At 54.6% G+C, this 56685-nt stretch carries 58 protein-coding genes, 1 tRNA gene and 4 pseudogenes (1 of these 63 running past the window's edge); 20 read left to right on the forward strand and 43 right to left on the reverse strand.

Annotated elements, in window-relative coordinates:
* Both AC0L7S_RS17475 and AC0L7S_RS17480 read left to right on the forward strand, forming a co-directional pair.
* Positions 1-546, forward strand: the 3' portion of a protein-coding gene (locus tag AC0L7S_RS17475; protein ID WP_473472167.1) for a sterol desaturase family protein. 450 nt of this gene lie to the left of the window's left edge; only the last 546 of its 996 coding nucleotides appear in the window; its start codon lies beyond the left edge, outside the window; its stop codon occupies positions 544-546.
* Between the two features lie 2 nt (positions 547-548).
* Entirely contained in the window at positions 549-1343 is a 795-nt protein-coding gene (locus AC0L7S_RS17480) for a 3-methyl-2-oxobutanoate hydroxymethyltransferase (protein WP_473472168.1), read from the forward strand.
* An 89-nt stretch (positions 1344-1432) separates the two neighbouring features.
* Here AC0L7S_RS17480 and AC0L7S_RS17485 read toward each other — a convergent pair whose 3' ends face one another.
* The 4 genes from AC0L7S_RS17485 to tauA all read right to left on the reverse strand — a co-directional run bounded on the left by AC0L7S_RS17485 (position 1433) and on the right by tauA (position 5093).
* Positions 1433-2197, reverse strand: a complete 765-nt coding sequence (locus AC0L7S_RS17485) for an alpha/beta fold hydrolase (protein WP_473472169.1) — start codon at positions 2195-2197, stop codon at positions 1433-1435.
* A 182-nt stretch (positions 2198-2379) separates the two neighbouring features.
* Positions 2380-3207 (reverse strand): ABC transporter permease subunit, encoded by an 828-nt coding sequence (locus AC0L7S_RS17490; protein ID WP_473474348.1) that lies wholly within the window; start codon positions 3205-3207, stop codon positions 2380-2382.
* A 38-nt stretch (positions 3208-3245) separates the two neighbouring features.
* Positions 3246-4034, reverse strand: coding sequence for a taurine ABC transporter ATP-binding protein (locus AC0L7S_RS17495; protein ID WP_473472170.1), 789 nt, complete (start codon positions 4032-4034; stop codon positions 3246-3248).
* Positions 4035-4100: 66 nt separating this feature from the next.
* Positions 4101-5093 carry a taurine ABC transporter substrate-binding protein gene (gene tauA / locus AC0L7S_RS17500; RefSeq protein WP_473472171.1) on the reverse strand — a complete coding sequence of 331 codons (993 nt, stop codon included), beginning with the start codon at positions 5091-5093 and terminating at the stop codon, positions 4101-4103.
* 474 nt (positions 5094-5567) lie between these two features.
* Here tauA and AC0L7S_RS17505 point away from each other — a divergent pair.
* The 3 genes and pseudogenes from AC0L7S_RS17505 to AC0L7S_RS17515 form a co-directional block, all read left to right on the forward strand.
* Positions 5568-5678, forward strand: a pseudogene (locus AC0L7S_RS17505) (LysR family transcriptional regulator); the annotation flags it as partial.
* A gap of 150 nt (positions 5679-5828) precedes the next feature.
* Positions 5829-6506: a substrate-binding domain-containing protein gene (locus tag AC0L7S_RS17510; protein ID WP_473474349.1), complete on the forward strand. Its 678-nt coding sequence runs from the start codon at positions 5829-5831 to the stop codon at positions 6504-6506.
* Between the two features lie 332 nt (positions 6507-6838).
* Complete coding sequence (locus AC0L7S_RS17515; protein ID WP_473474350.1) at positions 6839-7363, forward strand: flavodoxin family protein; 525 nt, start codon at positions 6839-6841, stop codon at positions 7361-7363.
* A 135-nt stretch (positions 7364-7498) separates the two neighbouring features.
* On the opposite strand, the gene AC0L7S_RS17520 is transcribed toward AC0L7S_RS17515, so the two are convergent.
* The 9 genes from AC0L7S_RS17520 to AC0L7S_RS17560 form a co-directional block, all read right to left on the reverse strand.
* A complete protein-coding gene (locus tag AC0L7S_RS17520) occupies positions 7499-8143 on the reverse strand; it encodes a hypothetical protein (protein ID WP_473472172.1) in 645 nt (214 codons plus the stop codon).
* A gap of 103 nt (positions 8144-8246) precedes the next feature.
* Positions 8247-8528: a BMC domain-containing protein gene (locus tag AC0L7S_RS17525; protein ID WP_473472173.1), complete on the reverse strand. Its 282-nt coding sequence runs from the start codon at positions 8526-8528 to the stop codon at positions 8247-8249.
* Positions 8529-8553: 25 nt separating this feature from the next.
* Positions 8554-8811: a EutN/CcmL family microcompartment protein gene (locus tag AC0L7S_RS17530; protein WP_473472174.1), complete on the reverse strand. Its 258-nt coding sequence runs from the start codon at positions 8809-8811 to the stop codon at positions 8554-8556.
* On the reverse strand, positions 8808-9254 hold the full coding sequence (locus AC0L7S_RS17535; protein WP_473472175.1) for a hypothetical protein: 447 nt from the start codon (positions 9252-9254) through the stop codon (positions 8808-8810). The genes AC0L7S_RS17530 and AC0L7S_RS17535 overlap by 4 nt, the downstream gene beginning before the upstream one ends.
* Entirely contained in the window at positions 9251-9850 is a 600-nt protein-coding gene (locus AC0L7S_RS17540) for a hypothetical protein (protein WP_473472176.1), read from the reverse strand. The genes AC0L7S_RS17535 and AC0L7S_RS17540 overlap by 4 nt, the downstream gene beginning before the upstream one ends.
* Positions 9851-9868: 18 nt before the next feature.
* A complete protein-coding gene (locus tag AC0L7S_RS17545; protein ID WP_473472177.1) occupies positions 9869-11461 on the reverse strand; it encodes an aldehyde dehydrogenase family protein in 1593 nt (530 codons plus the stop codon).
* Positions 11462-11473: 12 nt separating this feature from the next.
* The gene (locus tag AC0L7S_RS17550) at positions 11474-12766 is read right to left on the reverse strand and encodes a class-III pyridoxal-phosphate-dependent aminotransferase (RefSeq protein WP_473472178.1); all 1293 of its coding nucleotides are present in this window, start codon (positions 12764-12766) and stop codon (positions 11474-11476) included.
* A gap of 20 nt (positions 12767-12786) precedes the next feature.
* Positions 12787-13146: a phosphotransferase enzyme family protein gene (locus AC0L7S_RS17555; RefSeq protein ID WP_473474351.1), complete on the reverse strand. Its 360-nt coding sequence runs from the start codon at positions 13144-13146 to the stop codon at positions 12787-12789.
* Positions 13095-13775 (reverse strand): phosphotransferase enzyme family protein, encoded by a 681-nt coding sequence (locus AC0L7S_RS17560; RefSeq protein WP_473472179.1) that lies wholly within the window; start codon positions 13773-13775, stop codon positions 13095-13097. The genes AC0L7S_RS17555 and AC0L7S_RS17560 overlap by 52 nt, the downstream gene beginning before the upstream one ends.
* 304 nt (positions 13776-14079) lie before the next feature.
* Between AC0L7S_RS17560 and qhpR (AC0L7S_RS17565) the strand changes: the two genes are divergently transcribed.
* Positions 14080-15147: an AraC-like transcriptional regulator QhpR gene (gene qhpR / locus AC0L7S_RS17565; RefSeq protein ID WP_473472180.1), complete on the forward strand. Its 1068-nt coding sequence runs from the start codon at positions 14080-14082 to the stop codon at positions 15145-15147.
* A gap of 33 nt (positions 15148-15180) precedes the next feature.
* On the opposite strand, the gene fabG is transcribed toward qhpR (AC0L7S_RS17565), so the two are convergent.
* The 7 genes from fabG to AC0L7S_RS17600 all read right to left on the reverse strand — a co-directional run bounded on the left by fabG (position 15181) and on the right by AC0L7S_RS17600 (position 23000).
* Complete coding sequence (gene fabG, locus AC0L7S_RS17570) at positions 15181-15960, reverse strand: 3-oxoacyl-ACP reductase FabG (RefSeq protein ID WP_473474352.1); 780 nt, start codon at positions 15958-15960, stop codon at positions 15181-15183.
* A 33-nt stretch (positions 15961-15993) separates the two neighbouring features.
* Positions 15994-16806: an ABC transporter permease gene (locus tag AC0L7S_RS17575; protein ID WP_473472181.1), complete on the reverse strand. Its 813-nt coding sequence runs from the start codon at positions 16804-16806 to the stop codon at positions 15994-15996.
* 2 nt (positions 16807-16808) lie between these two features.
* A complete protein-coding gene (locus AC0L7S_RS17580; protein ID WP_473472182.1) occupies positions 16809-17666 on the reverse strand; it encodes an ABC transporter permease in 858 nt (285 codons plus the stop codon).
* 13 nt (positions 17667-17679) lie between these two features.
* On the reverse strand, positions 17680-18744 hold the full coding sequence (locus AC0L7S_RS17585; RefSeq protein WP_473472183.1) for an ABC transporter ATP-binding protein: 1065 nt from the start codon (positions 18742-18744) through the stop codon (positions 17680-17682).
* A 99-nt stretch (positions 18745-18843) separates the two neighbouring features.
* Complete coding sequence (locus tag AC0L7S_RS17590; protein ID WP_473472185.1) at positions 18844-20007, reverse strand: ABC transporter substrate-binding protein; 1164 nt, start codon at positions 20005-20007, stop codon at positions 18844-18846.
* Between the two features lie 261 nt (positions 20008-20268).
* Positions 20269-20709 (reverse strand): diol dehydratase small subunit, encoded by a 441-nt coding sequence (locus AC0L7S_RS17595; protein WP_473472186.1) that lies wholly within the window; start codon positions 20707-20709, stop codon positions 20269-20271.
* Positions 20706-23000: a propanediol/glycerol family dehydratase large subunit gene (locus AC0L7S_RS17600; protein WP_473472187.1), complete on the reverse strand. Its 2295-nt coding sequence runs from the start codon at positions 22998-23000 to the stop codon at positions 20706-20708. Before AC0L7S_RS17600 ends, AC0L7S_RS17595 begins: the two co-directional genes overlap by 4 nt.
* A 291-nt stretch (positions 23001-23291) precedes the next feature.
* On the opposite strand from AC0L7S_RS17600, the gene qhpR (AC0L7S_RS17605) reads away from it, so the two are divergent.
* Together qhpR (AC0L7S_RS17605) and AC0L7S_RS17610 are read left to right on the forward strand one after the other, a co-directional pair.
* Positions 23292-24293, forward strand: a complete 1002-nt coding sequence (qhpR, locus tag AC0L7S_RS17605) for an AraC-like transcriptional regulator QhpR (RefSeq protein ID WP_473472188.1) — start codon at positions 23292-23294, stop codon at positions 24291-24293.
* A gap of 325 nt (positions 24294-24618) precedes the next feature.
* The gene (locus tag AC0L7S_RS17610; protein ID WP_473472189.1) at positions 24619-25299 is read left to right on the forward strand and encodes a TerC family protein; all 681 of its coding nucleotides are present in this window, start codon (positions 24619-24621) and stop codon (positions 25297-25299) included.
* A 69-nt stretch (positions 25300-25368) separates the two neighbouring features.
* Here the strand turns inward: AC0L7S_RS17610 and AC0L7S_RS17615 are convergent, their stop codons facing one another.
* The 6 genes from AC0L7S_RS17615 to pcsA form a co-directional block, all read right to left on the reverse strand.
* On the reverse strand, positions 25369-26436 hold the full coding sequence (locus AC0L7S_RS17615; RefSeq protein WP_473472190.1) for a BMP family ABC transporter substrate-binding protein: 1068 nt from the start codon (positions 26434-26436) through the stop codon (positions 25369-25371).
* 117 nt (positions 26437-26553) lie between these two features.
* Complete coding sequence (locus tag AC0L7S_RS17620) at positions 26554-27474, reverse strand: ABC transporter permease (protein WP_473472191.1); 921 nt, start codon at positions 27472-27474, stop codon at positions 26554-26556.
* Complete coding sequence (locus tag AC0L7S_RS17625) at positions 27474-28592, reverse strand: ABC transporter permease (RefSeq protein ID WP_473472192.1); 1119 nt, start codon at positions 28590-28592, stop codon at positions 27474-27476. Before AC0L7S_RS17625 ends, AC0L7S_RS17620 begins: the two co-directional genes overlap by 1 nt.
* On the reverse strand, positions 28589-30166 hold the full coding sequence (locus AC0L7S_RS17630; RefSeq protein WP_473472193.1) for an ABC transporter ATP-binding protein: 1578 nt from the start codon (positions 30164-30166) through the stop codon (positions 28589-28591). Before AC0L7S_RS17630 ends, AC0L7S_RS17625 begins: the two co-directional genes overlap by 4 nt.
* Before the next feature lie 95 nt (positions 30167-30261).
* Positions 30262-31239, reverse strand: coding sequence for a quinone oxidoreductase family protein (locus AC0L7S_RS17635; RefSeq protein WP_473472194.1), 978 nt, complete (start codon positions 31237-31239; stop codon positions 30262-30264).
* 2 nt (positions 31240-31241) lie between these two features.
* A complete protein-coding gene (gene pcsA, locus AC0L7S_RS17640; protein ID WP_473472195.1) occupies positions 31242-32048 on the reverse strand; it encodes a phosphatidylcholine synthase in 807 nt (268 codons plus the stop codon).
* 463 nt (positions 32049-32511) lie between these two features.
* On the opposite strand from pcsA, the gene AC0L7S_RS17645 reads away from it, so the two are divergent.
* Complete coding sequence (locus AC0L7S_RS17645; protein ID WP_473472196.1) at positions 32512-32724, forward strand: hypothetical protein; 213 nt, start codon at positions 32512-32514, stop codon at positions 32722-32724.
* A 5-nt stretch (positions 32725-32729) separates the two neighbouring features.
* Positions 32730-33704 carry an FAD-dependent monooxygenase gene (locus AC0L7S_RS17650; RefSeq protein WP_473472197.1) on the forward strand — a complete coding sequence of 325 codons (975 nt, stop codon included), beginning with the start codon at positions 32730-32732 and terminating at the stop codon, positions 33702-33704.
* On the opposite strand, the pseudogene AC0L7S_RS17655 reads toward AC0L7S_RS17650, so the two are convergent.
* Positions 33693-34654, reverse strand: a pseudogene (locus AC0L7S_RS17655) (AEC family transporter). The gene AC0L7S_RS17650 and the pseudogene AC0L7S_RS17655 sit on opposite strands and share 12 nt — an antisense overlap.
* A 245-nt stretch (positions 34655-34899) precedes the next feature.
* Here AC0L7S_RS17655 and hspQ point away from each other — a divergent pair.
* A complete protein-coding gene (gene hspQ, locus AC0L7S_RS17660; protein WP_473472198.1) occupies positions 34900-35223 on the forward strand; it encodes a heat shock protein HspQ in 324 nt (107 codons plus the stop codon).
* 171 nt (positions 35224-35394) lie between these two features.
* On the opposite strand, the pseudogene aspS reads toward hspQ, so the two are convergent.
* Positions 35395-37231: pseudogene (gene aspS / locus AC0L7S_RS17665) on the reverse strand (aspartate--tRNA ligase).
* Between the two features lie 271 nt (positions 37232-37502).
* On the opposite strand from aspS, the gene rnd reads away from it, so the two are divergent.
* On the forward strand, positions 37503-38660 hold the full coding sequence (rnd, locus tag AC0L7S_RS17670) for a ribonuclease D (protein ID WP_473472199.1): 1158 nt from the start codon (positions 37503-37505) through the stop codon (positions 38658-38660).
* A gap of 108 nt (positions 38661-38768) precedes the next feature.
* On the opposite strand, the gene AC0L7S_RS17675 is transcribed toward rnd, so the two are convergent.
* The 4 genes from AC0L7S_RS17675 to AC0L7S_RS17690 all read right to left on the reverse strand — a co-directional run bounded on the left by AC0L7S_RS17675 (position 38769) and on the right by AC0L7S_RS17690 (position 43657).
* Positions 38769-39695 (reverse strand): MAPEG family protein, encoded by a 927-nt coding sequence (locus AC0L7S_RS17675; protein ID WP_473474353.1) that lies wholly within the window; start codon positions 39693-39695, stop codon positions 38769-38771.
* Positions 39696-39792: 97 nt separating this feature from the next.
* Positions 39793-41295: an IMP dehydrogenase gene (gene guaB, locus AC0L7S_RS17680; protein WP_473472200.1), complete on the reverse strand. Its 1503-nt coding sequence runs from the start codon at positions 41293-41295 to the stop codon at positions 39793-39795.
* 239 nt (positions 41296-41534) lie between these two features.
* Entirely contained in the window at positions 41535-42251 is a 717-nt protein-coding gene (locus AC0L7S_RS17685) for an RlmE family RNA methyltransferase (RefSeq protein WP_473472201.1), read from the reverse strand.
* Positions 42251-43657 carry a Ppx/GppA phosphatase family protein gene (locus AC0L7S_RS17690; RefSeq protein WP_473472202.1) on the reverse strand — a complete coding sequence of 469 codons (1407 nt, stop codon included), beginning with the start codon at positions 43655-43657 and terminating at the stop codon, positions 42251-42253. Before AC0L7S_RS17690 ends, AC0L7S_RS17685 begins: the two co-directional genes overlap by 1 nt.
* Before the next feature lie 216 nt (positions 43658-43873).
* Between AC0L7S_RS17690 and AC0L7S_RS17695 the strand changes: the two genes are divergently transcribed.
* A complete protein-coding gene (locus AC0L7S_RS17695; protein WP_473472203.1) occupies positions 43874-44812 on the forward strand; it encodes a lysylphosphatidylglycerol synthase domain-containing protein in 939 nt (312 codons plus the stop codon).
* Between the two features lie 132 nt (positions 44813-44944).
* Positions 44945-45018, forward strand: a tRNA-Gln gene (locus AC0L7S_RS17700).
* Between the two features lie 219 nt (positions 45019-45237).
* On the opposite strand, the gene AC0L7S_RS17705 is transcribed toward AC0L7S_RS17700, so the two are convergent.
* Positions 45238-45543: a hypothetical protein gene (locus AC0L7S_RS17705; protein WP_473472204.1), complete on the reverse strand. Its 306-nt coding sequence runs from the start codon at positions 45541-45543 to the stop codon at positions 45238-45240.
* A gap of 275 nt (positions 45544-45818) precedes the next feature.
* Here AC0L7S_RS17705 and AC0L7S_RS17710 point away from each other — a divergent pair, with 275 nt between their 5' ends.
* Both AC0L7S_RS17710 and AC0L7S_RS17715 read left to right on the forward strand, forming a co-directional pair.
* Positions 45819-46283, forward strand: coding sequence for a hypothetical protein (locus AC0L7S_RS17710; protein ID WP_473472205.1), 465 nt, complete (start codon positions 45819-45821; stop codon positions 46281-46283).
* 848 nt (positions 46284-47131) lie between these two features.
* Complete coding sequence (locus AC0L7S_RS17715; protein WP_473472206.1) at positions 47132-47503, forward strand: hypothetical protein; 372 nt, start codon at positions 47132-47134, stop codon at positions 47501-47503.
* Positions 47504-48058: 555 nt separating this feature from the next.
* Here the strand turns inward: AC0L7S_RS17715 and AC0L7S_RS17720 are convergent.
* The gene (locus AC0L7S_RS17720) at positions 48059-48268 is read right to left on the reverse strand and encodes a CsbD family protein (protein ID WP_473472207.1); all 210 of its coding nucleotides are present in this window, start codon (positions 48266-48268) and stop codon (positions 48059-48061) included.
* 252 nt (positions 48269-48520) lie between these two features.
* Between AC0L7S_RS17720 and AC0L7S_RS17725 the strand changes: the two genes are divergently transcribed.
* The 3 genes from AC0L7S_RS17725 (at position 48521) to AC0L7S_RS17735 (ending at position 50862) form a co-directional block, all read left to right on the forward strand.
* Positions 48521-49015 carry a YciE/YciF ferroxidase family protein gene (locus AC0L7S_RS17725; RefSeq protein ID WP_473472208.1) on the forward strand — a complete coding sequence of 165 codons (495 nt, stop codon included), beginning with the start codon at positions 48521-48523 and terminating at the stop codon, positions 49013-49015.
* 330 nt (positions 49016-49345) lie between these two features.
* Positions 49346-50611 (forward strand): Y-family DNA polymerase, encoded by a 1266-nt coding sequence (locus AC0L7S_RS17730; RefSeq protein ID WP_473472209.1) that lies wholly within the window; start codon positions 49346-49348, stop codon positions 50609-50611.
* The gene (locus tag AC0L7S_RS17735) at positions 50608-50862 is read left to right on the forward strand and encodes a hypothetical protein (RefSeq protein ID WP_473472210.1); all 255 of its coding nucleotides are present in this window, start codon (positions 50608-50610) and stop codon (positions 50860-50862) included. The genes AC0L7S_RS17730 and AC0L7S_RS17735 overlap by 4 nt, the downstream gene beginning before the upstream one ends.
* A 57-nt stretch (positions 50863-50919) precedes the next feature.
* Here the strand turns inward: AC0L7S_RS17735 and AC0L7S_RS17740 are convergent, their stop codons facing one another.
* From AC0L7S_RS17740 to AC0L7S_RS17755, 4 genes are all read right to left on the reverse strand, one after another.
* On the reverse strand, positions 50920-51423 hold the full coding sequence (locus tag AC0L7S_RS17740; protein ID WP_473472211.1) for an HK97 family phage prohead protease: 504 nt from the start codon (positions 51421-51423) through the stop codon (positions 50920-50922).
* 161 nt (positions 51424-51584) lie between these two features.
* Positions 51585-52094 carry a hypothetical protein gene (locus AC0L7S_RS17745; protein WP_473472213.1) on the reverse strand — a complete coding sequence of 170 codons (510 nt, stop codon included), beginning with the start codon at positions 52092-52094 and terminating at the stop codon, positions 51585-51587.
* A gap of 63 nt (positions 52095-52157) precedes the next feature.
* The gene (locus tag AC0L7S_RS17750) at positions 52158-52688 is read right to left on the reverse strand and encodes a hypothetical protein (RefSeq protein WP_473472214.1); all 531 of its coding nucleotides are present in this window, start codon (positions 52686-52688) and stop codon (positions 52158-52160) included.
* Between the two features lie 113 nt (positions 52689-52801).
* Complete coding sequence (locus tag AC0L7S_RS17755; RefSeq protein ID WP_473472215.1) at positions 52802-53710, reverse strand: hypothetical protein; 909 nt, start codon at positions 53708-53710, stop codon at positions 52802-52804.
* Positions 53711-53990: 280 nt separating this feature from the next.
* On the opposite strand from AC0L7S_RS17755, the gene AC0L7S_RS17760 reads away from it, so the two are divergent.
* Positions 53991-54347: a DUF6998 domain-containing protein gene (locus AC0L7S_RS17760; protein ID WP_473472216.1), complete on the forward strand. Its 357-nt coding sequence runs from the start codon at positions 53991-53993 to the stop codon at positions 54345-54347.
* A gap of 202 nt (positions 54348-54549) precedes the next feature.
* On the opposite strand, the gene AC0L7S_RS17765 is transcribed toward AC0L7S_RS17760, so the two are convergent.
* The 5 genes and pseudogenes from AC0L7S_RS17765 to AC0L7S_RS17785 all read right to left on the reverse strand — a co-directional run bounded on the left by AC0L7S_RS17765 (position 54550) and on the right by AC0L7S_RS17785 (position 56651).
* Positions 54550-54828 (reverse strand): hypothetical protein, encoded by a 279-nt coding sequence (locus tag AC0L7S_RS17765; protein ID WP_473472217.1) that lies wholly within the window; start codon positions 54826-54828, stop codon positions 54550-54552.
* A 16-nt stretch (positions 54829-54844) separates the two neighbouring features.
* Positions 54845-55485 (reverse strand): annotated as a pseudogene (locus AC0L7S_RS17770) (SOS response-associated peptidase).
* Between the two features lie 247 nt (positions 55486-55732).
* A complete protein-coding gene (locus AC0L7S_RS17775) occupies positions 55733-56179 on the reverse strand; it encodes an HNH endonuclease (RefSeq protein WP_473472218.1) in 447 nt (148 codons plus the stop codon).
* 69 nt (positions 56180-56248) lie between these two features.
* Positions 56249-56434, reverse strand: a complete 186-nt coding sequence (locus tag AC0L7S_RS17780) for a hypothetical protein (RefSeq protein WP_473472219.1) — start codon at positions 56432-56434, stop codon at positions 56249-56251.
* 37 nt (positions 56435-56471) lie between these two features.
* The gene (locus tag AC0L7S_RS17785; RefSeq protein ID WP_473472220.1) at positions 56472-56651 is read right to left on the reverse strand and encodes a hypothetical protein; all 180 of its coding nucleotides are present in this window, start codon (positions 56649-56651) and stop codon (positions 56472-56474) included.
* Positions 56652-56685: the final 34 nt, after the last annotated feature.

The following is a 56685-nucleotide window of genomic DNA, read 5'->3' on the forward strand; positions in this document are numbered from 1 at the left end:
GAGGTCGTCATGTTCTGGGCGATGGGCAACGGCTGGGCTCCGGTACTGACCTGGGACCAGAGCCCTGTCTGGTTCGTCGCGCTGTTTTTGCTCGTGCCAATGTGGGAAAGCTTCTATTTCTACTGGATTCACCGTGCGTTGCATTGGCCACCGCTCTACAAGCGGGTGCATTCGGTTCATCACCGGAACATCAATGTCGGACCATGGTCGGGCAATTCAATGCATCCGGTTGAACACATCATTTACTACGGCTCCGTGCTGATCCATTTCATTGTTCCGGCCAACCCGGTCCACATCTTGTACCACCTGCAATACTATCTGCTGACCGCCGCGACGACGCATGCCGGCTTCGAAGGTCTGGTCGTAAGGGACCGTAACCGGCTGAAACTCGGCACGTTCCACCACCAGATGCACCACCGCTATTTTGAGTGCAATTATGGCGGGTTGGAAGTTCCTTGGGACGTCGTGTTCGGGTCGTTCCACGACGGTACCCTTGACGCCAACGAACGAATGAAGGAACGCCGCAGGCGGATCATGGGGTCGTGACGATGGGTGGTTTGACCATACGTGACCTTCGGGCCCTGAAGGGCGTTCGCCAGATCGCCTTCGTTCAGGTGACGCGAGAAGAAGAGGCGATCGCCGCAGCCGAAGCCGGTATGGACATGATCGGGACGGGGTTTTGTGAAAGCGCCCGCCACCTCCCGCAGTTGGTATCGCAAACACATTTTCAGTTTGGCCTGCAATGGGGTGGGCACGCCTGTGCTACTGAGGCGTTGCGCGAAGCGATGGAAGCGATGCTGTGCGGTGCGCAGTCGATCTACTGTGCAATGAGCCCAAGCGTCATCGAAGTGCTGGCACGCGAGGGCGTGCCGGTCATTGCGCATGTCGGACTGGTGCCACCCAAGGCCACCTGGACAGGCGGATTTCGCGCAGTCGGCAAAACGGCGAATCAGGCGCTGAAGCTGTGGCAGGAGGTTCGAGACTTCGAGAACGCCGGAGCCTTCGCCGTCGAGATGGAGGTGATCCCGGCAAACCTCGCTGCCGAGATCACGCAGCGCACAAGTTTGCTCACAATTTCGCTTGGTTCGGGCGCGCAGTGCGACGCTCAATATCTGTTTTCTGCCGATCTTCTTGGAGAAAACCGTGCCCATATCCCGCGCCACGCCAAGGCCTATCGAAACTTCACCGCAGAACGCGACCGGCTACAGGCCGAACGCGTTGCAGCCTATGGCGAATATATGGCCGACATTCGAAACGGTGCCTTCCCCGAAGCCCGCCATCTTGTTGCAATGAACGAAGATGAATTCGACAGCTTTATCAAAGCCCTCGAAAAACGAGGGTGACACATCCTTGAGCGCCGCGCAAAAATAAAGCGGCAGGATAAGGATCACCTATATCGGATAAGGGCCAAAATCCTGCCGATAAGTCTCGATCAGTGCTTCTTCGTCCCCAGGAAATCTGCGATCAACGCATTAAAAAGCCACGGTTTTTCCAGATGGATATTGTGTGCAGCATTCGGGATCACGGCAAGGTCCGCATCTGGAATGCCGCGCCAAAGAGCTTCAGGTTGCGACCAGCCATACGAACGGTCGTGGCTTCCCCAAATGACCAGGGTCCTTGCCCGAATTAGAGCAAGTTCATTCCGGCCATCCCAACTTTCCCAAGCGGATAAACTTGCAAGAGCAGCTTGCAGACTTACCTTGCTGCCCAACGACTGACAGAGATTGAACCCTTCCGCCTTTTCGCCATTCAAAAACCATGTCGCAGCGATCCGCGTTGCCGTGTCGGCCAGTCCCTCGGCCAAAAACCGCGCGCGAGATTGCTCGATGGTTTCAAAACGACCTGGCAACACGCCTTGCGGGCCTGTTCCGTAAAGGATCAGATTACGGATGCGCTCGGGCGCAAGCCGCACCATTTCCTGAACGATCATACCTCCCATGGAGTGACCCAAAAGATCGAATTCCGATATATCGAGGCAACTCAGGAGTTCAAGCACACTCTGGGCGTGACCTTCGATCGTGTCCGGCGCGGTCAGCGCGGCACTGTCACCAAACCCTGCCAAATCCGGGCAGATGACGTCGCGCGCCGCGCAAAACTCCTCAAGTTGAGACGACCAAATTGCACTGCCACCAAGAAACCCATGGACAAGGACAATCGCCGGCCCCTTGCCTTGCCTTCTATAAGACAGAACCGACATCTTCGAGCCTCCAGCTTCTCCAGTCAGTCGAGACCATGCATGCCGCCCAAGAACGCTGCACACTTTTGGGCGACCCGCATTAGAAAATCAGCCGGCAGGGAAATTGTGCAGGCAAGTGTGATCCAGCCCTATTGAGACAGAACCAATATTTCGTCACGGAAAAGTCGTCCTTAGCTTCCCGATTACATTCTGCCCTTCCACGGCACGAGGCGACGCTCGACAAAGCGCATCAAGAGGTCGAAGGCGAAGGCGATAATGGCGATTACGAAAATCCCCATGATCACCACAGGCGTTTGCAGAAACTGGCTAGCCGACAGAACCATATAGCCAAGGCCTTTCGTGGCAGCGACCATTTCGGCGGCGACCAGTGTGGTCCAGCCAAAGCCGATACCAATCCGCATGGCCGTCAGGATTTCAGGCATTGCCGAGGGCATGATGACATAACGCATGACCTGCCAACGGGTCGCTCCGAAAGAATATGCCGCGTGGATCTGCTCGATCGCTGCTGACTTGACACCGGATCGGGCACCCAGAACCACCGGGGCGAAAACCGACAGGAAAATCAACAGAATCTTGGAAGTTTCACCAATGCCGAACCAGATGATCATGAGCGGCAAATAAGCAAGCGGCGGAATTGGCCGGTAAAATTCGATTGGTGGATCGAAAATACCACGCATCACCGGGCTCATGCCCATAGCAAGTCCTAGCGGCAGACCGATGACGCAAGCAAGAAGGAACGCACCAAACACGCGTACAGTCGATATCGCCACGTGATCAAAAAACGACGTGCCGGTAAAACCATCGTTCCAGATGGAGATAAACTTTTCTACGATTGCGATTGGCGAAGGTACAAACAGTGGTTTGACCCAACCCATTGCCGTGACAAGCCACCAGACGAAAAAGAAAAATGCAATCGAGCAGGCAGAAAGCCAAAGCGTATTGCCTTGTCCTGGAACACCGTAAATCTCGCCTGGCTTGGTTGGGCGCGCACGGGAAAGGCGGGCAATCAAGCCCATCGCCTTGGGCTGTGGTGAGGATGTCGTGTCCGTCATGCCGCCTGCTCCTCGTCGGCGAAGATGATTTCTAGTACGTCTTCTCGAAGGCTGATAAATTCGGAAGATGCCTTGACCTGGCGCGCCGGGGTCCCACTCAGGAATTGTCTTGAGAATGGCAGGTCGAACGTATGCGTGATTCGACCCGGCCTCGGCGACATCACGATCAGCTTTGTCCCCATGAACAGCGCCTCTTCGACGCTGTGGGTTATGAAGAACACCGACTTGTGGGTATCGTTCCAGATATTGAGAATAAGCTCCTGAGCCTTTTCCCGTGTCAAAGCATCCAATGCGCCAAGCGGCTCGTCCATTAGCAGGATTTTGGGGTCGCAAGTCAGGGCGCGGGCGATGCCGACACGCTGCTGCATCCCGCCGGATAGATTGTAGACAGGAGATTGCTGAAAGCCATCCAGCCCCAATAGTTCTACGAAATTGTTGGCGGTCTTATAGCGTGCACTCTTGCCAACGCCTTGGATTTGAAGTCCAAACGCAACGTTGTCCAAAACACTGAGCCATGGAAGGAGCGCATGTTTTTGAAAGACAACGGCGCGGTCAGCTCCTGGCCCCGAAACCGGCGTATCATCCAGTTTGAGGCTTCCCGACGTGGGCGACAGGAAACCGGCTATGAGATTGAGCAGTGTGGACTTTCCACAGCCCGAAGCGCCAAGCGCCACGACGAATTCGTCATTCTCGACGGTCAGGTTGATCTGGCTTAAGGCTGCTACTGGCGGGCGACCGTCCGCTGCAGGATAGACCACGGATACGTCGTCGACATTCAGGCGCATGAGTTCCTCCTTAAGCCATCACGTTGTCCTGCCCGGCATAAAACGCCGGGCAGGAACTTATCGGGTTTACTTAAGCGCTTCTTCGGCGATGGATGTGTTGACGAAACGCGAGTAGTCATCCGCGACCTTGTCAATCCGGCCGGCTGCCTTCAAAAACTCGGCGGTGGCCTTCATCGCTGCTGCACCATTACCCATCCATTTGTCACTCATCTGGTCTTTCAACGGAATGAAGGTATAGCCGGTCAATATTTCAGGGATTTGCTCGGCTGCCGCACCCGTCAGATTGGCAATGGCTTTGACACTTTCATTGTCACCGGTCCAGGCTGACTTATCGTTGAGATAGGCCTGGTTTGCTGCATCCATGGCCTTGGCGAAGGCAACCAGTTCAGCCTTGTGCGTCGTTGCAAATTCGGTGTTTGCTACCCAGGCGTTGAAGGTCGGATATCCCCATTCAGCCGTCTGATTTGCGCCGATGATCCGGGTGCCGGATTTCAGAATTTCGTTTTGAACCGGGGGCCAGATAAAGGCCGCATCTATTGTGCCCTGCTCCCACGCGGCAGCGATCTGATCGGGCTTCATCGACATGATGGTCACATCCGTATCCTGTAACCCTGCATGAGCAATCGCACCCATTAGCGAGAAATGCGCGGTCGAGCCGATGGGAACCGCAACGCGCTTGCCTTTCAGGTCCTCAAGCGAGGTGATCCCCGATCCGTTGTGCGCGATCAGGCTTTCCGACTCGCCGATGGCGTAAGAAAACATGAACATCTGCAGATCGACGCCCTGGCTTGCCGCAATCGCCAAGGGCGACGAGCCAAGTTCTCCAACCTTGACGTCGCCCGAAGCCATCGCAGCGATCACATCGGTACCCGAGTCAAATTTGCGCCATTCGATGGTCCAGCCGGTGGCCTTTTCGAATTCATGCGTGGCGCGGGCGGCGTTCATAGGCGTCGGATCGCCGAATGTGGCGATTACCGTGGTTTCCGCTGAAAACGCAGTCGCGGACAATGACATGACAGCCATTCCCGTAATGATGGCTCTTGTAAGCATTGTGGTCATTTCTCATTTCTCCTTGTTGAGTGTTTCGGCGTTTTCGCTCTTGTTATTGCGGGGTAATCAATCCCCGGAGTGTTCCTTTTTCTCTTTTCTCAAGCGGCAATAGAAAGAATGGTGTGAGCCGATTAGCCGGGGCGCCGAGCCATCTGGTTACCCTGTAGCCGAGGATTTGGTGTGGCCAGCAAAAGCAGCGTGATAGCGGAGTGCGCCTGTGGCATTCGAGCTTCCACCTGGTATCACGTGAACTTGGCGACCCTCGGCGCGCAGCTTGTCCACTACTGCATCCCTCCCCATGCCACCGGCGTGCCTACTGGTTGTTGTCCCATGCACATGGTCCAGAAAAACACGGGGAAATGAGCGAGATGCACGGGGCCTCCTTCGCGTAACTTGCGTATTAGAACTATCTACGCTTCACATTTCAATGGCAAATGCGAAATTTTTGACATAACATGCGCATAATGCAAGTTGGAGATCGAAATGCGATTGGAATGGCTTGAAGACATACTCGCGGTCGCTGAAACGGGTTCGTTCAGTGAAGCCGCAGACCGACGCCATCTCACGCAATCCGCGTTTTCGCGCCGGATACAAAATATTGAGGACCAGGTTGGCGGCGCGCTCTTCGACAGGACTCGCAAGCCGGTCCATCTTCTCAAACATACAGAGGCGCAGCGGGATCAGATCGTCCATCTTGCGAGACTGCTGCGCCAACTGAACGCCGATTTACGCCGCGGCGATCGAATGTCCGAAAACAAGATCGTCATTTCCAGCCAACATTCGCTGACGACAAGCCTGACACCCTCTATCATCAAGGACATAAGCCTTCACCACAGCGACATCTATATCCGTCTCCGTTCGGCCAATCTGGCAGACTGCTTCGCCCTACTCCTGTCGCGGCAGGCGGACATCCTGATCGTCTATCGTCTCCCCGGTCATGAACATCCCGTGCTTGGGACCTATATCGACAGCATTAAGATCGATGTGGAGCGTCTCATACCGGTGTTGGCACCGGAGAAATTGGCGCAACTGCCGGCCAGCCGCGAAGTGGGCGAGATGCCTTACATCGCCTACCCCGCAGATGTCTTTCTTGGTCAGGTTCTGGAGCGCAATATACTGCCGCGGCTCCGCCAGTCCGTCGATGCGTCGCCAAAGGCAGAAACCGCACTGACGCTTGCATCGATCGAGATGGCAAGCATGGGCATCGGAGTCGCATGGGTGCCGGAGTCTCTTGCTCGCGACCGCATCGAGATGGGCAAACTTGCGGACCTGTCTGAAAACCTTCCCAGTTGTAGTATGGAGGTGACGGCAGTCCGACTAGTCGGCAAACCGGGACCCGTCGAGGTTGCAATATGGGAGAGGCTTCTCAAATATCGTTCTCCCAATACCGTGACGGAAGAGCAGCATATTAATCTGCTGTAGACGTACGGTGACGCCTGACTGTGTTTCGGTGTGCAGTGCAGAAGGTTCTATTGGATCGAGATAAACCTTTCCGCAAAATTGATGCAACACTCCTCCAAGAACCTCGTTTTGGCCGAGACGCCATATCATCCCTGAGAAATTCTGTTAGCCTGACCTATGACCAAAACACCATCCTACGCTGACCTGCGCGCACTCTTTATCAACACGACCCTTACGCGATCGCCCAAAAAGTCACATACGGAAGTGTTGATGCGCAAATCCATGGCGATCATGGAAAAACAGGAGTCCACACGCACTATCTGCGCGCCGTTGATCATCCTATTGCCTTCGGTATCCAGCCTGACATGCGCAAGGAGGGCTGGGAGGTCGATGCATGGCCAGAGACGTTTTGGCCAAAGGTTCAGGCAGCCGATATTCTGGTTGTCGGCACGCCCATCTGGCTGGGTGAGGAATCGTCGGTATGCCGCGTCATAATCGAGCGTCTTTATGCGCATAGCGCGCAGCGCAACGATAAGGGCCAGTATATTTTTTACGGAAAGACCGGCGGTTGCATCGTTACCGGTAATGAGGACGGCATCAAACATTGCTCGATGACGGTACTCTATGCTCTCCAGCATGTCGGCTACACAATTCCACCGCAGGCTGACTGCGGCTGGATCGGTGAAGCCGGGCCCGGTGCTTCATATGGCGATGATGGTGCGGGGCTCGACAATGACTTCACCAACCGCAACACCACTTTCATGTCGTGGAACCTCATGCACATGGCGCGACTTCTGAAAGATGCTGGCGGGATTCCCGCGCACGGCAACCAACCCGTGGCGTGGCAATCGGGAGAACGTTTCGACTTTCCCGATTAGAGCATCGGGCGGCGAATGTCTCGGGTGAACGACGGCTTATCGGGCGCGGGTTCTTCAATGATGAAGAGCCGCTTCATGTATTTGTCTGGCGCGGTCCCGGACGGAAAACCGCTGCGTATAATCCCTGGAATTGCTTCAGCTATTTTGCGCCTTGCTTGTGCGACCGATTATGCTCGCGAGAACCTCATCAATCCTGTCCCGCGCGCGTTCGCACTCGGCATTCGTGCCCGCTAAAAATACTCTCCCGCTTGCGCCGATCATTTGCACATCCACCAAGGTAATCCCAGGTGCTGCACGTTCTGCCTCATTGGCAGCGACGGTGGCGAATAGTGCCGGCTCCAACTCGTAAACAAGAAGAGATTTGCCCGGCAGCAGCATGGATGCTTCTCTGGTTCGGTTGAGGATGATCGCATGCTGATCCGACACTTCTTCGATGATGTCGGCATAAAGAGTCCGTGGGTTCAGTTGATCTTCTGCTTTGCAGTCAATTCCATCGAGTATAGCTTTTCCGGCGCGATTGAGGTGTTCGAGGTCGGAGGAATGCAACTCCAGAATGCCATATTGCCGCTCGGTGAACAGAAGACCCGGCTCCATGTCGGGCATGGCTTTGAGGGCAAGATCGCAAATGCGATGGATGGCCAGCGCCGGGGCGACTTCAATGATCAGTGAATGTTCGCCTTCCATCGGTGGATAGCCACGGGCGCGGGTTGGCGTTGACATATAAGCTGCAAATTGACGCCCGAGATCCTTCACAAGCAGATAGACGCGGAGTTCGGTCATGAATGTTTTTCCAGCACAAATCGGATCAGGCCACCTGCTGACAGCCAGTGACCTCAGCACCCTCCCGACAAGACGGGAGGGGTAGACAATATGAAGATGTAGATCACTTGCCGGTGGTAATGGCGAAGTGCTTGCCAAGGTCTGGATGAGGACGTGGGATCACATGGACAGAAACCAGCGTACCTACGCTGGACGCCGCTTCGGCACCTGCCTCGGTTGCCGCCTTGACTGCACCGACATCACCATTGACGATGACTGCGACAAGCCCGTCGCCAACCTGCTCACGACCGACCACTGTGACATTGGCCGCCTTGACCATGGCATCGGCAGCGGCAAGTGCGGCCACAAAACCCTTGGTTTCAATCATTCCCATTGCGTTCGACATCGTTTTCTCCTTGTTCCAGATGGTGTTATTTCGATTTCTGTTTCTGCATCTCATCGACTGCCCCGATGATGAGGGCATCGATTGGAATTTTTCCGCCGCCCAACCATGAAGCGGCCGTCGACCCGGTTACGATGAGCACCTCCTCGCCATCACCGCATCCCAGCACATCGAAAGCGACCATTCGGCCACCGGTCTCACTTTCAACCTCAAGAAAAGCGCCTGACGGGATGTGCTCGATACGCTTTGTGGCCCAATATCGACCCACGACACGACCTCGAATCATTGTCCGATCCTCTCAACGGTAATTTTGCGCGATCTGGCTTTGTCGCGCGCCAATGGTGTGATGTTGACCCCGGCTCCAAGCTGCAATTGCCTGACCGTCGCTGGCAATCTGGCAATGATTGCCTCGGTCACAATCCCCACATCTATGCGGTGAAGTGCGGAACCAGAAACACTGGCTGCGCCCGAACCAGAGGGTTCACGCACCGCCTGACCAGCAATTTTTCGTGCCAAGTGAAATGGATGGTGACAATCAAGTATGGCGGCGCGGGTGTTCGGGTTTTCCGCCAGCTTCAGGACATCGCGGGCAAAGGCTGCAAGATCGGCATCGCTTGTTATTTCGACCGCCATCGGCATCGCCTTGGTGGCCTTCAAATGTTTGACCTCCTCGGCGATAACCTCGCGGATGAGTTGTCGGATGACATTCTTGTCAGGCATCCCGGTCATCTCTCTAATGCCTCCAGCGCCGCTTCCGCCCCCATACGCACATCCGATTCCGCTCCTGAGAGATATATCCGTCCGGTTGCTCCGAACATGCGGTAGTCGATCACCTTGATCGCAGCCGATTTCTCGGCTTCGTTGGTGGCCAAAATTGCGTAGGACGCCGGCTGCATCTCCAGAACGAAGAGGGATTCCCCAGCAAGCACCATGGAGCCAGACTTGTTTCGATTGATCAAAAACGCATGGCCATTGTCGATCCGCGTGATGATTTTCGAAGCCAGTATCTTGGGTTGGATCGCCTGCTCCGTCTTGGCGGAGAGGACGTCGAGCACGGCTTCGGCTGCCGATTTGACCGCTGAGGTGGAACGTGAATGAAATTCCAGATAGCCGAACTGGCGCTCCACTACCAACATCCCGCCGCTAACCTCGGCGTGTTTTAACGCAACGTCGGTCAGCGCCTCAATATCGAGCCCGGGGGCCACCTCTATGACTTGCGCCGCCATATTGGTACGCGGCAGGCGGCCGCGCATGCCGCTTGCCATATAGCAAAGTGTCTGCGGTTGCAGTTGATCAATAAAGATAAAGGAGCGGAGTTCAGCCATGATATCAGACGATCTTTCTCATGACCGCATCGCGTCGCGCAGTTCTTCAAGAACCATCTTGCGTATTTCTTCGCGCAATGCCGCGACATCGCCAGTGGCCTCTTTATTGTCTGCTGCTTGCACTGCATCCGGCGCGGGTTCAGCGCCCTCTTGAAGTTTTCCAAGCGAGATCGGCGCTTCACGGCCAAGCGCCAGGGCTTGACCACTTGTCAATTCGTCAAGTTGCGTAAAGTCGCCAAAGGCTTCCTGCGGGTCGTCATTATAGGCAATTCGCGTCCAGTTGATCAGATGTTGCGGGCCGACATTTTCTCCCACCGATGATGAACCGAAATAGCCGGTGCCGATGGTAAATGACGGGGCAAGATGCGTTCCGTATCCGGCAGCGCCTTGGCTGCACGGTGCGTTGACGACAACGCGTAGCGCCTTCACCGCAGCACCATAGGCAAAGATCGTGGCAGTGTTATTGCTGTGGATTGCCGCAGAATGGCCAGCTCCCGATTGGCGAACGAGCGCCCTCGCCTGCGCAATTCCCGCCTGAACATGAGGAACGCGCAGAAAGCCCAGAACAGGACATAGTTTTTCCCTGGACAATGGTTCATCAATGCCAAGACGATCGATTTCGGCCAAAATGATCCTGATGCTCGTAGGCAACCGCAAGCCGATCATCGCACCAATTTCGACGGCTGACTTTCCCAATGTTTCGATGTTGAAGCTTCCGCGACCAAACAACAGTTCACGCAGTGCTGCGACTTCTTCCGGCTTGGCCAGATGGGCACCCGCCGACTTCATGGATTGAAGCAACTTGTCCGCGATGGTTTCGACAGCGAGCACAACGCTTTCATTGGTGCACAAGATCGAATTATCAAAACTTTTCGAGGTCACGATGCGTTTGGCCGCTTCCGCGAAATCAGCACTTTCGTCGACCAAGGCCGGGGCGTTTCCAGGGCCGACACCAATGGCAGGATTTCCGGAACTGTAAGCGGCACGCACCATCGGCGTACCTCCGGTTGCCAAAATGACACCTATACGCGACGACTTCATCACATGTTCAATCAGTGCAAGATTGGGCTTGTCGATAACCTGAATGATGCCCGCCGGTGCGCCCGCAACCTCAGCAGCTTCGGCCATCAACCGTGCAGCGCGCACCGAACAATCCTTGGCCATCGGGTGCGGTGACACGACGATGGCATTACGGGTCACAAGCGCCATCATCACTTTAAAAAAGACTGTGCAAACCGGGTTTGTCGATGGCGTCAGTGCAAAGACGATGCCAGCGGGGCGCGGCAATTCGACCATTTTCTGTTCGGGACATATGCGGGGCGAGCAGAAATCCTGACTGGCGTAGAGTTCGTAGAGACCAAGAGATGTGAGTTCGTTCTTGGTCTTCTTGTGTTCAACGACACCAAAGCCGGTTTCCTTGACGGCGGCCTCGGCCAATTCGCCCGCATGCGCGTAAGCCGCCTCGGCTGCGCATCGTGCAATCTTGTCAACACTGGCGCGATCAAAGCGGGCAAACGCTGCGGCAGCCCAGTCCGCAGTCTGGAGTACAAGATCGGCAGTACCAGTCGCGCGCTTGTCGCCTGCCAGGATTTCTTCGACGATGGCGGTCATATTCGCATTCCCCTACGCCGCCTGAACCCTGGAAGGCTGTCGTCCCAGACATTGTGCGTAAGCCAGGCCAACGCTGCGCTCGAGGCGTTCAAGCACCTCCTGACAAAGATCGGCAGTCATGAAAACACCCGGCTTGAATTGCAGGACACGCGGGTCAAGCGTCGAAAAAATCGCCCACACGCCGTTTTCGTAAAGATGTTTCATGACGGGCTTCGCACCTCCCGGAAAATCGAACTCAAGCCCCATGACAACACCGCATTGGCGGATGCCCACAAAGAAATCCGGGTAGAGCGCCATGATCTCCTGCAGCCCATTGCGAAACGTTTCGGCAATATAGTTGACCATTGGCCGCACCGTTGGGCGTTGCAAAATTTCAAGCGTTTTCATGGCAACCAAACAGCCAAGCTCTGCACCACCCATGGTCGACATATGGGCAAAGCCATCTTGCGTCAGCCATCCGGCAAAAGGTTCGCGCACAATCACGCAGGCGATTGGATAAATGCCGCCTGAAATACCCTTGCCGGTGACAACGATGTCGGGGACAATGTCGTAGCGTTGGTAGCCCCACATCTCGCCACAACGCATCAGGCCAGTCTGCACTTCATCGGCAATATAGAGCGCACCGTAACGCTCGCATAGCGCCTTGACCGCCTTGAGATAGCCCGGCACCGGCATCGGAAACCCATAGGTGGCGGGGATTGTCTCCATGATCAATGCAGCAACGTCATTGCCTTTCAGCGCATCTTCCATCGCGGTCAGGTCATTGAACGGTACATGCACGAAATCGTCCGGCTGTTCGGAAAGAAAAATCTTCTTGAAACGATCCGCACCGGCGGCGGCGGCCAGACCGGTGTGACCGTGATAGGCGTTGATGATGGAAACGATCTTGCGGCGCTGCGTTGCATGACGCGCAGTTTTCAACGCAATATCGATGGCTTCTGCGCCTCCCGAAGCATACATGGTGTAATGGAGGTCTCCGCCGCAGATTTGCGCCAATTGCTCAGCCAGCGCGGTACGCGCCTGTGACGGGAAATGATGATTTCCCATGTCAAACCGTTGCGTGCCCCGGTTGAGTATCTCGATCAGTTCAGGATGCCGATGACCGATATTGTAAGTGCCTCCGTTCAGGTGGAGGTCAATCAGACGCCTGCCGTCGATATCCCACAACAGATAGCCTTCGCGACGGTCGATCACGAGATCGATGCCCATATCCTGCCAAGCCTGTGTTTTTCCGGGATTCCAGAAAGTCTTCGACTTGGCGATGATTTCGCGTTTTTCCGGGCTCTGCGGGTTCTGGTCGGCCATCATTGGCTCCGGGTTGATGTCTACTGGTATTGGCTGAGATAACGTTCGGCGAGTTCACAGGTCCCGGTGCTGTATCCGGGGCCTTCGGTGCGGGCGAGTTCCGTTTCGCTATGCGATCCCATCCAGGCAAAAAGCGTCATTCGCCGCATAAGAATGAAGGTCCACAACTCGTCCTCATCCTCCTTGGTCAAAGGCCTTTGGCGGCGATAGCCGTCCTTCCAGGCCTCCATCAATTCGGGCACGTCCGCGCGATCTTCGAAAAAGCTGACGGCGGTGGCCGCGTCATAGAGAAACCAACCAAAGCCGCAATCGTCGAAATCTATGACCCTCACATCGTTTTCATGGACAAGCAGATTTGCCAGCCGGAAATCGGCGTGGATAAGCCCATAGCGATCACCCCCTGCCCGAACCGCGTCAGGCGCTGTTCCATCAGGTCGACAGCGCGCTGTAGCAATTTCGCGCGTTCGGAAGAGCAATCAGGACCATCCCGCCACTGTCCCCAATTTGCCTTGACGCCAAATGAGTGCTCGAAATCCCAGCACAGCCGCTCGAAGTAGGGAGGGCGTTCCCAAGTCTGACTATGGTTATGGCAACGCGCAGTCACCTCACCCAGTTGCCGAAACGGTTCGATCAGATTGTCTTGCGGTGGTTCGGACCCATCGATGAACTCGAAAAGCACACAGTTGCGGACCAATGCTGACGTCGGATGCTCGACCGTTTGAATATCGCTCCCATCATCGGCAGAGATCGCCTGGGGTGTCTTCACTCCCGCTTGCGCCTGCAATGCCCGCATCCATGCAAGTTCGCTGCGGATACCATCGGTTGTGTGATAGGCATCTCGATGAATTCGCAAGATCAATGGTTGATCGCTGGCCTTCGGCATGACCCGATAGGTCCAGTTCTCCGAATGATTGACCAGCGAGAGGTTGGCGCCTTCCAGACCCCATCGCGGCAGCGCGGCGGCCGCAAGTTCATCAATCGCCGATAGCGACAGTTCTGTCGCGAGCATGCCGCTCATCCTCTGACCCATTCACTTCAACAACCTGAATATTTTTCCAGACCAAATGGACTGGACTGCTCAAAATGCGAGCAGAGCCGCATAATGCGAGCAGCAGGCTAGGCGTCATCTCATCCAGTTGCTTGACTGGTAAGGTTGCAATCTTGACAACTGTTCACGCGCTGTCTGGCAATCGGGGCGCGTGGTGGCTGCCACCTTGCCTTTCTGCACTGTTGCGATGAACATCCCTTGATGGCGATGCTTCGGACGTGCAATCATGAACGATATGCGCTCCTCAGACGGAAGGAGGTTGGCAATGACATCGGCTCTTCTGGAGCAAAACGCCTTAGCCCCTCGCGATGGTGGGCCAGTGGTTCTGGCCTCGGCTGCGACCGGCCTCGTCGATTTCATCGAGTTGCAAGGCGGAGATGTCGATTCAATATTCGGCAATTCTGGTATCGCGCCAGATATGGCCGGAGCGCCTACACTTAAAGTCAAGCTATCTTCTTATTGTCGTGTGTTCGAAGAAGCCGCCCGGCAAATACGCTGTGGCCAATTCGGGGCTGGAAATTTCGGCTTGTGGTTTGGCCAACAGTTTCAACCGCGCGATCTCGGATTATGGGGCTACACTGCCTTGTCCGCACCGACACTGGGAATGGCGCTCGACAATCTGGTGCGGTTTTTTCACCACCATCAGGAATCGTCCTGGATGCGCTTGGTGAAAGACACCGACGGTTTGATGCGCCTTGAATACCAGATCTATTCCGCCGAGATCATTGAGCGGAGGCAGGACGCCGAACTTTCGCTCGGCATGTTTGCCAATCTCATCCGCCATTGCGCTGGCCCCAAATGGGCACCCGTGGAAGTGCGTTTCGAGCATCCCCGCCCGGAGTTATGGACCGAGCATGAGGCTGCATTCGATGCACCTGTCTATTTCAGCCAGCCTACCAATGCGTTGCTGTTTCGCCCCGAATTGCTGGAACGGGCCATGCCGGAAAGCGATGTTCAGTTGATGAGCATGATGCAAACCTGTCTTGAGCAGGTCGGGGCTCGCACAAGTGGTCGCGAAGGTCTGGCTGACCGGGTGAAAACGGCGATGCGCACCAAACTGCCATGTGGTTATCCCAGTCTGGAGCAAATCGCTTCCGAACTTCGGGTAACGCCAAGCTGCATCCAGCGCGAGTTGGCTGGATATGGCATGACATACAAGGACGCGTTGGAGCAAACGCGGCAAGAAATGGCCTATATGTATCTCGACCAGCGTCAATTGCCGTTGACCGAGATCGCGCTTTTGCTTGGTTATTCCGAATTGTCAGCCTTCACTCGGGCTTTCACCCGGTGGACCGGCGTTAGCCCGCGCGCCTACCGAATGGCTGGAACTTGAGCCGAAACATCAACTCGTGTTGCAGCGCGCATGTCACATTTGCGAAAGCGCATCCGGCGATTCCGGCAGGATTTGGCCGCCATCGACAATAATGGTCTGCCCGGTAATATATCTGGCTTCACGGCTTGCCAGAAAAAGGGCCGCGTGACCGATATCCTCAACCTCGCCAAGTTTGCCCAGCGGCACAGAGGCTTTCATCCCGTCCATATATTCGGCTCCGAGACCGTCGAGCCCTTCCGTTATAACATTGCCGGGCATAACGGCATTCACTGTGATGCCGAATTTAGCCAACTCCATGCAAGCCGTGCGCATGAAACCGAGCTGACCCGCTTTTGAGGCTCCATAATGGCTCCATCCGGGGAAACCAGTCACCGGCCCGGTGATGGAGGACGTAATGACAATGCGCCCCTCACCTGATTTTTTCAGATATGGAATGCACGCCTTGACGGATAAGAACGTCCCCTTGAGGTTGGTGGAAAGGACTTCATCCCACATTTCAGTGCTCAGATCTTCGATTTTCACTTGTGGGAACATGCCTGCATTCGCGCACAGCACGTCAAGACCACCATGGCGTTCAACCGCCACTTTGGCCATGTCGATCATATCTTCCAGGCGGGTCACATCGGCTGCGAATGCACTGGCGACCAGGCCAAGATCGGTGAGTTCGCGCGCTGCATTTTCTGCCGATGCGAGGTCTCTGCCAACGATCAGAACCTTGGCTCCGTGCTTGGCGAACACGCGGGCAATACCCTTGCCGATGCCCTTGCTTGCACCTGTGACAACGACTGACTTGCCTTTGAGTGACTCTGCCAACATATCCAATCCTCCAGTTCACACGGTCTTTGATCAGGCTTCGCTGTCGTCACCACTACGATTGCCTCGCAACACAACGATAATGATGTATCCAATCAGCATGAGAAGTGCGGCACCAAAGGTCGAAACCGTCCCCAACACCGGAACACCGGGCGTGTATCCCGCAATCATTTTGGCGTAGAGATATTCGGGTAAAGTGGTGTCGGCTCCCGTGGTGTAAAGTGAGAGCGGAAAATTGCCCCACGACAGCAGGAATGCAAAAAGCGCTCCTGAAAAAATTCCGGGAAACAGCACCGGCAAAGTCACTTCGCGGAAAACCTGCCAACGCGTGGCCCCGAGATCATACGCCGCTTCTTCCAGGGCCGGGTCGAACGAATAAACCTGAATCGAAATCACAAGAGTGCAAACCGGGATGATCCAAACAAGATGTGCAAAAACCGCAGTTTGCCATGACATCGTAAAGCCAAGCGCGTTGAACCATAAAAGCAGGGCCAACCCGAGCACGGTTTGAGGAAAGAAAATCGGCAACAAGACCATCTTTTGGTAGATTGAGCGGCCTTTCCATTCGTAACGCGCAAAGGCCAGTGCACCAAACAGGGCTATGACTACCGCGATCACGGTCACGCAAATCGCAATTGCAAGCGACGTCTTGAAAAGCTCATGCACTTCCAGTGAAGCAAAGGTTTTTCGCCACCAGGCAAATCCCCATCTGTTGATCGGAAAGATGAAGTAGCGGCTGGCCGTACTGGAGGCGAGCAACAGGCTGATGGCCGGCAAATACATGAATAAAATGACCGCGCAGGTCCACGACCAGATCAATGCACGGCGCATGCGATCACCGTTCATGGTCACCTCCTCCCCAGAATTGCATCGAGGTCAAAACGGCGAAGTACGATCAGGACAAGCGTACCGACGATCAGCATCAGCAGGACGGAAAGTGCTGCACCCAATGGCCAGTTCTGAGCATAGGTGAAGGCGATTTCGATATCCTGAGTGATGGGAATAACACGCTGACCGCCCAGCACCTTGGCCTCGACGAGCGCGCCAACTGCGAGAACGAAGGTGAGAAGGAACCCAATGACGATGCCAGGCATCGACAATGGCAAGTCAACCTCCTTGAAAACCTGCCATCTGGTGGCGCCAAGGTCGAATGCGGCGTCACGCGTTTCCCGCGGCACCATCGAAACACCAAGCGTCATTGGAAACAGCATATAAGGCAGATAGACGTAGACCATGCCGAGAAGGGTCAAGCCAATGGTAAAAACCACACTATCGGCGTCGTAACCGAAGACCGACTTCAGTGTTCCCAAAAGCACGCCATTCTTGATGAAGAATAAAATCCAGCCATAGATGCGAACGTTTTCAGACACAAACAAGGGAAGCGTGAATATGAGGGTTATCAGCATCGAATAGCGGCCAAACACCCTGCTCAAACCGAAGGCGACAGGATAGCAAATGAACGCCAGGATGACCGCTGTCGCCGCTGCCAGACCAAGCGACCACAGCAGCGAGATGTAACTGGTCGAGTTCAGTATTTCCTGATAATTCTCAAAGCTCCACGATTGCCAGAGGCTAAAAGTTCGGCTCGGCACGAAACTGAAGGCGATCACCGCCAGCAAGGGAACGGCAAACCCGCCAAACAAGAACAGCACCACCGGAATTGCGTGGCGTGCGCCGGGAGCAAATATTCTGGCCCGCAAACTCATCGCCCCGGCCCGCTCAATCTGTCACCAGGATGCTGTCACTTGCATCCCAGCCAATCAGCACCTTGTCGTCACGATGGCCATCAAACGATTGTTGGCGCAATTTCTCCAGGATGAAAACGTGTTCACCGACACGCACCTGATACTGAACCCGCGAGCCAAGTACGTACTCGTTATAAAGCCGACCTTCGATGCAGTTATCCGCTTCCTCGGGATTGCGAACGAAGCGCAGAAATTCCGGCCGCACCACCAGATATCCGGCCTCGAACCCGGCTGGTACGGGCGGGCTGATAAAATCCTTGCCTAGTTTGACGGCGTGGACGCCGTTCGGTCCCGTTGCCGTCACAGGCAAGATGTTCACATCGCCTACGAACTCGGAAACGAATTTGGTACGTGGTGTGGAATAGATATCCTGTGGCGATCCCACCTGTACGAGATTGCCATTTCTCATGACACCAATGCGATCACTCATCACCATCGCCTCTTCGAGGCTGTGAGTGATGTAAATGAACGTTTTGCCTGTTTCGCGGTGGATGTCCTTGAGTTCTTTTTCCAGCGTCTTGCGAAGTTTGTAATCAATCGCCGAAAGCGGTTCATCAAAAAACAGAATGTCAGGCTCATGCGCGAGCACCCTGGCAAGGGCAACACGCTGACGCTCACCACCGGAACATTTGGTTACATTCTTGGCATAGTAGGACTCCGGCAGGCGCAACTGGGCCATGAGTTCAAGTGCACGCGCCTTGCGAACAGCCTGATCAACGCCCTTCATCTTCAGGGAGAACTCGATGTTCTGACCGACCGTTCGATGGGGAAACAAGGCCAGCGATTGAAACACCATACATGTCGGCCGTTTATTGGCCGGCATATTATTTATACGCTTGCCGCGCAGCAGAATATCGCCTTGAGTAGCGAATTCCATTCCCGTCAACATTCGCAGCAGCGTGGTTTTTCCACTGCCAGAGGGGCCGACAATGGTGAAAAACTCACCCTCGACGATATCGAGTTCGATTTTGTTCACCGCAGTAAAGGTACCGAAAACCTTGGTGAGGTTATGCAACTGCAAGATTGGCTGATCAGCCATGGACAACGCATCCGAATCTGAATTCATCAAACAACAAAGGTCGCCCGGCAAGAAATTGCGGCCGAGCGACCCGCTAGAAATATCAGGCCATATTTGCGCTTAACCGCCAGACGCATCGCGCTTGGCTGCTGTCATAATATCCAGCAATTTATCGTAATCCGGTACGATGTCGTACTCGACAGAACGGGCCATTTCTTCTTCGAGGCTGTCCCATTGAATAACGTCAAGTTCCTCCTTGCTGAAAAGATCAAAGCACGCAGAATTCCCCATCTGGGTAACCGGATTGAACGTCCCCTCTGCGAACGCCACTGTATGTGACATGTCCGGTGCCTGGACATATTCCAGGAAGTCCTCGGCAAGGGTCGACAAGTCAGGGTTATTGACCACCGATGTGATTTCGATCCACGCAATGCCACCCTTACCACCCTCGAAGGGACCGCGTGACGGGGTGATGGCACGGATGTTGAGTGCACCATCGGCACGCGCTGGCGAACAGGAATAAGTTCCGCCAGTCAGGTAGAAGTCTATCTCGCCGGAGACCAACGCCTGATTCATCGTTGCCAGATCGCCAACCATGCGCGCGCCTTTGAAAACGCGGTTGGCAGTCTCGGTGTATTTTGTAACTTCTTCATCTGTATGTTCGCGGAACGGATCGAACCCGGCGATGCAGCAAAGATCAAAGACGTTCCAGTCGTCCGATGCCTGGACACCATATTTCTTGTCGTTGCTGGCATCGTTCCACAAATCCCAGCCTTGATCCTCTGCCGTCTTGCGGCTGATCTTTTCCGTATTCACGACAAAACTATAAGGACCAAAACGCTGCGCCATGCCAAGCAGTTGTTCGCCCGATTGGTCCATCGCCCATTTGTACGGAGGCTTGAACGCCGGCAACATCTTGTCGAAATATGGTTCGAAGCGGGCCCTGTCGAGCGGTTTGATCAAGCCTTCGGGGAACATGATCTTGCGTGCCCAGGGGTTGTTGACATTGATCAGATCCCAGACATTTGTTTCACCGGCACGCAGGCGGTTGATCATGGTTGGATCATTCGTCAAGGATTCAGCGCGAACGGTAGCACCTGTCGAGGTACGGAACGGGTCCAGAACCTGCGCTGAATTGTACCCTTCCCAGCAAAGTATATTGAGCTCGTTGGTTCGAGCTGCTGCGGCCGGTTGCAGACCAGCCAAACCGCCAGCAGCAATACCGGCTGCCATCAACGTCGAATTTTGTAGAAAATCACGTCGCGTTTGCATGAAATTGCTCATTTGCCCACTCCCTTGGCACGCTCTTGGAATCATCACCGATTCCAGCGATCACTTCATTGCTGACTGCATCGCACACGGCTCAAGGCCGCGAAATTCGACCGGGTCATGCGTCTGTTTTCGGGTCGCCTGCTAGTTCCCGGTAGCGCAGGTTCATATTACCGATGCTGCCGACATTAGGCACAGCGCGCCAACCGGTCTTGACATTAAGGCTGCTATTTTTGACACGCCCGGCGCAATTTTCCCAATTCAAGGGCACTCGTGTCAAAACCGATAGGAAAACAATCCCCGTCGTTCATAGACATCAGCGGCCTCTTCGAGAAAGTCCGCCATATGTTGCGCGCCGTAGGATGTCCGCAAATTCGACGCAGCCGCAAGCAGTACGGCCTTATCTCCTGCTCGCCCGGGCCGCAGCATTTCATAAATCTCGAATATCAATTCCTGCGGCACATTGACCAATTCGGCTGCGCGTTCAAAATTGCGTGCCAGCGTTGCACGACCGGCGTCTTCTGAAATCTGTGCCTGTTCGAGAAGTGCATTTGGCGTGATACGCAAATCGGCCAAAGTCACGTCACCGGCTTCAACTGCGGATAGCGTAATATCGTTGAGCGGCTTTCCCTGGGCAGTCAGTACCGTTTCAGGGCATTTTTCAGCGAGCGGATAATCGGCGATCCCTCGACGGCGCGGATGTTTTGCCTCATTCACGCTGTTCCCTCCAGGTCGGAAATCTCGATATCTTCCGGCGGAACCCCTGCCTCGGTCATCGCCGTCTCGATGGCGTAAAGAAATGCGACTTGGGCATGATAGCGTGCACCCAACGCCACGCCGCCTGTGGGAACCACGATCGGTTCGGGCATCCCGCCACTCGCGTAAACGGCCGCATTTTCACCAAGCGCGCGATAATGCGCCAAAGTTGTGATGGGTGCATTGGAAAACAGTTCCAGATTATGATGGGGCTGACGATCGACCTGATGGATTACCGCAGTACCCTTGGCCTGGATGCCGATGCCAAATCCCGAGCCTGCCAATCGCGCGGCCGACAGTCCCAAAAACGAGGTATCAGCAGTATGGCGCATGCGCACAATGCGCACCACGAACCCCTTTTCCCGAATACCCGACGAGAGTGCACGCAACACCGCCGAAAGTGGATGGCCTGCGAGCGTTTGGTAGAGCTTGGTTCCAAAGGCGGGGCTGATCCCGATTACGATTTCGTTCGCTGGTCCCTTTTGCGTGGCTATGGCCAGTGTCTTGTATGCAATCCGCCCAGCTTCGCCCTTGGCGAACGCGGCTTCCGTGCGCAACACCTCTTCTCGGGTCAACACATCGCGGATGGCCCCCAATTCCTTGCGCCGTGCTTCGGTGACACGATAGCCGGTGTTAGGGCCGGTGTAGTCATTAGGATCATTGACCGCGCCGATCACATGGCCATTGCGCACCACGGCGGCGGTTTGCAGATAATCACCTGACACGCGCAACCGAACAACGTTGAGAAGGTTCTGTGCTTCTTCACGAAATCCTTTGGCGGCAAGCGCCTTGATTACGTCCAGCACATTTATCTTGCGATTCTTTATCCGGTCGCTGATCATCGCCACATCGCGAGGTGTGTAGCTTTCAGTGTCATTGGACCCCGACGCGACAGCGACGCTTTCTTTCATTGCATCGCTTGGTTCATCGAGATCAAGTTCGGTGAGCACCGCAGCCAGCGCATCAATCGCTCGGCGGCGAAGCTCCAGCGCCCTCGCCTCCTCAACGGAGGTTAAACCACCATCGGCTTCGAAATCACGCTGCAGGACCAGAAAATCCTCCAACTCCTCGCCATTGAATGAAGATGGATTGAAAGAATTGTCGTATTTCAAAATTGATCCCATTCCTGAGCAGACAAGATCCGATCCCGCAATCAGAAATGGCAATATCTTGGCGCCAACGCGGATTTCCGACTCGGAATGGCGCGCGTCATTGCCCGTGGCGCACTCAAGATCAAGCCAGACTGCGATAAGGTTTTCCGCCATCAACTCGCGCACGCCGCCAGGCATCGAAGAGGCAAGCGGAGCGCCATCTATACCGCCATTCTGCGTTCCCTGCGCGCCCATCGCTCTTTGCATGCACAAGCACCGGGCCTCAAGATAGAGCAATGATTTCGATTCATGAAAACCCATCAACAGTTCGGACGCAGCGCCCGACGTGCACCGCATCTTGATCCCTCGCGAGGCATAGGCGGCGGCGAGAAAACCTTTCGACCAAGGCGTGTCGTCCCCATCGATAAATGCTTGCTCTGTGCCATAGACCGACACTGTTTCGGCATATGAAGTGAAACCGGCAAGTCCGATCTGTAACTCCTCCGCCTCCTCGCTCGAACATTGAAAAAGCGTGCCCCAACGCCCGACTGCGGCCCCGACCGCACAGGCCAATGCATTTGACCAGGCATTGCGGGCAACCCGCATCGTTGTTTCGATTTCGTCAAAACCCAAAGCCACCGCAATCGCGGCGTCCGCTGCCAATTGAAGCGGATCATCCTTTGCGTTGGTGACGTGACCTTGATTTCCCGGGGTCTTGCGCGTGCGCATTTTTGAAAATGCAAAGGCCAATTCAATGGAGGATAACTGTGCCACAACCTCAGCGAGTTTGGCCGGCGTCAAGCCATGCGACAGGCGTGCCAGTTCGTGGCGCGGTACGGACACATCAACCAACATCCGCGCAATCTCTGCCGAATCCATCGCCATGGTAGTTGCTGCCAAATCGACATCCAGATGGTGCTGGGCGATGAAATGATCGATCATGTCAAAATCGGAGGCCGCGGTGCCATCCATGCTAACGACATGACCATTCTCAACAAGCAATTCCGGCTCTGGATCACGGGTGCCCTTGAATGCGGAAAACCCATTGTCTGGGTCTTCAGCCGCAAATTTGTCCAGCCGCAAAGGTCGATCATCCCAATCGGCAAAGCGCTGCCATCTATTGGCGCCCCGATTTGTCCTTGGTCGCGTTTGATCGGTCAACAATATCTCCCCACACAGTCATGAATTGCGGGCATTGCCTTTCCCGGCGGTTCCTCAAAAAATGGAGACGCACGGGAAAGGCCATGCTGCAAGAATAGCCCATCCGTGCTTCTATCGGCTTGACCGGAAACGCTCGCCTTTTGACAGACATTTCGGTGTTGTCTTGCGACTTCACTGACCGCATGGCATGATTTGTGAAGATTTGGCGTCGTTACCTTTACAAGGATTGTCATGGCCCTATCCGGGCGACTTGGAGCAACAACAGACGTATATGCGGATTCTGCCGCACCAATGGTTTTGGGAGCTGCGGCTGCCGGGCTTACCGATTTCATCGGCGCTCAGGGTGGTGACATCGATGCCATTTTTGGCAATTGCCAGGTGTCGCCCGATATGACCGCCGCACCCACCTTGCAACTGCCGCTGGTTACATTTTGCAATTTGTTCGAGGAGGCTGCCCGGCGTACAGGACACGACAATTTCGGTCTCAGCTTCGGACAACAGTTTCAGCCGCGCGACCTTGGCATGTGGGGCTATGCGGCACTCTCTTCCCCCACACTCGGCTCAGCTTTGGAAAGTCTTGTCGATCTTTTCCGATACCAGCAGAGTTCGTCAATCATGCGCTTCTTGCCCGACGACGCGAAACGGATGCGTTTGGAATACCAGATACAGGCTCCTTCGATCCTTGACCGACGTCAGGACGCAGAACTATCGCTTGGCCAGTTTACCAATCTTGTTCGCGAATGTTGCGGTCGCAACTGGTCACCGTTCGAAATCCAGTTCGAGCACCCTCGACCCGCAAATTGGCATCAACACGAGAAGGATTTTGGCGCACCGGTATTCTTTGACTGTTCATGCAACGCCATAATCTTCGATCGGGAGATTCTGGATAGGCCTATGCCCGCAGCCGACTACAAGCTCCATACGATGATGCGAACATGCATGGAATTGCTGGGGTCGCCGGACATAGCGGCCTCGCCTTCCGATCTCATACGCAATGCCATTCGTCGACGCCTTGCCGACGGATCTCCGACACTTGAAGAAATTGCCAACGCGTTACAAATTGCACCTGCAACGATAACGCGGGTTCTGGCCGACGAGGGTCTTGGGTTTCGCGAAGCTGTCGATGCGATACGCTATGATCTGGCGCGGCTTCATTTGCGCCAGCGCTACATGCCGTTGAGCGAGATCGCGCTTCTTCTCGGTTATTCCGAACTCTCCGCATTTACCCGTGCCTTCACACGTTGGTCCGGCATTTCACCGCGCGGTTACCGGAAGAGCCTGACGCAGCATTGAATCGGGTTAGCGTCTTCAATATATGCTTCACGCATGTCTGCTTCCTTTCCAATAGTCGGCCTGCTTCAGTTCTCCAGTTACAGATTTTGACATTATTCAGCAGATGATCACTGCTTGTCATTAGTGCATGTCGCCCAAAAGTGTGTAGCGGTTTTGGGACAACGACATGCACGAAAACAAAGGCTTAAAGCACCCTGCATGAATCCCTTTAGACGCGATGTGCTTTATTGCCCGCTATATTGTCCTGCTTGACGACATCGCGTTGCCCGCGATAGGCCATGACGATATTCAATAACCCGACATTCGGGAGAACGGCTTTTAAAAAATGGAAATATTTACAGCGGCAGGCTTTTCCGCACTCATGCAGGTAATCGCTATCGATCTCGTGCTGGCCGGCGACAATGCGATCGTTATCGGATTGGCCGCGGCGGGGCTTCCTGCCGATCAACGCAAGCGCGCTATTCTTATCGGCGTTATCGCAGCCACGGTACTGCGTATCTGCTTTGCTGCGGTGACAGTGCAACTTCTGGCCATTCTTGGCCTCCTGTTGGTTGGCGGCATCCTGCTCTTGTGGGTGTGCTGGAAAATGTGGCGGGAGTTGCGCACATCTCATGCAGATGAGCACGAGGCGACCGAATCTCTCGGAGCCTCCGATTTCGACAGTGACAAAACCACGAGAGGGACGAAACCGCGCAAGACACTTGGCCAAGCAGCACTGCAAATCGTGATAGCCGACGTCTCGATGTCGCTCGATAACGTCCTGGCCGTGGCAGGTGCCGCGCGCGACCATTTCTCCGTGCTCGTTATTGGGCTTGTTTTGTCGATCGCCCTTATGGGCCTGGCAGCGAGTTACATCGCCAGACTGCTCCACAATCATCGCTGGATTGCTTATGTCGGTCTGCTGATAATCCTCTATGTCGCGCTCGACATGATATATCGCGGAACTTTAGAGGTGTGGCCGCATTTGGCCGGCGCTGTCACTTTGAGTTCAAGCGTCTTTGGATAAAGCCCAAAGCGTCTGACGCATAAAAAAGGGCGCCGATTGAGCGCCCTTTTATTTTTATGTAGCGCAAACTTACTGCGGCAGCGTGTCGTCTACACCTTTGACATAGAAATTCATGCCAAGAAGTGTGCCGTCGTCGGCGACTTCACCATCCTTCAACCAAGGCGATCCATCTTGCTTGGCAACGGGCCCGGTGAAGGGGTTCCAACCATCCGCGATCTTCTTCTCGGTAGCTTGCGCCATTGCTTTCACGTCATCTGGCAGGTTCGTATATGGTGCCATATGAACAGCGCCGTCCTTGATACCGGCCCATGTATCATCGGGCTTCCAGGTGCCGTCGAGCATAGCATTGATGCGGCTGATATAGTACGGACCCCAATCATCCACGATGGCCGTATATTGCGATTTCGGCGCGAACTTGATCATGTCCGAGGCTTGCCCGAACCCGTGAAGGCCACGCTCTTGCGCGACCTGCAACGGCGCGGTGGAATCAGTATGCTGAACGATGATATCGGCACCCTGGTCGAACAATGCTTTTGCCGCATCAGCTTCCTTGCCTGGATCAAACCAGGAATTGACCCAAACAACCTTGATCTTGAAGTCCGGGTTGATCGACTGCGCCCCAAGCATGAAGGAATTGATTCCCATCACCACTTCAGGGATCGGAAATGAAACGATATATCCAGCCACGCCGACTTTCGATTGCTTGGCAGCTATCTGTCCAAGTATGTAACGCCCTTCGTAGAAGCGCGCATTGTAAATACCCAGATTGTCAGCCTTCTTGTAGCCTGTCGCATGTTCGAACTTTATGTCGGGAAATTTCGCCGCGACCTTCAATTCAGCATCCATGAAGCCAAATGACGTTCCAAAAATGATCTTGCAGCCTTGACGTGCGAGACGTTCAAAAGCGCGCTCAGCATCCGGGCCCTCGGCAACATTTTCAAGATAGGCAGTTTCGACCTTGTCTCCGAACTCCTTCTCGACAGCCAGACGGCCCTGGTCATGTTGATATGAATAGCCGAAATCGCCGATAGGACCGACATAGACCCAGCACGCTTTCAGCTTTTCCTGCGCCTGCGCCGAGGCGGCGAATGATAGCGCCGCGACGGTCGTTGCAAGGGCAATAAGCAATCTCTTCATTGTGTCGTTCCTCTCTGTGTTTAGCCAACAGGCCTATGCTTATGTCGTTCTTGTGTCCCGATTCTGAAATTCATTTCATTAAATATCAACCTCAGATCGAACTTCAAAACCACCACACTAGCGATCCGGCACGAAAGGCTGCCCGAGAGAAGCCGGTGTGTTCATCATGGTCAGACGCTTGTTGCGCGAGATTAGAACGAGAACCACGATCGTTGCCAGATAGGGAAGTGAAGAAAGAACCTGTGAAGGCACAGGAATGCCAAAAGCCTGTGCATGAAGTTGGCCAATCCAGACCGCACCGAAGATATAGGCACCGGAAAGCACCCTCCACGGCCGCCAGGAAGCAAACACGACCAATGCAAGCGCGATCCAGCCGCGACCGGATGTCATGTTTTCCACCCATTGCGGTGTATAGACCAGCGATAGATGCCCGCCTGCAAGACCGGCACATGCGCCGCCAAATACAACTGCCAGATAGCGGTAGCGAATGACCTTGATGCCGAGCGCATGAGCGGAGGTGTGACTATCGCCAATTGAACGCAGCGTCAGTCCGGTTCGTGTCCTGAACAAAAACCACGCGACGCTGAAGGTCAGCACGATCGACATATAGAATATCGGGTCCTGACCGAAGAACAGACGGCCGACCACCGGCATATCGGTCAGTACCGGTATATAGAGGTTTGGTAGACGCTCACCCGGCAGACCAACAAAGCTTGTCCCCATCATACCTGACAGGCCAAGACCGAGCAGCGTCAGCGACAGGCCTGTCGCTACCTGATTTGTTGCCAGCGAAAGCGTCATAAAGGCAAACAGCAGCGAGAACACCGCACCCAGCAGAACCGCGGCCAGCAAGCCGATCCACGGCGAGCCCGTCAGATACCCGGCTCCAAAGCCGCCGACGGCACCCATCACCATCATGCCTTCAACGCCGAGATTGAGAACGCCCGAGCGTTCGACAACCAATTCGCCAATGGCCGCAATCAATAGTGGTGTCGCTGCGGTTGCTATCGTCATGAGAATATTGACTGTGATGTCCATCAGCGTGCCTCCTCAAGTTTTGGGCTCGCCTCAAGTGCAGGGGCAGGCGCGGTCATGCCTACCAGCCTGATGCGATAGTGAATAAGCGTGTCGCAGCCGAGGACGAAGAACAGCAGCATGCCCTGGAAGACACGGGCTACCTTGTCGGAAAGGCCGAGCACGCTTTGTGCAGCCTCTCCGCCAAGATAAGTCAATCCCAGCACCAGACCTGCGGCGACGATGCCCAGCGGGTTCAACCGCCCCAAGAATGCAACGATGATGGCCGTGAACCCGTAACCGGGTGATATGATTGGCTGCAATTGGCCGATTGCACCCGATACCTCGGAAATACCGGCAAGACCGGCCAAAGCGCCAGACAGCATGAACGCGAAGAACACCATGCGATTCACGCTGAACCCGGCAAACCGCCCTGCCCTCGGGCTTGAACCCAGAACGCGAATTTCGAAACCTTTCAGCATACGGCTCATCAAAACCCACACCAGCACTGCCGCAATGAGAGCGAAGACGAAGCCCCAGTTGGCACGCCCCGACATCGGCATGATTTCGGAGAGCGTGGCCGATGGTGAAAATTGCACCGTCTGCGGAAAGTTGAAGCCTTTTGGATCACGCCAGGGGCCGCGCACCATCCAGTCGAGGAAGAGCTGTGCAACATAGACCAGCATGAGGCTTGTCAGGATTTCATTGGTTCCGAACCGTGTTTTCAACAGTGCCGGGATGGCTGCGTAGAGCGCGCCGCCAACCATGCCCATGAGCAGCATGAGCGGCAGGACGAACGGCCCTTGCAGATCAGGATACATCACCGGCAATATCGATCCGACGATGCCCCCAAGGATGAATTGCCCTTCGGCACCGATATTCCATATGTTGGCCCGGTAGCAGACCGACAGGCCGACAGCGATAAGGATCAGCGGTGCGGACTTGATCGCCAGTTCGTGCAATTGCCAAACTTCGGTGATGGGCGAGATAAAGTAGGTATATAGCGCGGTTGCCGGGTTAACCCCCAGGAAAGCAAACAATATCGCGCCGGAAATAATCGTCAGTGCGAAAGCGATGAACGGTGACAACATCGAAAACAGCATTGATTGCTGCGGGCGCTTAACCAGTTCGAGGCGCATCATGCTGTCTCCACCAAAGTTTCGCCATCGCCGGTTGCCGCACCACCCATCAGCAAGCCGATTTTTTCAAAACTTGCTTCGGCAATCGGCATCGGCGTGGACAATTCACCGTTATGCATGACGGCAATCGCGTCGGAAATCTCGAACAGTTCATCGAGATCCTGACTAATGATCAGGACTGCCGAGCCGCTGCGCGCCAGTTTGATCAGAGCTTGGCGAATATGTGCTGCGGCTCCTGCATCAACGCCCCATGTCGGCTGATTGACGATCATGACGACAGGTTGGCGATCAAGTTCGCGTCCGACGATAAACTTTTGCAGATTGCCGCCTGACAGGGCGGCAGCTTCAGGGTCAGGTGCGCTCTTGCGTACATCCATGACTTCAATGATGCGTTGTGCGGCATCATAGATGGTCTGGCTGCGGACCATGCCGCCTGCGCCAACGAATGTGTTTCCGTCGGTTGCATGACGCGACAGGAGCAAATTCTCCGACAATTTCATGCGTGGAGCTGCCCCGTGGCCGAGCCTCTCCTCGGGCACGAACGCTGCGCCCAGGAGGCGACGATCTGTAATGGAAAGCCCGCCCGCATCCTTTCCACGAATGCGCACACACGCCTTTTGGGGTTGGAGCACTTCGCCGGAAACCGCCTCGAAAAACTCGCCTTGCCCATTGCCCGCAACTCCGGCAATACCAATCACCTCACCCGCGCGGACATTCAGGTTTATGTCTTTCAGGCCGATTGAAAAGGGCGTCGCCGGTTTGCGGCTCAGATTTTGAATTTCAAGCAATGCAGGAGATGATTCAATCCCTTCGGCCGCCTCACGCACCACAGCTTGTATTTCGCTGCCAACCATCATGCGCGCCAGAGAAGAAGCCGTCTCTTCCCGCGGATTGCAGTGGCCGACAACTTTGCCATGACGCAACACGGTTGCCCGATCGCAAATGCGTTTCACCTCTTCCAGGCGGTGCGATATATAAAGGATCGACTTTCCCTCAGCCCTCAATCGCTCCAGCGTTTCGAACAATTTGTCGGCTTCCTGCGGCGTCAGCACCGAGGTTGGCTCATCCAGAATGATCAGTTGTGGCGTTTGCAGCAAGCACCGGATGATCTCAATGCGCTGGCGCTCGCCAACCGACAGATCTCCGACAAGCGATTCCGGATCAAGCGGCAGGCCATAGCTGAATGAAAGCGCCCTCGCCTTGGCTGCAATAGTGCCTATCGGCGCGCCATCATCCAGCGAAAGCGCGATGTTTTCAGCAGCCGTAAGTGCTTCGAAAAGCGAGAAATGCTGAAAAACCATACCGATGCCAAGTTTCTTGGCAGCGCTCGGATTGGCAATCCTCACGGGTTGGCCGTTCCACACGATCTCACCGGAATGAGGTTCGAGCGAGCCAAACAACATCTTGACGAGTGTTGACTTGCCCGCACCGTTCTCACCGAGCAGCGCGTGGATTTCCCCGTGGGCAATATTCAGATCAACGCGATCGCATGCCTTCAGGGTGCCGAATATCTTGGTAAGACCACGAACCTCCAACAGGTTCGCAGCGTTTTGCTGTGAAGTCACAGTTCCTCCCATCCGTTCCCAGACATGTTCTGTGTTCCCGCACGTATGGTAGGCGCGACCAGTACGTTACGCAAAGCAGTTCACAACTTGAAAGTGCTTCAATAATTTCAGGGGACAAGAATGGTCGTTCCAGTTGTTTTGCGGCTCTCAAGATCGCGATGGGCCTCAGCCACATCGTTCAACGCATAGCGCTGGTTGATTTTGATTTCGACCGCACCGCTTTTCACCACATCAAACAGCGCAGACGTGGAGGCCTCGAGCGCGGGACGTGTGGCATTGTAGACGAACAGTGATGGACGGGTCGCAAACAGCGACCCCTTTTGCCCCAGAAGACCGATATTGACCGGGTCAATGGGACCTGACGATTGACCAAATGACACAAACATTCCCAGTGGACGCAGGCAATCGAGAGAACCTGGGAATGTGTCTTTGCCAACCGAGTCGTAGACGACATGGCATTTCTTGCCGCCAGTGATCGCCTCAACTTCAGCCACGAAATCCTGTTTTCGATAGTCGATCACGTGGTCGAACCCGTGCGCCTTGGCAAGTGCGACCTTGTCCGGTGAGCCAGCCGTCCCGATTGTCGTTGCGCCCAAATGCTTGGCCCATTGGCCCAAAATCAGCCCAACCCCGCCCGCAGCGGCATGGCAAAGTATGATGTCACCAGGCTTCACGGCGAAGGTACGACGCAGGAGATATTCCGCAGTCATCCCCTTCAGCATCATGGCAGCGGCCTGTTCGTCACTGATCTCTTCGGGAACAATCACGACCTGATCGGCATTGATGACCCGCTGTTCGCAGTAGGCCCCAAGCTTGACGGCATAAGCGATGCGATCACCGGCTTTCAGCCCCTTCACACCTTCACCGACTTCCAGAACCACACCTGCCGCCTCGCTTCCCGGCGTCAATGGCAAGCCATCAGGCGCGGGATACAGGCCGCTACGGAAATAGACGTCGACGAAATTCAGGCCGATAGCCGTGTGCTTGATGAGGATTTGCCCCTGACCCGGGCGACCGGGGTTTTCGTCTTCAATGCTCAGGACTTCTGGCCCGCCATGGGCATGTACGCGTATTGATTTCGACATGATCAGATTTTCTTCGCCCCGAGTTGTGGAAAGAGTTGCATAACGGCGCCAATGCAAAACAGGTAAATACCGGATACGGTAATGCCAACCTTGGTAAATTGGCTGACATTTTCTGCAAGAACACCGATCTGGCTGTAAAATACTGCGAGCGCAGACTCGGCCAAAGCCAGCGCGCCGAAGCCGCACCATAGAAGCGTGATAGCGAGATTGATCGGCCGCAGCCGTTTCACCCGCACAGGATGCAGGAAATTGACCGGCGCAAATGTCAGCAGCCCGGAAATCACGACGACAGCAAAAGACACCCATTCGCCCGGCCCAACGACAAACAGTGTGAAAACCACCATATTCCAGACAACCGGGAAACCCTTGAAGAAGTTCTCCTTGGTCTTCATGCCAGTGTCGGCATAGTAAATCGCGCTGGATATGACGATGATCGCAGCCGACAGGAAGGAAAGACCTTCTCCCATCAAACCAAACTGGTATAGCGCAAATGCCGGGATCAACACGTAGGTCACGTAATCAATAATATTGTCGAGAAGTTCGCCCGACCATGTGGGCAATATCTCCTTCACCTCAAGTTTTCGGGCAATCGGGCCGTCAATACCATCGACAAACAGGGCCAGACCCAGCCACCAGAACATCGCCGTCCAGCGCTCTTCGCTTGCAGCGACCAGCGACACAAAAGCAAGGAATGAACCGGATGCGGTCAAAAGATGGACAGAAAATGCCCGCGCTTGTGGCCATGTGACCTTCTTCTTTGGCCTTGGGATACGATCTTTGATCTTCTTGCCTGTCACATCTTTACTCACGGGCCAGCCAGTCCAGTTTGCGATATCACACCGACCACGCGACGCGATCGACTTGCCGATATCTCGGTCAACACAAATCTAATAGCAGCGCCATTGGCCAAACAACAACTATCATGCCCGAAACGCGCTCCAATTAGTTAGAGCGGGATGCGGGCGTAAAACCGCTATCCACTTTTCCTCATCCCGCTGGTGGTTCGATTCAGACATTTGCATCTGCCTCGTGGACATGCCCGAGCAAATGTCTGAATCAAAGAATCACTAGCAACTTATTGACTCTCGTGGAACTTTTGAATTTGACATTTGAACGAGAGGCTGACGGAAGTGGGACTCAAATGTCAAATTCGTTCCACTAGTTGTCACAGTTTGATTTGCCGCGTTGCCCCCTTGATGCATGCTGGACTATACCAGCACGACCCCGGTTCCAGACAAGGCGGCATGATATTTGTCGAAAATTGATTCGAATATGAGTTTTGACGCGCCAATCATCGTTGCCGGGACCGGTCCGGTCGGCTTGATCGCATCTCTCGCGCTTGCCGATACAGGTTTTCCGGTAAAGCTGGTGGGGCCTGAGGTCAACAAGTCCGACGGGCGCACCACCGCCTTGATGAACCCGGCGCTTGCCGTGCTCGAAAAACTCGGCGTGCTCCAAAACCTCGATCCCGGCAGCGCACCCTGAAGGTCATGCGCATCCTGGATGCGACGCAACGATTGATCAGAAGCCCGGTGGTAACTTTCCGCGCGAATGAAATTGGCGAGGACCGGTTCGGGCTCAATCTGCGCAACAGCACACTGAATGCGGTTCTTGGACAAGCGGTGGCTGCGCACCCACAAATCGAATGGCACAAAGAACTGGTCAAGACATGGGAGATCGAGGCAGAGCGTGTGGTCGCCCATCTTGGTGACGGTCGCTTCATTGAGGCTTCGCTTGCGGTTGCAGCCGATGGGCGCACCTCTCCGGCTCGTCAAGCGGCGGGAATTTCGAGTTCGGCGCGCTCTTATGCGCAGGCCGCCCTTGTGCTGACCTTTTCCCACAGCGTCGATCACGTCTTTACATCGACCGAATTTCACACTGAGACCGGACCATTCACGCAGGTTCCCCTACCTGGAAACCGCTCCAGCCTTGTCTGGGTTGTGCGACCTGAGATGGCCACAGAGCTGGCGGCGCTGGATGATGACGCATTGTCGAACCGGGTCGAAGAAAAGATGCAGTCGATGCTTGGGCGGATCAACGTTGATCCGGGACGGCAGATCTACCCATTGTCGACAGCAACGCCCCAACGGTTCGGCCAGAACCGTGTTGCACTGGTTGGTGAAGCCGCCCACATATTCCCGCCGATTGGCGCACAGGGGCTCAATCTCGGCATCAGGGATGTTGAGGATCTGGTTGAAATCGCATGCGAAAACCGGTCAAACTCCGGATCACCAAAGGCACTTGGCGCCTACGACATGAAAAGACGCCCGGATGTCATTGCCCGCAGTTCTGCCGTCAACCTGCTCAACAGGTCATTGCTTTCCGACATGCTGCCTGCCCAGCTGGCTCGTAGCGCTGGTTTGGGTGCCCTCAGGGGATTTGCTCCGCTTCGCGCCTTTTTCATGCGCGAAGGTTTACGCCCCGGCAGCGGCTTTTCCGCGCTGACAGGCAGCCTACGGAAATAGATCAATCGGTAAAATGCCATGCTTGATCATGAACAAGAGGACTGTCACGGTCACGACTGACAAACATGTTGTGACGAGAACGCTTGCCGATGCACGTTCAACCCATACGCCATATTGCTGGGCAATAACGAAAACATTGGTTGCCGTTGGCAATGCCGCCAGAAGCACAGCCGAAAACAGCCATGTTTGCGAAAAATTGCCCATGCTGCTCAAAACGACATAGCAAAGCAGCGGGTGTACGATCAATTTAAGAACGGCGATTGGTGCCATCTCGTGCGGGACGCGCTTTAATGGCCTGAGCGCCAGCGTGACACCCATGGCAAAAAGCGCGCACGGAGCTGCCGCGCCAGACAGGTAGGAAAGCAATCGTTCAAGCGGTACAGGCGGCTGAATTTGGAAAAAGCCGCTGCCACGCCAATAGCAGTCGCGATAATGAATGGATGGAGCGCGATCTTCTTCACCACGCCGCCAACAAGCTGGAGCGGCGGACTTTTGTCATCGCCGGACAGGGCCATCATCATGGGCGCGATGGCAAAGTGCATGATATTTTCAAAACAGAAGATCAACGCGACAGGAACAGCCGCCGCTTCTCCGAAGGCAAGCAATGCAATGCCGGGGCCCATATACCCGATATTTCCATAGGCTGCGGCCAGTCCCTTGATCGTTGCCTCGGCTATTTCACCGCGCGCTACAATCAGCGAGCCGAAAAACATCAGCACAAATATCGCAAAAGTCGAAAGAACCGAACCGGCAATGAAACGCCATTCCGTCAACTGTTCAAATGGCGTTTTTGCCAACAGCTGAAAGAACAAGGCGGGCAAGGCAACGTATATGATGAACGTGTTCATCCAGCCAAGTGCTTCGAGTGGCTGACGGGTGATACGTGCGACAACAAAGCCTAGAAAGATCAACCCAAAGAACGGAAGAACCAGACCGATGACTTCCGACATACTGTTATCCTGCTGTAATAATCACATTAATGGGTGCTGATCCTAGTGGAGCGAATTTGACATTTGCTCGGGAGCTTGACCCACAGGGATGCAAATGTCGGAATCTGACCACTAGAAGGAAGTCCGGCTTTCGGACAGTCGTTCAGCTTGGCTATCGTGCAATTTGGAAGGCAGTCAAGCAGGCCGGGATTGAATTTTTCCATAGTCTGCGTCAAATAGAATATAAATGTTCTGTGGTGAGTACGATGAAAACAGCCAAATTCTCGATTGGGCAGGTGGTCCGCCACAAGATGTTTCCCTTTCGCGGCGTCATTTTCGATGTCGATCCACAGTTTGCCAACTCGGATGAATGGTACGAGGCTATCCCGGTCGATGTACGCCCGGGTAAGGATCAGCCGTTTTATCACTTGTTGGCCGAGAACTCGGAAACCGAGTACGTCGCTTATGTCTCGGAACAAAATCTGCTGGAAGATGAGTCCGACGAGCCAATCCGCCATCCGCAGATCAGGGAACTCTTCGAGAAAAAGCCTGATGGGCGCTATAAGCCAAAATTACAGACGCAGCATTAGCGATTCCAGTAGAAGTGCGCACGGTTTTCTATCTGGAATCGCGTAAAAACAAATAGTTAGCGCGGTTGGTGATTTCATTGAAGCCGAACAACTTTAACAAAGACCGATAACATATTGACATTGCTATATCTAAAGTCGCCTGAAATCCATATTCAGGCGTTCATGTTACCGCTATTTCCTGTGTCCATGCGTCGGGCGCGCTTCAGTCCCAACTAAATCAGTCTTCTTTTTCGCGACGGCCACGCGCAACGAAAGCTCTCGCAATTGCTGCGGTGTCGCTTCGGCTGGTGCGGCCATCAGCAAATCATAGGCCTGTTGATTCATCGGGAACATGGTCACTTCGCGCAAGTTTTTCGCACCGAGCAGAAGCATGACGACACGGTCGATGCCGGCTGCCATGCCGCCATGTGGCGGTGCCCCGTACTGGAATGCGCGGTAAAGACCGCCAAAACGGTCTTCGACCGTTGCGCGATCCAGCCCGACAATTTCAAAGGCTTTCACCATGGTTTCCGGCAGATGGTTGCGGATACCGCCCGAGGCAATCTCAAAACCATTGCAGACAAGATCGTACTGGAACGCCTTGATACCGAGCGGATCTTGTCCATTCAGTGCATCGATGCCGCCCTGCGGCATTGAAAACGGGTTATGGCCGAAATCGACGCGCTTTTCGTCTTCATTCCATTCATAAAATGGGAAATCTACGATCCAGCACAGCTCAAATCGGTCGCGATCGACAAGATTGAGTTCTTCGCCAGCACGGGTGCGAGCGGCACCTGCAAATGCCGCGAATTTCTTCGGGTCGCCGGCGACAAAGAAACATGCATCGCCACCCGAAAGATCAAGCTGTTGGCGCACCGCATCGGTTCGCTCCTCGCCAATATTCTTGGCAAGCGGGCCAGCCCCCTCGATCTTCTCGCCTTCCTTGCGCCAGAATATGTAGCCAAGGCCGGGTTGTCCCTCGCCTTGCGCCCATGAATTCATGCGATCGCAGAAAGCGCGGCTGCCTCCGGTCTTTGCCGGTATCGCCCAGATTTCCGCCTTTGGATCATTGGCCAGAATGTTTGCGAACACCTTGAAGCCGGAACCGCGAAAATGATCGGACACGTCCTGCATTTCAATCGGATTGCGCAAATCCGGTTTGTCGGACCCGTATTTGCGCATGGCCACATCATAGGAAATGCGCGGAAACCCGTTCGTTACCGGTTTGCCGGCTGCGAATGTCTCGAAAACACCGCGCATGACGGGTTCCATCGTTTCAAGAACGTCGTCCTGCTCCACGAAACTCATCTCAAGGTCGAGTTGATAGAATTCGCCGGGCAGCCGGTCGGCACGCGGGTCTTCGTCGCGGAAACACGGCGCAATCTGGAAATACCGGTCGAAACCAGACACCATTATCAATTGCTTGTACTGCTGTGGGGCCTGCGGCAACGCATAAAACGTACCCGGATGGATACGGCTCGGCACCAGAAAGTCTCGCGCTCCCTCTGGTGACGATGCAGTCAGGATCGGCGTCGAGAATTCTGTGAAGCCTGCACCTTCCATACGCTTGCGCATCTCGGAGATGATCCTGGTGCGCGCGATGATGTTCTTGTGAAGGGTTTCGCGGCGCAGGTCGATGAAACGATATTTCAGACGGATGTCTTCAGGATAATCCGGCTCACCGAATACAGGCAGCGGCAATTCCCTGGCTGCCGAAAGCACTTCTATGTCGAGTGCAAAAATCTCGATGTCGCCGGTCGGCAGGTTTTCGTTGACAGCTTCTGCTGCGCGCGCCTTCACCTCGCCGTCAACGCGAATGACCCATTCGCCTCGTACAGCTTCCGCCGCCTTGAACGCGGGCGAGATCGGGATCAGCCACAATCTGCGTCAAACCAAAATGATCACGCAGGTCGATGAACAAAAGCCCGCCATGGTCGCGTACGCGGTGCACCCAACCGGAAAGCCTTACGGATGAACCGACATCTGCTTTCCTCAATTGCGCACAATTATGGCTGCGATAACGATGCATGGCCTGTAATCCGATCAGGAGTTGTCGATAGAGGCAAAGCTTGCGCTTGACCCGAAAATTTGGCGCGAAAAGCGCATGGGCACCGCCTTTTGTCAAGGCGGAGGCGATTACCTCACCGCTGAATGGTTTCCTGACATTCCATTTGATCAATTGGGAGCCATGTCGCACCGGTTCCGCTCCCGGTTTGACGACGCTATATTTGCCTGGCGGCTTGACGAAACCATCGCCGGCTGAAATGGAAAGAGACCTTTTATCTATCAAAAGCGATTTGATGCACGTTATTACCACGCAAGGCGAGCTCGAAGCCGCCATCCAGGCGCTAGAGCGGTCGGATTTCGTCACCGTTGATACCGAATTTATTCGCGAAACAACATTCTGGCCGGTTTTGTGCCTGATCCAGATGGCGGCACCCGGTGTGACCGCGCTCGTCGATCCGTTGTCACCCAATATCGATCTCAAGTCGTTCTTTGGCTTGATGGCAAACGAAAAGGTAGTGAAGGTATTCCACGCTGCCCGCCAGGACATAGAAATCGTTGTCCATCTTGGCGATCTGGTGCCGCATCCGGTTTTCGACACGCAAGTCGCGGCCATGGTGTGCGGCTTCGGCGACAGCGTGTCTTATGACCAACTCGTGCACAAGATTACCGGGGCGCGGCTCGACAAATCCTCGCGCTTTACCGATTGGCGCTATCGTCCGCTGTCCGATAAGCAGCTTGAATATGCTTTGGCCGATGTCACGCATCTTGTCGATGTCTACAAGCACCTCAAAGCCCAGCTCGAAGCTGAGAACCGCGCCCATTGGCTCAATGAGGAAATGCAGATCCTGACATCGCGCGAGACCTACGACCCTCATCCTGACAATGCGTGGAAACGCCTTAAAATGCGCCTGCGCAAGCCACAGGAACTGGCCATTGTTCGTGCCGTTGCCGCGTGGCGCGAACGCGAAGCACGCGAACGCGACGTCCCGCGTGGGCGTGTTTTGAAGGATGACGCCATTTATGAAATAGCCCAGCAAGGACCGCGCGATACGACGGCGCTCGGTCGGTTGCGCACCACGCCTAAAGGTTGGGAGCGCTCTTCCGGTGCCGCATCGCTGCTTGAAGTGGTCAACGCAGCACTTGCTCTTCCCAAAGAAGATATGCCCAAGCCACCCAAGACCACTCAGCAGGCCGAAGGCACCAATGCTGCTGCCGAATTGTTGAAGGTATTATTGCGCCTCGTTGCCGAAAAAGAAGGTGTTGCCACCAAAGTGCTGGCGTCAAGCGATGACATCGATCGCATCGCGGCCGATGGCGACGCGGCAGATGTTCCGGCTCTGCGGGGCTGGCGACGGAGCGTATTCGGCGATGCAGCCTTACGCCTTGTCAACGGTGAAATCGCGATCAAGTTCGATCAACGAAAAATCTCGGTGTTCGAACCCGGCATATAGAGCAATTCCAGGAAAAGTGTGCAGCGGTTTTCTGTCCGGGATTGCGTAAAAACAAAACCTTAGAGCGGCTCAGTGATTCTATCAAAAGCTGAACCGCTCTAAGTTGCCTCACACGAGGGCGAGCAGATGCAGGGCGAACCACGCCCAAAGCAGAGCCATCACGACAAATCCCGCCGCAAACATCGGGGCGCGATAACGTAGATTATTGCTGGTGACGTGCACATAGGCATGGGCATAGCGCAGCAGAACAAAAATCCAGGCCAGCGCCAGCGAAGCAAAAGACACGCCGTTGGTCACGAACAAGCCAAGGCAGGCGATGTGAAGCAACATCGGCAGTTCGAACTGGTTCATGAGGTCGTTGGCAGTCGTTGCACTCATTTCAGGTTCATCGCCACGAACCTTGAACTGCCTCGCCCTCGCTGTACCACTTCTCACCGCCTGTCGGCGGCGCAACCCAAGCAGCACATAGATGATGCCGACCAGAACGAAGTGCGCGATCATGGGCCATAAAATAACGGTCGGGTTCATGCCATATCCTTCTTCTACCCGTGACGCTCGTTGTGACGTCTTGCGCGGCCTGCGAAGAAGAATGTCGCTATAACCATCATCGGAATTGCGCCAAATGCGAACTTGGTGACGATCAATGCCGAGGTCAGGCAGAAGCGAATCCGGATTTGCATAAACAAAGTTGGATAACAGCCGCACGACAGCTATATTCTCACCATAGTCGGCCAGCGTGTAAGGAAGCACCAGGGTCAAGGTCGTCAACACCTGCGCTTTGACCGACATTTTTGCAAAACGCGGAAGCCTGCGCCCGGTGACAAGAACAAGGCTCATCAGCGTCAGCGACAGCAATGCCGGAAAGACGAGGTCAAAAGTCAGATAATGCCAGACAATGATAATCTCGCTGCCTCGTCGACCCAGGGCCGTCAGCCACGCCATGCCCTGATCCGGCGTAAAGCCAAAGCAGCGTATATCGAGAGACATCAGGCCGCCGCTCAATTCGCGGAAATAGAATAGCTCCACGACAGTCATGATCACGAAGACCACCAACGACGCGAAGCACAGCACGCCCGCATGCCTTGGCAATCGTCCAATTGCGTGGATCAACGGATGCACACCGCTCGGCTGGTCAGAGTCCGCCAGGGTAATTGGGGCTTTCGCGGGTAATCGTGACATCATGGGCATGGCTTTCACGAAGTCCGGCGTTCGATATGCGCACAAATGTGGCGCGTTCACGGAAATCGGCAAGATCGCGACCTCCTACATAACCCATAGCGGCTTTTAGCCCGCCTGCAAGCTGATGTAGGACTCCCGCCACCGGCCCCTTATACGGAACCTGCCCTTCAATTCCCTCAGGAACCAGTTTCAGCGTATCACGTACTTCTGCCTGAAAATACCGGTCCGCGGACCCGCGCGCCATGGCACCGACCGATCCCATTCCACGATACGCTTTGAATGAGCGCCCCTGATGCAGGTAGACCTCACCCGGGCTTTCATCGGTTCCGGCAAGCAATGATCCGATCATCGCAGCACTTGCCCCTGCCGCAAGAGCCTTGGCCAGATCGCCCGAAAACTTGATCCCACCATCCGCAATCACCGACACACCGGACTTGTGAGCCGCCTCGACGGCCGACATGATCGCCGAAAGTTGCGGAACGCCGACACCGGCAACGATGCGCGTCGTGCAAATCGACCCCGGTCCGATACCAACCTTGACCGCATCGGCTCCAGCATCGATCAATGCTTGCGTCCCGTCGGCGGTGGCAACATTACCGGCCATGATACGTACGGAATTGGAAAGCTTCTTCGCACGCGTCACAGCATCGAGAACACGCTGGGAGTGACCGTGCGCCGTATCAATCACCAACAGATCGACGCCTGCGTCTATGAGGCGCTCTGCTCGCTCGAAACCGTCATTGCCAACGCTCGTTGCCGCGGCAGCGCGCAGGCGCCCTTGCCCATCCTTGCTGGCATGCGGGTTGAGTTGGGATTTCTCGATGTCCTTGACCGTGATCAGGCCAACGCACACACCCTTCTTGTCGACCACCACCAGCTTTTCGATACGATGCTGATGCAAGAGCCGCTTGGCTTCGTCGTGATCGACACTCTCTTTCACCGTAACCAGATTTTCGCGCGTCATCAGTTCATAGACGCGTTGTTCAGGATCGGAAGCAAAGCGCACGTCGCGGTTGGTCAATATGCCAACCAGACGGCCCGCCTTATGCCCGCCTGATCCCCCATTTTCAACAACGGGAATACCGGAAATCCTGTTTTCTTTCATCAATGAAAGGGCATCGGCAAGGGAGGCGTCCGGGCCGATCGTGACGGGATTGACCACCATGCCGGACTCGAATTTCTTGACCTGGCGGACTTGCTCGGCCTGCTCCTCAGGCGAAAAATTCCTATGAATGACACCAATCCCGCCAGCCTGAGCCATCGCAATCGCCAGTCTGGCATCGGTAACTGTATCCATGGCAGCCGAAATGATCGGCACATTCATTTCTATGTCACCGGCAATGCAGGTCCGAATGTCGGTATCGCCCGGCATGACCTCGGAATGGCCTGGCTGCAGCAGCACATCGTCAAAGGTTAGCGCGAGCGCTCCTGCGGATGTTTCAATGATTTTAGCCATGGCCGCCCCCGGAATGCATGAAACGCGCTCAACCCGGTTGGGCAGCGCCGACTCGTTGTTTTCCCTTTCAGGATTGGCGGTGGCTGGTACCACGTCTAACCGGCGAAGAAAAGCTATGAGACATTCATAGTAGTGTCCCAGCCTGCATTTTTCTGAGCTGCGACCATTGAAGCTGGCCGATGTACCAATACTTTGCGGGCGAATTGAACGCTGTGGCTGATTGAAATCCCCGCCATTCGCTACTCTCCATCAGTCGGCCTGCGCCCTTTGAAGTCCTTGGCAAGAATATACAACTCAACCGACTCATCGCGCGAAGCCGGCGGCTTTACATGATGGACGGAGCGAAAATTTTTCTTCAACAGATCAAGGATTGCGTGCTCCGTACCGCCTTGAAATGTCTTGGACAGGAAATGCCCGCCAGGCTTCAATACGGATATGGCAAAATCAGCCGCGACCTCACAAAGATGTTCGGTGCGAATGTGATCGGTGCGGCGGTGGCCCGTGGTCGGGGCGGCCATATCCGACAAAACGATGTCCGGTTCGCCTCCAAGCGTTTCCATCAAACGCTGAGGTGCGGCATCGTCAAGGAAATCCATCTCCAGAATGACTGTTCCGGGAATTGCGTCCACGCCCAGATAGTCGATGCCCACGACATGCACGTCCTCGGGCGTTGATCCGGCGCGGGCGGCCGCGACCTGGCACCAACCGCCTGGTGCTGCCCCCAGATCGAGTATTTTCATTCCGGGCTTCAACAGATGGTAGCGGTCATCGATCTCGATCAATTTATAGGCCGCCCGCGACCTGTAGCCGTCGGCCTTGGAGCGCTGAACATAGGGATCGTTCATGTGCCGCTGCAGCCAACGCCGTGATGATTCTTTCAGGCCGCTCTTCTTCTTGATACGCGTTTTGAGCACGCGAATGTTGGCCGAACTTGGTTTATCGGGTTTCTTGGTCATTACCTGCCGCGCCAGTTTCGACGCCATGCGCCATCATCTGCCATAAGTTCGCTCAATATTCCTTCGCGCAATCCTCTATCTGCAACACGCAGCCTTTCCGATGGCCACATTCCCCGGATAGCTTCAAGTATGGCGCAACCGGCAAGCACAAGGTCGGCGCGATCCGCTCCGATGCATGGATTGGCGACGCGTTGCTTAAAATCCCAGCCGAGCAGCTTTTCCACCATGCGATCGACATTGTCGCGGTCCATCCACAAGCCATCGACCCGACGACGATCATAACGTTCAAGTTCAAGATGAACACCGGCCAGCGTCGTCACCGTGCCTGATGTGCCGAGCAGGTGAAATTTCGGGCTTTTCAGGACATGGCTCAATCGGTCGCGCCCATCGAAATCATTCAGGCGCACCGCTACATCATCAACCATCGCGGCAAAAACATCGCGTGTCACGGTGTGTCCACCGAAGCGTTCTGCCAGCGACACCACGCCAACGGGAAGCGATGTCCATGAGACAATATGATTGGCAAGCCTGCCAGACCGCTGGCTGCTCAAATCGATAAGAGCGATCTCCGATGAGCCTCCGCCAATATCGAACAGCACGACACCTTCCGTATCGCGCTCCACCAGCGATCCGCAGCCCGACACGGCAAGCCGCGCTTCGGTTTCGCGGTCGATAATCTCGAGTTTGATGCCCGCCTCGCGCTCGACGCGTTCAAGGAATAGCGCACCGTTTTGCGCGGAACGGCACGCTTCGGTGGCAATCAGCCGAGTCCGCGCGATTTTGCGGCTATTGAGCTTGGCCGAGCAAACTTTCAACGCCTCGATGGCGCGATCCATCGCAGCGTCGGCCAAGCTGCCGCGCGCAGAAAGCCCCTCACCTAGACGCACGATACGCGAAAACGCATCAATGACCTTGAACTGTCCATATCTGGTGGGAATCGCGACCAGCAAACGGCAATTGTTCGTTCCAAGATCAAGTGCTGCATATACGGGCAACAGATGCGCGGGGCGGCGCCTGGCAGGCATGTTGTGGAAATTCGGCTTTGGCGACGTCGGTGGATTATCGCCCTTTGCATTCGGCACAACAGGTGCTGGGTCCGCGACATGCGGCGAATCACTTACCGGTGCCCCAGCCAAGTCACGCGCAAAAACCTTGCGGCCCCGCTTGCGTTTGCGGCGCTTCCTGGGCTTTCCGGTTTGATTGGTGTTTCCTGCCGGCTGGCTGCCGGAATCCACTAAAACCTTGTTTTCCGGGCAGCGCGCATCAAAAGGATTTCCCGAACCTGGAGGCCGTGTATCACCTTCCGACGCGCCCACCTCCGGCGCTTCAGCGCCGGCGTCGCGGTCTTTCACTGTCGTTCCTTCCGGCATCGCGCGAACCGGATTTTCCGAACGCAGCAGACGCATATGATTTCAAGTTGATAGCAGATTAGCAGCGCAACCCGATATCACCAAGAACAAAGCTTCGAAAGAACGCTCCAACATCGGCTTTGTCCCACAGTGGTTGAATAGCCGGCTTCAATGAGGCATTGCTGTTGGCGCGCGTTGGAATGTGGCCCTCGCGAGTTCACCGCCTTGCCAAACAGACACGAACAGGCGACCAATGCTAATGATTGACGTTACATGAATTGGAAGCGCTATTTCTGGCCCTGCGTCGGCCTTTCGGCGGTCGCTTTCTCGATCTGGCTTTTGCTCGATGAATTGCGGGGCATATCAATCGATGATGTCTGGGCGGGACTGACCGTCATTTCCCTGCATCACTGGATTCTGGCTGCGGTCAGTGCCGTCGTGGCCTATGCGGCTTTGGCGGGATATGACCACATTGCGCTGCTTCACATCGGCAAACGCGTTTCATGGCAGTTTGTGACGCTGTGTTCCTTTACGACCTATGCGCTGTCTCACAATATCGGCGGATCGGTGTTTTCCGGGGCCGTTATCCGCTATCGCGCCTATGGAACGAAGGGCCTTTCCGCGCAGGAAGTCGGGGTACTTGTTGCGGTGTGCTGGGTCACATTCGTTTTATCGACGGTGCTGGTCTCCGGCGTTGTTTTGATGCTTGTGCCGGACCTGCTCGATCGCTTTTCTGCCATCGGATTTCACAAATTATCCGGCGTTACGGGAATAGCGATGATTCTCATCGTCGTTGCGTATGTTTTTGGAAGTTGGCTGCACCTCCGGCCTTTCCGTCTTGGTTCGTTCCAGATGCACTATCCGCGATTGCCAATCGTGGCGCGTCAGATACTCGTCGGCCCGATCGAACTTTTCGCGGCTGCCGCAATCATTTTCTTCGCCCTGCCCTCTACGGGTAATCCCGGCTATCTGGTTGTGCTTGGCATCTTCCTTGTGTCGTTTTCCATCGCGCAGATTTCACACGCGCCTGGCGGCCTTGGTGTTCTGGAAGTCGTATTTCTCACCGGCCTTTCGGATATGGACCCGATTGGCGTTGTCGCCGCCCTTCTCGTGTTTCGGCTGTTATATCTCATTGTTCCGCTGCTCATCGCACTCGTTGTCGTTCTGCTGTTCGAGCGCTCACAGTTTGGACAGGCTGAAATTGACCAATGACACAGGCTTGACTATTTTACGATGACGGCTAAAACGCAGCCAAATACTGAAGCTTTGCACAGTGCAGCGCTGTTGCCAGATGGTTCAGGACACCATACGCGTCGCACCAAAGCATAGTTTCGCGGCGCATATTGGGGAATAGGTTAACGGTAGACCCACGGACTCTGACTCCGTTAGTCCTGGTTCGAATCCAGGTTCCCCAGCCAAGCAGAATCAAGCACTTAGCAGAAGAACCTCACAAATTTCATGTCGCAAGACGCGGAATTTGTCGCAACGTAACGTATTGATTTGTAACGTGTCGTAATCAGCGGCGGCTGCGAAACGCGACAAGGATGCGACATGGGATTCGAGGAAAAACCCGCCGCCATTGCTGACGACGGGTTGGGCTCGTGGTTGAATTTGGCGATCCCGGCAGACGGTAGCGGTTATTCCTCTTTTAGTCGGGCGACGATGGCTTCTTCGACTTCATCGACGTCCTTAGGGTGAAATCGGAATCCTATGTCGGTCAGCACATCATTCATGGCTTCTGGGAACCTGTCGTACCACTCATGGTCAACATCACCTTCAAGCGCACTTAGCTTTGAGGTATCTTCGTTACTGCCGGTACTTTCAGCAAGAGTCCGAAGTATCTCTGCAGCTGCTCCGTTTCGATAGTCCTCCGGGTGCCTTTCTGCCTTGCGTTCACGCCACTCAGCCTTTTTAGAAAGTTCAAACGAAAGTGCATTTCCCATAATAATTCTCCTCATTCGCCGGCACACAGCCGGACGTTTCAATATGCATGCCGCAAGGCAAGCGGTTATGTTCACCCACACGGGTGCTATAGTTGTGTTGAGAGTCTCGCCAAATGGGCTGGCCCGAAGGCTGCGAGTGCGAGAATTATGGCTGCCCCGCAAGGGGCTGCGAACTTTTCTATAAGGATCGATTCAATTCATTTTGTCAAGATTGGTACCCTCGGACAAAACCGAACGGCGACGGCCTAAGCATGCGATTGTGGAACGGGTGAACAATGATCAATCGACTCCATACAAAGGCCGTCGAGTATGCCGGGAGAAACTGGCTGACTGCACAACTGCTCCTGAGGGGCTTCGAGGTGTCCATCCCTGTTATTGATCGTGGCATCGACCTAATCATTTTCAAAGAAGTTGGCGACGCTGGAATACGATCTCTTCCGCTGCAGTTGAAATGTGCAACCGATGAAAGTTTTAGCGTCGATCGAAAATACGAAGGAAGAGGGATACCGATCTGTTACGTTTGGAATGTGGTGCAGATACCCTCTGCACTGTTCATGTCCTATGATGAGGCGCTGGATGCGCTTCCTTCAGGGGCGCGCGCAAGTAAGTCTTGGGTCGATAAAGGCTACTACACCTTTACCCGTATTCTGAATGCTGACTTGAAAAACATGCTGCTAACTTATTCCGATAGGTGGAAATGGTTGGAGGAGCAACTCGACAAGCAACCTACGTCCGGCTGAATTTTTCCGGTAACAACCATCAACGCAAGTAGCCCGTAGATGACGAACGTCCCAACATATTGCGGACAGGGCCACCGCACACCGGGAACCAAAACCTCTTTATGGGAGTTTGACGTTCGTGTGGATGCAGCGATGAACAGAATATTCTGGTCTTTTTATACAATTACTGTGGTGTGCATGGCTGCGGCTCTGGCGGTTATGCTCATTCTATAATCGCAGCAACGCGCTGTAAGTAACCCGACTTGGCTTTAGCATACCCACGACGTCGGGTTACCCTTTCGTCTCGGGGACTGCCCCGAGCGTTGGGTGCCCAAGAACATTGTATATGGGAAGAGTGCAGAATCTATGCATCCGCCCAAGCGCACGTCCACAACCCGCTTGCCGCTCAATCGAGCCCTCACCGTTGCTTCCCTTGTGCATTTTTTGCAATCCATAATTGTATCGTAACGCGATATATGCTTGTCTCCCGTTGGGCTTGGGAGTAAAATATGCAAACTAGAAATATTGCGGCGATGCTACTTTGCGGCGCCCTTACGGCGTGCGGATCGATATCCATTCCGGCATCCGGAACGACATCATCCGGCGAAAAATTCTATGGGCAAGCTACTGCATCGATGTCAGAGGGAAAATTCGTCGTGACAAATCAATCCGGAGTACTTTGCTCTGGCGATTACGATCAATTCTCCCGGGCCAGACAATTGACGGTCCCGTTTACGTGCACCGATAAGCGCACCGGAACGCTCAATATAATGAGAAACAAGAACCTCATGGGTGGAACTGGTACCGGCACTTTCAGCGACGGAACAACAGGGAACTTCAAGTTCGGCAAAGACAGCGGAGCTTGATTGGTGAAGGTTCAATTCTCTACCGCATTGCTTGCGGCCATTGTTCTATCTGGATGCACCACGACGCCTGCAAACTATGCAACCACTCTCTCGCAGCAGGATCCGAGATGGAACTCGCCAGATTGCAAGCAAATCCGGCTCGCAGCCCTTGGTTATGACGACAAGGTTGGCGAGCGGATGGCAGTCGGCATGGCTACCGGCCTCCTTCTGGGTCCGTTCGGTATCCCGCTAGCCGCAGCCGCTGATGCCAACCAGGATCAGCAGCGCAAGCTGTTTGCTCGCGAGGTTCATATGCGGTGCTCGAGCCTTCCGCTACCTAAGCAACTACAAATGAACCCGAGTAGCGGCGGCGCGAAGAAATCGAATTATCCGTAATAGGAATCAGCCGATGTATCCTCCCGCCGCCGATACGATTGGCGTGATCGCTAGTGCGTCACTGTCACCATTCGAAAAACCTCCATCGCATTTTAGCGACATGCTCAACGACGTTTTAGTCGTCACCTCATAAGATAACGACATGGGCAATGAAACTTACCAATCAAACTGGCGTGGTGCTAGGCGATACCAGTTCGACGAAGAGACAAGGCGAAAATTTGACGCCCAAGCCGAGGCTAATTGCCCCTCAAAGACTATTGGGCCTTGGCACACCAACAAGCCTAGCGACAACATACACCGTTTCCGTCATCTCAAGCATGGCGACCCCGACAAGTTCAAAGTACTGATAGAAGACATGCAACCAAACAAAAGGGGAATACTCCCTTACGCGGTTTTTTTGGCTTTGACCGCCAGCATAACATTCGCGGTCGTATTTATTTTTACGTAGGCAATTATCAACTCAAGAGCATTTCACGGACTGTTGAGACGAAACTCTCGTTAGAAATAGTCCGCCCGGCTTAAGCCGAGCGGAAATAAATTTCGACGTTCTGGCTGTTACATCGGCCAAGTTTGACGACCATACCAATCGTCGACATCCTGCTTTACGCGATCCTTTTCGAGGCCGTAACGCTCTTGAATCTTGCCTTCCAGTTGGTCGCGCTTGCCGGCAATCACATCCAGGTCATCGTCGGTGAGTTTGCCCCACTGTTCTTTGACGTTACCTTTCATCTGCTTCCAATTTCCTTCGACGCGGTTCCAGTCCATGGTGTTCTCCATAAGGCGGGGATCGCCTGTCGTGAAAACGCGCGAGTCAACTTTTTGTTCTCCTGAATATAGAAATATCGTTTCAGCTTGATATGCTGCGCAATGCCACGGTCTTAAAAACATTCCCAAATGTTCATCCGATACGGCAGACAACCCGTCCGATCACATCTGTCTGTCCGCTTGTGTGCAGACGGAACCATCGACCGCGCTATTCATTCTTCCCCAGCCAATTCCGGCACTGGGAGATTTTTCATGAAAACGATGGCTGAGATTTTCGAGCATACCCTTCAGGACGTATATTACGCCGAAAACGCTATCACAAAGGCATTGCCGAAAATAGCGAAGGCAGCAAAGGACGCCAAGTTGAAAAAGGCTGCCGAGGATCACCTTGAGGAAACCAAGGGGCAGATCAAGAAATTGGAACAGGTTTTCAAGTCAATCGGCAAGAAGGCATCTGGGGAAAAGTGCGATGCCATCGAAGGTCTAATCAAGGAGACTGATGGCTTGATCGAAGAGGCCACCGGCACGGCTCTTGATGCGGGATTGCTGGCCGCGTGCCAGGCTGTCGAGCACTATGAGATTGCAAGGTACGGTTCCTTGCGGGAGTGGGCAAAAGACCTCGGCCATGATGAAGCACATAAGTTGCTAAGCGAAATTCTCGATCAGGAAAAGGCTACGAATAACAAGCTGACCAACCTTGCGGTCACATCGATCAATAAGGCTTCGACTACCGCGAAAGCAACGTAGATGCGGCGCCAGATCACTCGCTATCCTTCAATGATAAACGCCAAGTGATCGGTCAACATCCAGTCAGCCGTCCGGTCGTTTCAGAGCCGGGCGGCAGCTGTTCTCGGACCACGTTCATATTGCGATAACGGACGTCGACGCTTGTAGCGTTCAGATCACGAATGTCTTTGTTCCCTCACCTCCACCGAGGCAAATAGGATTTATTTCCTGCTTCTCTTGACTCTTTTTCTCAATGAGAACATTTTAGGAACATTGTTGGCGAGGGCGCCGGCGATGCAGTCTTGAAACATTGGTGAATGCGCGTTTGCCGCGCCACGGGAGAGCTTTGCCTTGCGCAAACCAGAGATTATCGAGCGCATGTATCTCGATTTCGACGGCTTCTTTGCGTCAGTCGAGCAACAGGCAGACAGGCGGCTGCAAGGACGTCCTGTCGGCGTTGTCCCGTTCGAAGGTACAGACCGCACCTGTGTCATCGCCTGTTCTCGTGAGGCCAAGGCGTTTGGCGTCAAGAACGTGATGAAAATAGCCGACGCCCGAGCCGCCTGCCCTGATATTGTCCTGGTACCACAAAAGCCTGACCTCTATCGCCGCGCCCACAACACGTTGCTGGCCGAGATTGAGACCGTCATTCCGATCGATACGGTCAAGTCGATCGATGAATTGACATGTGTGCTGGACGAAACAGGACGCGACGATCCCGAGGCACTGACTGCGCGCCTCAGGTCGACGCTGGCCCGCAATGTCGGACAGCATATCACCGCATCGGTCGGGTTTGCGGCCAATCGTCAACTGGCCAAGATGGCCTGCAAGGCCGGGAAACGGTCCAACGGAACATATGGCAATGGGTTGATGATCTGGCGGCCGGAAGATTTGCCGGCACCATTGCTGGCGCAGCCACTGTCTGATGTTCCCGGCGTCGGTTCGAACATGGAGCGTCGCCTTGCCAGATCAGGCATCGTCACGACCGAGGATCTGTATCGGTTGCAGCCCAAGCATATGCGCAAACTCTGGAACAATGTGACAGGTGAGCGTCTTTGGTACGCGCTGCACGGCTATGACATTCAGGCTCCCAATGCGGAACGCGGCATGTTTGGGCATGGCCGTGTTCTCCCGCCTGAAAGCCGAACAATGGCAGGTGCGTTCGAGATTTGTCGCCTGCTTTTGATCAAGGCCGCGCGACGGTTGCGCAGGGCCGGATATTATTGCCGGGGCTTGCTGCTTTGGCTCTCTATTCGCAACGGCGACTGGTCAGGAAAGATCACACTACCGATCATAAATGACGATCAGGCGGCCCTTGCGGGTCTTGATCGGCTATGGGCGCGAATGAAACGCGACCATCCGCGAGGCATTCAGGTCTTTCGTGTCGGGGTTACACTCTGCGACATCTCGCCGGCAGGTGAACGCCAACTCGACATGCTCATCAACGATGACCGTGCTCGCCAGAAATGGGAACGTGCATCCGGCGCGATCGACAACCTCAATGCCCGCTATGGCCGTACCGTCATGAGCTTAGGCATGTGGAGGCCCCCGGCCGGTGGCCATGTCGGCGGCAAGATCAGCTACACGCGCATTCCAACTGCGGAGGATTTCTGGTGACCAACTGGAAACAGAACGTCCAGGTTCGCGATCTCGATCCCGGCCAAGAGCTCGAAATCACCTGCAAGCAATGCGGCTATGTCCACTATCTCACACCTGAACTGATCTGCTCATCGCCGGAGCGGGAATTCCTCTATCTCGACGAGATCGAGAGGCAGACGCATTGCCGGGCTCGTGGCTGCAGGGGTGCTGTTCGCCTCGCCATGCTGCGAAAAGGCGACACCAGCGCGTTTGTCGGTGGGCTGGCATAGGTGCGGTGTTTGCCGCAGTACCCCGAGCGCCTTGGCGCTGCACCATCATCGTTTTGGTCAGATACCCCTAGCGCGCATCGCGGCTTCGGCCCGGCGGCGAGAAGCGTTTGTCGCGTTTGAACGGGCAACGCTAGCCGAGGTCGTCGTGTATGCTGGAAAAGCTGTCAAAGTGATCTCGTGTAGATCAACATCTGTTATTGTGCGCAACGGCAGCTTGTCTCCACCGTCCTGCCACTCTTCCGCCCGCACGCGAAACCCGAAGCTGCAGCCCCTAACATCCTGGCGCGAAACGGTACCGATTGCAGACCTGCCTTCCGGCGTAGACGCATCAACATCCACGCTGAACCATAAACCAATCTTGTCTTCGCGCAGCGCCAACGTTCCTGCAGATGTTCTGCCGAGGACGCGACCGGTATCGTGGTCAAGTAGCATCACAACATCAGGATGATAGCGCAGCGTGCGGCTGAACGCGCCGCGCGCAAGCTTCTCGCGAAATTCGCCCGCTATAACAGTCGCGTCACCAAAGCGTGCCGCGTATCCGCTTATCGTTTTACCGGCCAATTTTTACCTCCATTTGACACAGCTTCGCCTCGCGCCGGCCGAGTTTCGATTTTGCCCGAAGTTCGCGCGCGATTTCGATGGGATCAGTGTTGGCGTAGCGTTCCGCTTGCCCTGCAATCTTTATTCGACGTTTCGCTTTCGCACGCCGTTCTGTTGCTTTTTCAATCGACATATCCGGCCTCCCGCGCCGCGCGCAGCCACCGGTGCAAATGCCCATCCAGACGATCACCGCAAAAATTGGGTTGCAATGGAACTAAATGAGTCCACGCGACGTCTTCCGCAACGAATTGATCTACTATTTCATCGTAGGATTCGCGCGCCGTCTGTAGTGCCAGGACAGCCGCAGCCATGGCCTTGACTCGCCGCGCGTACTCGCCGTGCGCCTTCGCGCAAACCGATGCTGATGCATTTCCGCGCGCATCCACAAGTCGCTGCCGCACCACACGCAACGCCTGTTCGATATCTGACAATTCAGTGCGAATTTCTGACAACCTCTTGCGATTTAGCGATTTCGTTCCCGGTTCGTCGCCGAGTAATTCTGCAATTGATGGTTTCACATCGCGACTGGTATCCGCCGCGATTTCCTTTTCCATCGCGCGCCGCTCGGCAGTCAACGCTCGTTGCTTGTCGTTCAAATCGCTTTGTTTTTTGTAGCGCAGCATAATGCTCATCAGATTCTGCAAGCGTCGGGACACGAAAGGATTCCGTCGATGGTGTGCTTTTCTTACCGATCATTATACTTCTCCAAATAGTTGGCGCAAAACATCCACAAGCGCAGCGCCATTGATCGTTGTTGACGACCGATGACCTCCGCCCTGCCAATGCGAAGCAAGCGCGCCAACTTCAACGAAGCGCATCACTTTTCCGTCGCGATGAATGGCGAGTTCCGGCCATGACGAAACGACCTCAATCTGATCGCGACGCATTAGGTCAGGATGGTCACCGTTGATTGCGACTTCCGCGAACACGTCCAACGCGCCACCCGCGGTGTCGATGCTGGCCGGCGCACCGGTTAGATCGACTCCGCCCGGAGTTAATGCGCGACATCGTTCGACCGTGGCAGCAATCGCGCGGAGCGGGGCATCAACGGCGCAACCAATCGCAATGTCGATGACATGATGGGGTTCAAGTTCCGGGGCTTTCCCGGGCGTTCCAGCCGGCAAGCGGCCAGCTTCAGTTAGCGCCCTTGCAACCGCTTTCGTGCGTGGGGGATCGAAGCCAATGTGCGTACACAGCGCATCGACCGCCTCTTGTGTGGTGGGCATATATATTCCTTTCGATTTTCGAATTTTTCGAGTGTTGGGGGTTAAAAAAATGGCGGCCAATGCCGCCTCTTGTTCCCAACCTCATACGTGACGGTGCGCCACGATTTGGCACGCTAGGCAACATCTTTTCGCGATTTGTTATTATCGTTGCTTGCTGCCAGTAATATCGCGGTTTCCAGTAGCGCCGTCTTCGCAACGCGATCAGCATAATGCTGTCCATACCCCAGACGAACGCCCAGCGATTTCAATGTACCGCCCCCCATTATTTCCTCAAGCACCTCAGCGGCTTCACCCTTCGGATTCTCAGGAGCCTCCCATGCTGCGATGGATCCGATCTTCGTTCCTATCTTGGGCTTTACAATGCCACCGAAGAAATGAGCACCATGAGCGACCATCGTTGGACAGTGCGTAATGGGTGGCGCGCCTAAGGCGTAAGCAGCGGCAAGTTCGTTGCGGGCTTGCTCGACGCCGGGGAGCGGATCGTAGTATCGACTGGGCTTTCCATCGTCGGGAGGATGGCGACTTGGAACGCGCTCAATGCCAACCGCTTCAAACAGCGCAGCAGTTGCAGGCTTCATGCTCAAATACAGAGAAGGGTTGCGCTTGTTCTTCCTGTTGCCTCGGATATCGTCGCGCGGCGTTAGCTTCTTGCCCTTTTTAGTTATGCCCCAATCTCGAAGTTCTCCGCGATAGAAGGTGAGGTCGCCAAGATGTTGCCATTCATCACCGCGATAGTCCTTGCTGGAAACTAGCCGGTATCCCTTTCCGATATGACGTTTGCCGTTCCCAGAATAACGCTTGCCATCCTCCCTATAATACACGCGGAAGGCGTCGGAAGCGGCCCGCATCATTTCCCCGACTGTCGGGCGGATCTCGCGAACGGTTTCGTTGTGGTCTATCGCCAACAAAGGCGGCATTTGATTCCGAATATGAGTTGCCACTTCCACGGCATGGTTGGGGTAATGTTTATGCAACCACCGCAGCAAAGGAAGGCTGCCACGGTAGCGTAAATTTTGGCTCATTCATTTAATTTCCTAGTGGTGGTTTTGGCGTTAAGCCCGCTCGCCGTTACCCGGCTGTTATTTCTGTAAGTAGCTTTTGAATGGAAAAACCGTACCCCATGCGGAAAATAAATATTCTATCGAAATTTCAAATTTTGTGGATACGAAACCTTTCCCGTGCCGCCGCTTTCATAGGGGTTGGTCGGATCGATTGGACGTGCTCTCCCGTCACATGCGCTGGACTTGTTATTTGGGGGATTATGGAGTGTATTTCCTAGGGGCGACATTGAGTGAGGGGTATATGTCTGACACGTTCAAGCTACCAAAAGAGATCACGAAGCTTGTTGCTGCTCGCAATAAGGTGAGAGACCAATTTAATTCGGATATCGAGGGGCGAGGCGGAGATCATAGGCTGAGGTTCACATTCGACGGAAATCTTGTGGGCGATATCGGCGAATCGCTTGCTGTGAAGCTTTTTGGAATCCGTCTCGTCGACGGAAACGCCAATAGGGGTATCGATGGTTTTACATGTAGTGGAAAATCTGTGCAGGTAAAAGCAACAGGAACCAAGCGCGGGCCAGCGTTTAGCCAATCAGAAACGCATGCTGACTATTTGCTTTTTTCGACCTCGATTTCCAAAGGGCTGAGGGGACGATAGTTTACAACGGCCCGGAGAAGTACGTGCGCGAATGTCTGCCCGCACAGTTCCCCCGCCAGGCCTCGCTATCGCCAGTACAGATACGGAGACTGAACGACCAAGTGCCTAGGAATGAGAGACTTCGTCGTATCGATTAGGTGCATGACTCCCGGAACAAACACGATAAATGCGGAATTTAGCGCGAAGCCATTTACCTGATCTATCAGTGCAATGTGCTGGACAATTCTTTCAGTGCTGCGAGGTGCGCGCGGCAGTTCGCCTGGTGCGATTTGAAATTCACCATCTCGCGACCGTAAATTTCGAAGCATAAGGTCATGTATTCAAGATCAGCGTGGAAGGCATCGATGGCTGATGCAAGTTGATCACTCGCCGGGATATCGGAAACTGCTTTCAAGACAATCCGGCGCGCCCGTAAATGCAGCAATTCATAAGGTTCAGGTGCTTCCTCGATCAGTCTGTCGAGTTCATCAAATGCGCTCATGACAAATCAGGCTCTGCTATTCCGTTACGACCGGCAACAATGTCAGATCGTCGTCAGGTAAAGGTCTTTGAAGTGCCTTTGCTTCTTCCCACGGGGCATTCATCCAGAGGTCGATTTCTTCCGGTGACGTCAAAATAACGGGCATTGCCTTGAGGTGGATCGGCTTGACGACACTGTTGGGCTCGGTAGTGAGAAAGCCGAACAATTCGTGCTTGCCCGGACGGGGTGTCTTGGCTGAGCCGCGATCTCCCTCCCACGTTGCCCAGATGCCGGCGAAGAGCGCCAATGGCCGATCACTATTCAGCGCAAACCAGCGTTTTGTCTTTTTCGGCTTTGTATCTTCCCACTCGCAAAAAGTAGTCCACGGCACCACACAGCGATTTTCCGGTTTCAACCAGCGTTTCCAATGAGCGGAGTCAGTGTTTCGGATATTGGTGACGCCTGAATCGGGGCGACCTTTGGTCACAAAGGGGGTGACGGCATGCCCCAGGTGAGACTGGCCAATTCGCGGCCATGATCCGTGTTTCGAACTACCGGTGCCGGTCGATCCGGATAAACATCAAGTGATGGTTCCAGATTGCCCGAAACGTCGCTCATCACGCGGGCAAGCTTCCGAATAGATTCCTGGTTCGTGGCGATGTTATATAAGTTGCACATGGCTTCAATTTGCCACCGGGCGTGCGTGACTTCAATGTCCTTTCGTTGCAATTGGGTGGACAATAGCAGAAGTTCGGAAACCGCTCCGGGTATCCTGTCGCTTTCGCCTTCGGCTACTCGATCTAGCCAAAACGGACCCCCAACTTTTCAATTGGAAAAATGTGCGCCTTTGACACCAGCCGGTCGTTAGACTGCGCGGGCGGAGGGATATTGGGTACCCCTCCCTGGGGGGCGAACAGAGAGAAGACTAAAAGCTTACAGTCAACCGGTTTTTACCTCGCCAGTCTCGATATTCACTGATGGTCTTATTGTGCTTTTCCTGATTGCACTGAACGCAAGTCAATGCCAAATTATTCAAATCATTTGTGCCGCCTCTTACCACCGGCAACTTGTGATCAATATGGTATTCCACACCGATCTGGATGTTGCAGTAGAGGCATTTATTTCCATCACGAAGAGCGAGCGAACACTTCAACTCTTCTCTTTCAGTAATTGACCAACTGTAGTTGGAGCGTCTTCTCGCTCTAGCACTGGCGGCAATCTTTCTTTCATCGCTCGCGTTGTCATATTGCTTTGTATGGTGCCTTATACATGCGCGACAGGTGTATCGGAATCCTCCAGAAGGCGTCGATCCAAAATGATTTCGGTCCAGCGTAAATGTCTCACCGCACTTCTTACAATCCCTGAATTCCATTTCGTTTCTCCAGCCTTCTATTGACTGAGACGCCAGCCGACATGAAAAGCTTGGGGTAGGAACTTTATTTTAATATTGAGGACACCGCTGCAATTCTAACGATCGCGCCACCTCATCTTCCTTTTTGCTGTCATCATTCGCCGGCTGCAGATCGGGTCGCAATTTGTAGAACTCAGCCCACGAAATTCTGCGAATGCGGACGCCGGCAATGGTTCTAGCGTGTTTGCCGCTAATTTCTTTGGGTTCGATTTTCATGCGTTTCTCCATTTCATGGTGATTGCCGGCTTGAACTTCACCGGCATGTGAGATGGTCGATAATATCGCTCCGCCCACTTTCGTAGATGTACTCCAACGGAATCCAGCCCCAGCACCACGTTTCTGTGGCCGGGTCGAAGCCGTAAGCGTTGAGCGACTCGCCGTCGCAATCGTCAATTTCCTCAATGGTGTCGGGATCGATCATGTGGTCCTCCATTCGTCTCACCGTTCCAAGATTCCAAACATGCTTT

The organism is Mesorhizobium sp. G2-6-1, assembly GCF_055809095.1.

Coding starts and splice junctions, on each gene's coding strand:
- AC0L7S_RS17480 (WP_473472168.1), top strand. CDS start 549: ATGGGTGGTTTGACCATACGTGACCTTCGGGCCCTGAAGGGCGTTCGC.
- AC0L7S_RS17485 (WP_473472169.1), bottom strand. CDS start 2,197: ATGTCGGTTCTGTCTTATAGAAGGCAAGGCAAGGGGCCGGCGATTGTC.
- AC0L7S_RS17495 (WP_473472170.1), bottom strand. CDS start 4,034: ATGCGCCTGAATGTCGACGACGTATCCGTGGTCTATCCTGCAGCGGAC.
- tauA (WP_473472171.1), bottom strand. CDS start 5,093: ATGACCACAATGCTTACAAGAGCCATCATTACGGGAATGGCTGTCATG.
- AC0L7S_RS17510 (WP_473474349.1), top strand. CDS start 5,829: ATGTCCGAAAACAAGATCGTCATTTCCAGCCAACATTCGCTGACGACA.
- AC0L7S_RS17520 (WP_473472172.1), bottom strand. CDS start 8,143: ATGACCGAACTCCGCGTCTATCTGCTTGTGAAGGATCTCGGGCGTCAA.
- AC0L7S_RS17525 (WP_473472173.1), bottom strand. CDS start 8,528: ATGTCGAACGCAATGGGAATGATTGAAACCAAGGGTTTTGTGGCCGCA.
- AC0L7S_RS17530 (WP_473472174.1), bottom strand. CDS start 8,811: ATGATTCGAGGTCGTGTCGTGGGTCGATATTGGGCCACAAAGCGTATC.
- AC0L7S_RS17535 (WP_473472175.1), bottom strand. CDS start 9,254: ATGACCGGGATGCCTGACAAGAATGTCATCCGACAACTCATCCGCGAG.
- AC0L7S_RS17540 (WP_473472176.1), bottom strand. CDS start 9,850: ATGGCTGAACTCCGCTCCTTTATCTTTATTGATCAACTGCAACCGCAG.
- AC0L7S_RS17545 (WP_473472177.1), bottom strand. CDS start 11,461: ATGACCGCCATCGTCGAAGAAATCCTGGCAGGCGACAAGCGCGCGACT.
- AC0L7S_RS17550 (WP_473472178.1), bottom strand. CDS start 12,766: ATGGCCGACCAGAACCCGCAGAGCCCGGAAAAACGCGAAATCATCGCC.
- AC0L7S_RS17560 (WP_473472179.1), bottom strand. CDS start 13,775: ATGCTCGCGACAGAACTGTCGCTATCGGCGATTGATGAACTTGCGGCC.
- qhpR (WP_473472180.1), top strand. CDS start 14,080: ATGACATCGGCTCTTCTGGAGCAAAACGCCTTAGCCCCTCGCGATGGT.
- AC0L7S_RS17575 (WP_473472181.1), bottom strand. CDS start 16,806: ATGAACGGTGATCGCATGCGCCGTGCATTGATCTGGTCGTGGACCTGC.
- AC0L7S_RS17580 (WP_473472182.1), bottom strand. CDS start 17,666: ATGAGTTTGCGGGCCAGAATATTTGCTCCCGGCGCACGCCACGCAATT.
- AC0L7S_RS17585 (WP_473472183.1), bottom strand. CDS start 18,744: ATGGCTGATCAGCCAATCTTGCAGTTGCATAACCTCACCAAGGTTTTC.
- AC0L7S_RS17590 (WP_473472185.1), bottom strand. CDS start 20,007: ATGAGCAATTTCATGCAAACGCGACGTGATTTTCTACAAAATTCGACG.
- qhpR (WP_473472188.1), top strand. CDS start 23,292: ATGGTTTTGGGAGCTGCGGCTGCCGGGCTTACCGATTTCATCGGCGCT.
- AC0L7S_RS17610 (WP_473472189.1), top strand. CDS start 24,619: ATGGAAATATTTACAGCGGCAGGCTTTTCCGCACTCATGCAGGTAATC.
- AC0L7S_RS17615 (WP_473472190.1), bottom strand. CDS start 26,436: ATGAAGAGATTGCTTATTGCCCTTGCAACGACCGTCGCGGCGCTATCA.
- AC0L7S_RS17620 (WP_473472191.1), bottom strand. CDS start 27,474: ATGGACATCACAGTCAATATTCTCATGACGATAGCAACCGCAGCGACA.
- AC0L7S_RS17625 (WP_473472192.1), bottom strand. CDS start 28,592: ATGATGCGCCTCGAACTGGTTAAGCGCCCGCAGCAATCAATGCTGTTT.
- AC0L7S_RS17630 (WP_473472193.1), bottom strand. CDS start 30,166: ATGGGAGGAACTGTGACTTCACAGCAAAACGCTGCGAACCTGTTGGAG.
- AC0L7S_RS17635 (WP_473472194.1), bottom strand. CDS start 31,239: ATGTCGAAATCAATACGCGTACATGCCCATGGCGGGCCAGAAGTCCTG.
- AC0L7S_RS17645 (WP_473472196.1), top strand. CDS start 32,512: ATGAGTTTTGACGCGCCAATCATCGTTGCCGGGACCGGTCCGGTCGGC.
- AC0L7S_RS17650 (WP_473472197.1), top strand. CDS start 32,730: ATGCGCATCCTGGATGCGACGCAACGATTGATCAGAAGCCCGGTGGTA.
- hspQ (WP_473472198.1), top strand. CDS start 34,900: ATGAAAACAGCCAAATTCTCGATTGGGCAGGTGGTCCGCCACAAGATG.
- rnd (WP_473472199.1), top strand. CDS start 37,503: ATGCACGTTATTACCACGCAAGGCGAGCTCGAAGCCGCCATCCAGGCG.
- AC0L7S_RS17675 (WP_473474353.1), bottom strand. CDS start 39,695: ATGACTGTCGTGGAGCTATTCTATTTCCGCGAATTGAGCGGCGGCCTG.
- guaB (WP_473472200.1), bottom strand. CDS start 41,295: ATGGCTAAAATCATTGAAACATCCGCAGGAGCGCTCGCGCTAACCTTT.
- AC0L7S_RS17685 (WP_473472201.1), bottom strand. CDS start 42,251: ATGACCAAGAAACCCGATAAACCAAGTTCGGCCAACATTCGCGTGCTC.
- AC0L7S_RS17690 (WP_473472202.1), bottom strand. CDS start 43,657: ATGCGTCTGCTGCGTTCGGAAAATCCGGTTCGCGCGATGCCGGAAGGA.
- AC0L7S_RS17695 (WP_473472203.1), top strand. CDS start 43,874: ATGAATTGGAAGCGCTATTTCTGGCCCTGCGTCGGCCTTTCGGCGGTC.
- AC0L7S_RS17705 (WP_473472204.1), bottom strand. CDS start 45,543: ATGGGAAATGCACTTTCGTTTGAACTTTCTAAAAAGGCTGAGTGGCGT.
- AC0L7S_RS17710 (WP_473472205.1), top strand. CDS start 45,819: ATGATCAATCGACTCCATACAAAGGCCGTCGAGTATGCCGGGAGAAAC.
- AC0L7S_RS17720 (WP_473472207.1), bottom strand. CDS start 48,268: ATGGACTGGAACCGCGTCGAAGGAAATTGGAAGCAGATGAAAGGTAAC.
- AC0L7S_RS17725 (WP_473472208.1), top strand. CDS start 48,521: ATGAAAACGATGGCTGAGATTTTCGAGCATACCCTTCAGGACGTATAT.
- AC0L7S_RS17745 (WP_473472213.1), bottom strand. CDS start 52,094: ATGAGCATTATGCTGCGCTACAAAAAACAAAGCGATTTGAACGACAAG.
- AC0L7S_RS17750 (WP_473472214.1), bottom strand. CDS start 52,688: ATGCCCACCACACAAGAGGCGGTCGATGCGCTGTGTACGCACATTGGC.
- AC0L7S_RS17755 (WP_473472215.1), bottom strand. CDS start 53,710: ATGAGCCAAAATTTACGCTACCGTGGCAGCCTTCCTTTGCTGCGGTGG.
- AC0L7S_RS17760 (WP_473472216.1), top strand. CDS start 53,991: ATGTCTGACACGTTCAAGCTACCAAAAGAGATCACGAAGCTTGTTGCT.
- AC0L7S_RS17765 (WP_473472217.1), bottom strand. CDS start 54,828: ATGAGCGCATTTGATGAACTCGACAGACTGATCGAGGAAGCACCTGAA.
- AC0L7S_RS17775 (WP_473472218.1), bottom strand. CDS start 56,179: ATGGAATTCAGGGATTGTAAGAAGTGCGGTGAGACATTTACGCTGGAC.
- AC0L7S_RS17780 (WP_473472219.1), bottom strand. CDS start 56,434: ATGAAAATCGAACCCAAAGAAATTAGCGGCAAACACGCTAGAACCATT.
- AC0L7S_RS17785 (WP_473472220.1), bottom strand. CDS start 56,651: ATGGAGGACCACATGATCGATCCCGACACCATTGAGGAAATTGACGAT.